The 56,454-nt window shown below is 60.3% G+C and carries 53 protein-coding genes and 2 tRNA genes (1 of these 55 only partly in view); 20 read left to right on the forward strand and 35 right to left on the reverse strand.

Features of this window, described 5'->3' with window-relative positions:
- Positions 1–187: 187 nt before the first annotated feature.
- The gene (locus tag CCGE531_RS16245; protein WP_120665109.1) at positions 188–1,504 is read right to left on the reverse strand and encodes a sugar ABC transporter substrate-binding protein; all 1,317 of its coding nucleotides are present in this window, start codon (positions 1,502–1,504) and stop codon (positions 188–190) included.
- A 181-nt stretch (positions 1,505–1,685) separates the two neighbouring features.
- Here CCGE531_RS16245 and CCGE531_RS16250 point away from each other — a divergent pair, with 181 nt between their 5' ends.
- From CCGE531_RS16250 to CCGE531_RS16265, 4 genes are all read left to right on the forward strand, one after another.
- Entirely contained in the window at positions 1,686–2,480 is a 795-nt protein-coding gene (locus CCGE531_RS16250) for an IclR family transcriptional regulator (protein ID WP_120665110.1), read from the forward strand.
- A gap of 65 nt (positions 2,481–2,545) precedes the next feature.
- Positions 2,546–3,382 carry an amidohydrolase gene (locus CCGE531_RS16255; RefSeq protein ID WP_120665111.1) on the forward strand — a complete coding sequence of 279 codons (837 nt, stop codon included), beginning with the start codon at positions 2,546–2,548 and terminating at the stop codon, positions 3,380–3,382.
- A gap of 29 nt (positions 3,383–3,411) precedes the next feature.
- The gene (locus CCGE531_RS16260) at positions 3,412–3,957 is read left to right on the forward strand and encodes a MaoC family dehydratase (protein WP_120665112.1); all 546 of its coding nucleotides are present in this window, start codon (positions 3,412–3,414) and stop codon (positions 3,955–3,957) included.
- 1 nt (position 3,958) lies between these two features.
- Complete coding sequence (locus CCGE531_RS16265) at positions 3,959–5,116, forward strand: CaiB/BaiF CoA-transferase family protein (protein WP_120665113.1); 1,158 nt, start codon at positions 3,959–3,961, stop codon at positions 5,114–5,116.
- A gap of 339 nt (positions 5,117–5,455) precedes the next feature.
- Here the strand turns inward: CCGE531_RS16265 and tal are convergent, their stop codons facing one another.
- A complete protein-coding gene (tal, locus tag CCGE531_RS16270; protein WP_120665114.1) occupies positions 5,456–6,421 on the reverse strand; it encodes a transaldolase in 966 nt (321 codons plus the stop codon).
- Positions 6,422–6,922: 501 nt separating this feature from the next.
- Here tal and CCGE531_RS16275 point away from each other — a divergent pair.
- Positions 6,923–7,912 carry a sugar-binding transcriptional regulator gene (locus tag CCGE531_RS16275; RefSeq protein WP_120665115.1) on the forward strand — a complete coding sequence of 330 codons (990 nt, stop codon included), beginning with the start codon at positions 6,923–6,925 and terminating at the stop codon, positions 7,910–7,912.
- Positions 7,913–8,145: 233 nt separating this feature from the next.
- Here the strand turns inward: CCGE531_RS16275 and CCGE531_RS16280 are convergent, their stop codons facing one another.
- Complete coding sequence (locus tag CCGE531_RS16280) at positions 8,146–9,018, reverse strand: bifunctional helix-turn-helix domain-containing protein/methylated-DNA--[protein]-cysteine S-methyltransferase (protein ID WP_120665116.1); 873 nt, start codon at positions 9,016–9,018, stop codon at positions 8,146–8,148.
- A gap of 112 nt (positions 9,019–9,130) precedes the next feature.
- Entirely contained in the window at positions 9,131–9,634 is a 504-nt protein-coding gene (locus tag CCGE531_RS16285; RefSeq protein WP_120665117.1) for a DUF2244 domain-containing protein, read from the reverse strand.
- Between the two features lie 22 nt (positions 9,635–9,656).
- On the opposite strand from CCGE531_RS16285, the gene nth reads away from it, so the two are divergent.
- The gene (nth, locus tag CCGE531_RS16290; RefSeq protein WP_205586449.1) at positions 9,657–10,436 is read left to right on the forward strand and encodes an endonuclease III; all 780 of its coding nucleotides are present in this window, start codon (positions 9,657–9,659) and stop codon (positions 10,434–10,436) included.
- Between the two features lie 98 nt (positions 10,437–10,534).
- On the opposite strand, the gene CCGE531_RS16295 is transcribed toward nth, so the two are convergent.
- Complete coding sequence (locus CCGE531_RS16295; RefSeq protein WP_120665118.1) at positions 10,535–11,257, reverse strand: sulfate transporter family protein; 723 nt, start codon at positions 11,255–11,257, stop codon at positions 10,535–10,537.
- Between the two features lie 255 nt (positions 11,258–11,512).
- On the opposite strand from CCGE531_RS16295, the gene CCGE531_RS16300 reads away from it, so the two are divergent.
- Complete coding sequence (locus tag CCGE531_RS16300) at positions 11,513–12,364, forward strand: MurR/RpiR family transcriptional regulator (RefSeq protein WP_120665119.1); 852 nt, start codon at positions 11,513–11,515, stop codon at positions 12,362–12,364.
- 5 nt (positions 12,365–12,369) lie between these two features.
- On the opposite strand, the gene CCGE531_RS16305 is transcribed toward CCGE531_RS16300, so the two are convergent.
- From CCGE531_RS16305 to CCGE531_RS16345, 9 genes are all read right to left on the reverse strand, one after another.
- Positions 12,370–13,953: an FGGY-family carbohydrate kinase gene (locus tag CCGE531_RS16305; protein ID WP_120665120.1), complete on the reverse strand. Its 1,584-nt coding sequence runs from the start codon at positions 13,951–13,953 to the stop codon at positions 12,370–12,372.
- A 20-nt stretch (positions 13,954–13,973) separates the two neighbouring features.
- Positions 13,974–14,648, reverse strand: coding sequence for an HAD family hydrolase (locus CCGE531_RS16310; RefSeq protein WP_120665121.1), 675 nt, complete (start codon positions 14,646–14,648; stop codon positions 13,974–13,976).
- A 99-nt stretch (positions 14,649–14,747) separates the two neighbouring features.
- Complete coding sequence (locus CCGE531_RS16315) at positions 14,748–16,229, reverse strand: mannitol dehydrogenase family protein (RefSeq protein WP_120665122.1); 1,482 nt, start codon at positions 16,227–16,229, stop codon at positions 14,748–14,750.
- Positions 16,230–16,378: 149 nt separating this feature from the next.
- Entirely contained in the window at positions 16,379–17,377 is a 999-nt protein-coding gene (locus CCGE531_RS16320; RefSeq protein WP_120665123.1) for an ABC transporter ATP-binding protein, read from the reverse strand.
- A gap of 11 nt (positions 17,378–17,388) precedes the next feature.
- Entirely contained in the window at positions 17,389–18,231 is an 843-nt protein-coding gene (locus CCGE531_RS16325; RefSeq protein ID WP_120665124.1) for a carbohydrate ABC transporter permease, read from the reverse strand.
- Between the two features lies 1 nt (position 18,232).
- Positions 18,233–19,105, reverse strand: a complete 873-nt coding sequence (locus CCGE531_RS16330) for a sugar ABC transporter permease (protein ID WP_120665125.1) — start codon at positions 19,103–19,105, stop codon at positions 18,233–18,235.
- Between the two features lie 147 nt (positions 19,106–19,252).
- The gene (locus CCGE531_RS16335) at positions 19,253–20,569 is read right to left on the reverse strand and encodes a sugar ABC transporter substrate-binding protein (RefSeq protein ID WP_120665126.1); all 1,317 of its coding nucleotides are present in this window, start codon (positions 20,567–20,569) and stop codon (positions 19,253–19,255) included.
- A gap of 145 nt (positions 20,570–20,714) precedes the next feature.
- On the reverse strand, positions 20,715–21,668 hold the full coding sequence (locus CCGE531_RS16340) for a sugar-binding transcriptional regulator (RefSeq protein ID WP_120665127.1): 954 nt from the start codon (positions 21,666–21,668) through the stop codon (positions 20,715–20,717).
- 42 nt (positions 21,669–21,710) lie between these two features.
- The gene (locus CCGE531_RS16345; RefSeq protein WP_120665128.1) at positions 21,711–22,166 is read right to left on the reverse strand and encodes an RbsD/FucU family protein; all 456 of its coding nucleotides are present in this window, start codon (positions 22,164–22,166) and stop codon (positions 21,711–21,713) included.
- Positions 22,167–22,389: 223 nt separating this feature from the next.
- Between CCGE531_RS16345 and CCGE531_RS16350 the strand changes: the two genes are divergently transcribed.
- From CCGE531_RS16350 to CCGE531_RS16380, 6 genes are all read left to right on the forward strand, one after another.
- The gene (locus CCGE531_RS16350; RefSeq protein WP_120665129.1) at positions 22,390–23,049 is read left to right on the forward strand and encodes a response regulator transcription factor; all 660 of its coding nucleotides are present in this window, start codon (positions 22,390–22,392) and stop codon (positions 23,047–23,049) included.
- A complete protein-coding gene (locus tag CCGE531_RS16355) occupies positions 23,046–24,398 on the forward strand; it encodes an ATP-binding protein (RefSeq protein WP_120665130.1) in 1,353 nt (450 codons plus the stop codon). The genes CCGE531_RS16350 and CCGE531_RS16355 overlap by 4 nt, the downstream gene beginning before the upstream one ends.
- 86 nt (positions 24,399–24,484) lie before the next feature.
- Positions 24,485–25,411: an ROK family protein gene (locus tag CCGE531_RS16360; protein WP_120665131.1), complete on the forward strand. Its 927-nt coding sequence runs from the start codon at positions 24,485–24,487 to the stop codon at positions 25,409–25,411.
- Entirely contained in the window at positions 25,401–26,111 is a 711-nt protein-coding gene (locus CCGE531_RS16365; protein WP_120665132.1) for a copper homeostasis protein CutC, read from the forward strand. Before CCGE531_RS16360 ends, CCGE531_RS16365 begins: the two co-directional genes overlap by 11 nt.
- 238 nt (positions 26,112–26,349) lie before the next feature.
- Entirely contained in the window at positions 26,350–27,222 is an 873-nt protein-coding gene (locus CCGE531_RS16370; RefSeq protein ID WP_120665133.1) for a DUF6030 family protein, read from the forward strand.
- 196 nt (positions 27,223–27,418) lie between these two features.
- Entirely contained in the window at positions 27,419–28,870 is a 1,452-nt protein-coding gene (locus tag CCGE531_RS16380; protein WP_120665135.1) for a DHA2 family efflux MFS transporter permease subunit, read from the forward strand.
- A gap of 12 nt (positions 28,871–28,882) precedes the next feature.
- Here CCGE531_RS16380 and CCGE531_RS16385 read toward each other — a convergent pair whose 3' ends face one another.
- Genes CCGE531_RS16385 through CCGE531_RS16395 form a run of 3 tightly spaced genes read right to left on the reverse strand, consistent with a single transcriptional unit; the run spans position 28,883 to position 33,666 of the window.
- Complete coding sequence (locus tag CCGE531_RS16385) at positions 28,883–30,433, reverse strand: SpoVR family protein (protein ID WP_120665136.1); 1,551 nt, start codon at positions 30,431–30,433, stop codon at positions 28,883–28,885.
- Positions 30,433–31,701 carry a YeaH/YhbH family protein gene (locus tag CCGE531_RS16390; protein ID WP_120665137.1) on the reverse strand — a complete coding sequence of 423 codons (1,269 nt, stop codon included), beginning with the start codon at positions 31,699–31,701 and terminating at the stop codon, positions 30,433–30,435. Before CCGE531_RS16390 ends, CCGE531_RS16385 begins: the two co-directional genes overlap by 1 nt.
- A gap of 18 nt (positions 31,702–31,719) precedes the next feature.
- Positions 31,720–33,666 (reverse strand): PrkA family serine protein kinase, encoded by a 1,947-nt coding sequence (locus CCGE531_RS16395; RefSeq protein WP_120665138.1) that lies wholly within the window; start codon positions 33,664–33,666, stop codon positions 31,720–31,722.
- 588 nt (positions 33,667–34,254) lie between these two features.
- On the opposite strand from CCGE531_RS16395, the gene CCGE531_RS16405 reads away from it, so the two are divergent.
- Entirely contained in the window at positions 34,255–34,587 is a 333-nt protein-coding gene (locus CCGE531_RS16405) for a heavy metal-binding domain-containing protein (RefSeq protein ID WP_120665140.1), read from the forward strand.
- A 25-nt stretch (positions 34,588–34,612) separates the two neighbouring features.
- Here the strand turns inward: CCGE531_RS16405 and CCGE531_RS16410 are convergent.
- The 10 genes from CCGE531_RS16410 to CCGE531_RS16460 form a co-directional block, all read right to left on the reverse strand.
- Positions 34,613–34,688 (reverse strand) — tRNA-Phe (locus tag CCGE531_RS16410).
- Between the two features lie 196 nt (positions 34,689–34,884).
- The gene (gene yacG / locus CCGE531_RS16420; RefSeq protein WP_120665142.1) at positions 34,885–35,100 is read right to left on the reverse strand and encodes a DNA gyrase inhibitor YacG; all 216 of its coding nucleotides are present in this window, start codon (positions 35,098–35,100) and stop codon (positions 34,885–34,887) included.
- A gap of 5 nt (positions 35,101–35,105) precedes the next feature.
- Positions 35,106–35,726, reverse strand: coding sequence for a Maf-like protein (locus CCGE531_RS16425; protein WP_120665143.1), 621 nt, complete (start codon positions 35,724–35,726; stop codon positions 35,106–35,108).
- Between the two features lie 90 nt (positions 35,727–35,816).
- A complete protein-coding gene (gene infA / locus CCGE531_RS16430; protein ID WP_004117876.1) occupies positions 35,817–36,035 on the reverse strand; it encodes a translation initiation factor IF-1 in 219 nt (72 codons plus the stop codon).
- 142 nt (positions 36,036–36,177) lie between these two features.
- Positions 36,178–36,645: a low molecular weight phosphatase family protein gene (locus tag CCGE531_RS16435; RefSeq protein WP_120665144.1), complete on the reverse strand. Its 468-nt coding sequence runs from the start codon at positions 36,643–36,645 to the stop codon at positions 36,178–36,180.
- 5 nt (positions 36,646–36,650) lie between these two features.
- Positions 36,651–37,124 carry a UPF0262 family protein gene (locus CCGE531_RS16440; RefSeq protein ID WP_120665145.1) on the reverse strand — a complete coding sequence of 158 codons (474 nt, stop codon included), beginning with the start codon at positions 37,122–37,124 and terminating at the stop codon, positions 36,651–36,653.
- 3 nt (positions 37,125–37,127) lie between these two features.
- Entirely contained in the window at positions 37,128–38,426 is a 1,299-nt protein-coding gene (hisD, locus tag CCGE531_RS16445) for a histidinol dehydrogenase (protein WP_120665146.1), read from the reverse strand.
- A gap of 58 nt (positions 38,427–38,484) precedes the next feature.
- The gene (locus CCGE531_RS16450) at positions 38,485–38,928 is read right to left on the reverse strand and encodes a DUF2948 family protein (RefSeq protein ID WP_120665147.1); all 444 of its coding nucleotides are present in this window, start codon (positions 38,926–38,928) and stop codon (positions 38,485–38,487) included.
- 197 nt (positions 38,929–39,125) lie between these two features.
- Complete coding sequence (murA, locus tag CCGE531_RS16455) at positions 39,126–40,418, reverse strand: UDP-N-acetylglucosamine 1-carboxyvinyltransferase (RefSeq protein ID WP_120665148.1); 1,293 nt, start codon at positions 40,416–40,418, stop codon at positions 39,126–39,128.
- Between the two features lie 176 nt (positions 40,419–40,594).
- On the reverse strand, positions 40,595–40,879 hold the full coding sequence (locus CCGE531_RS16460; RefSeq protein ID WP_245458874.1) for a hypothetical protein: 285 nt from the start codon (positions 40,877–40,879) through the stop codon (positions 40,595–40,597).
- Positions 40,880–41,034: 155 nt separating this feature from the next.
- Here CCGE531_RS16460 and CCGE531_RS16465 point away from each other — a divergent pair.
- Positions 41,035–41,109, forward strand: a tRNA-Thr gene (locus CCGE531_RS16465).
- A gap of 114 nt (positions 41,110–41,223) precedes the next feature.
- Here the strand turns inward: CCGE531_RS16465 and CCGE531_RS16470 are convergent.
- Both CCGE531_RS16470 and CCGE531_RS16475 read right to left on the reverse strand, forming a co-directional pair.
- Positions 41,224–42,546: a reverse transcriptase domain-containing protein gene (locus CCGE531_RS16470; protein ID WP_120665149.1), complete on the reverse strand. Its 1,323-nt coding sequence runs from the start codon at positions 42,544–42,546 to the stop codon at positions 41,224–41,226.
- Positions 42,547–43,137 (reverse strand): SLATT domain-containing protein, encoded by a 591-nt coding sequence (locus CCGE531_RS16475; protein ID WP_348633013.1) that lies wholly within the window; start codon positions 43,135–43,137, stop codon positions 42,547–42,549. It abuts the gene before it with no gap.
- A gap of 428 nt (positions 43,138–43,565) precedes the next feature.
- Here CCGE531_RS16475 and CCGE531_RS16480 point away from each other — a divergent pair, with 428 nt between their 5' ends.
- Positions 43,566–44,630 carry a D-alanine--D-alanine ligase family protein gene (locus CCGE531_RS16480; protein WP_120665150.1) on the forward strand — a complete coding sequence of 355 codons (1,065 nt, stop codon included), beginning with the start codon at positions 43,566–43,568 and terminating at the stop codon, positions 44,628–44,630.
- A gap of 27 nt (positions 44,631–44,657) precedes the next feature.
- Here CCGE531_RS16480 and CCGE531_RS16485 read toward each other — a convergent pair whose 3' ends face one another.
- Positions 44,658–45,005 carry a CAP-Gly domain protein gene (locus tag CCGE531_RS16485; RefSeq protein ID WP_120666896.1) on the reverse strand — a complete coding sequence of 116 codons (348 nt, stop codon included), beginning with the start codon at positions 45,003–45,005 and terminating at the stop codon, positions 44,658–44,660.
- Positions 45,006–45,245: 240 nt separating this feature from the next.
- Between CCGE531_RS16485 and CCGE531_RS16490 the strand changes: the two genes are divergently transcribed.
- Both CCGE531_RS16490 and pdxA read left to right on the forward strand, forming a co-directional pair.
- Positions 45,246–46,445, forward strand: a complete 1,200-nt coding sequence (locus CCGE531_RS16490) for a four-carbon acid sugar kinase family protein (protein ID WP_120665151.1) — start codon at positions 45,246–45,248, stop codon at positions 46,443–46,445.
- Complete coding sequence (gene pdxA, locus CCGE531_RS16495) at positions 46,442–47,455, forward strand: 4-hydroxythreonine-4-phosphate dehydrogenase PdxA (RefSeq protein ID WP_120665152.1); 1,014 nt, start codon at positions 46,442–46,444, stop codon at positions 47,453–47,455. Before CCGE531_RS16490 ends, pdxA begins: the two co-directional genes overlap by 4 nt.
- A gap of 152 nt (positions 47,456–47,607) precedes the next feature.
- Here the strand turns inward: pdxA and CCGE531_RS16500 are convergent, their stop codons facing one another.
- Positions 47,608–48,537, reverse strand: coding sequence for an IS110 family transposase (locus CCGE531_RS16500; RefSeq protein ID WP_120662389.1), 930 nt, complete (start codon positions 48,535–48,537; stop codon positions 47,608–47,610).
- A 539-nt stretch (positions 48,538–49,076) separates the two neighbouring features.
- Between CCGE531_RS16500 and CCGE531_RS16505 the strand changes: the two genes are divergently transcribed.
- Positions 49,077–49,550: a VOC family protein gene (locus tag CCGE531_RS16505; protein WP_120665153.1), complete on the forward strand. Its 474-nt coding sequence runs from the start codon at positions 49,077–49,079 to the stop codon at positions 49,548–49,550.
- A 333-nt stretch (positions 49,551–49,883) separates the two neighbouring features.
- Entirely contained in the window at positions 49,884–50,627 is a 744-nt protein-coding gene (locus tag CCGE531_RS16510; protein WP_120666898.1) for a metallophosphoesterase, read from the forward strand.
- Positions 50,628–50,783: 156 nt separating this feature from the next.
- On the opposite strand, the gene CCGE531_RS16515 is transcribed toward CCGE531_RS16510, so the two are convergent.
- The 4 genes from CCGE531_RS16515 to CCGE531_RS16530 all read right to left on the reverse strand — a co-directional run.
- Positions 50,784–53,942 carry an efflux RND transporter permease subunit gene (locus tag CCGE531_RS16515; protein WP_120665154.1) on the reverse strand — a complete coding sequence of 1,053 codons (3,159 nt, stop codon included), beginning with the start codon at positions 53,940–53,942 and terminating at the stop codon, positions 50,784–50,786.
- 23 nt (positions 53,943–53,965) lie between these two features.
- Positions 53,966–55,114 carry an efflux RND transporter periplasmic adaptor subunit gene (locus tag CCGE531_RS16520; protein ID WP_120665156.1) on the reverse strand — a complete coding sequence of 383 codons (1,149 nt, stop codon included), beginning with the start codon at positions 55,112–55,114 and terminating at the stop codon, positions 53,966–53,968.
- Positions 55,115–55,175: 61 nt separating this feature from the next.
- Entirely contained in the window at positions 55,176–55,784 is a 609-nt protein-coding gene (locus tag CCGE531_RS16525) for a TetR family transcriptional regulator (RefSeq protein WP_120665158.1), read from the reverse strand.
- Between the two features lie 230 nt (positions 55,785–56,014).
- Positions 56,015–56,454 carry the 3' portion of a hypothetical protein gene (locus CCGE531_RS16530; protein ID WP_120665160.1) on the reverse strand. Its footprint extends 40 nt past the window's final position, so only the last 440 of its 480 coding nucleotides appear in the window; its start codon lies beyond the right edge, outside the window; the stop codon is at positions 56,015–56,017.

The following is a 56,454-nucleotide window of genomic DNA, read 5'->3' on the forward strand; positions in this document are numbered from 1 at the left end:
TTGCACCTGTCGGCATTCCTCGGCAGCGTGGCCCGGACTGCGTGGAATGAATTGCCTGGGACCGAGAAGCCGGTACGAAGCCGGCGGCACAAACCGGCCCCTCACGGTGCCGATCGAAAGCCATTCCCGAAGTCGGATTGCGGGAAATCCCGCGCACCCTGAGCGCGCGGGATTTCGATTGCATCGCTCAGAGCGCGCCGGCATCCTTCAGGACATCGGTTGCCTTCTGTGCAGCAGCATCGAGCGCTTCCTTGGAGCTCTTGTCGCCGAGGATGGCGGCCTGAAGCTCGGGATAGACGACGTTGGAAATTTCGATCCATTGCGGCGTGCGCGGAACCGGGAAGGCATATTTCATGGCTTCCTGGAAGGTGCTCAGCACTTCCTTCTTGTAAGGATCGGAAGCGGCCTGCTGGATATCCCAGTCCCAGACAGCCTTGCGGGTCGGCAGCGTGCCGTTGGCGGCTTCGAGCTTCTGCGAATCGTCGTTGGTCAGGAACCAGACGAGCGAAGCGGCGGCATCCTTGTGAGCGCAGGATTCTGTCACCGAGAAGCCGTGATGGCCGGACCAGCCGGTGTGCTTGCCCGACGAGCCGACGGGCTGCACGACGACGCCGACATTGCCCGCGACTTTCGACGACTTCGGGTCGTTGAAATAGGTCGCCCAGCCCGGCCAGTCGAGATCGAGCGCGACCGAACCGGACGCAAAACCGGCGCCGAGATCGTCCCACAGATAGTTGGTCGTACCGACCGGAACGGCTTTCGCCTTGTACATGTTGACGAACCAGTCGAGCGCACGCACGCCGGCTTCGGAGTTGAAGGCAGGCTTGCCGTCCTTGCCGAGATATTCGCCGCCTTCCGCGACCAGCATCTCGTAGAAGCGGCCGTTGATGGCCTCTTCCTTGCCGGGAAACTGCGTGCCGAAGAAGTTCGGCGGATTGGCAAAGAAGATCGCCTGGTCGGACACTTCCTTCCAGGTCTTCGGTGGCGCCAGATCATAGCCGTACTTCGCCTTGAAGGCCGTCTTCTTGGCGTCGTCCTTATAGAGGCTCTTCTGATAGTAGAGCGCCGAGACGTCGAACTGGGCGCGCGGCAGCATGATCAGGCGGCCGTCGATGGTCGAGGCCTGAACGGTCGAATCGACGAACTGGCCGATTTCTTCCTTGGGCAGAAGCTTCGAGAGATCGGTGTAAAGGTCGGGATACTGCGGCGCGAAGGACGAATGGTTCGAGCCGACGCACCAGGAGATGCTGCCCGATGCCATATCGGACTTGATTTCCTTGTCGAGCTCGAAGTGGTTCTTCTTGGAGAGAATGTTGACCTTGGCGCCCGTCTCCTTCTCCCACTCGGCGATGCGCGCATAAAGCGGCTCATATTGCTGACCGCCGATGAGCTTGGCATCGATCGTCACGCCCGAAAATTTGCCCGGCAGATCGGCGGCGAAGACCGAGGTACCCGCAAGCAATGCCATCATGCCGGCAGCGAGACCGGCCTTCCAATTCCTCATCGAAGTTCCTCCCAATAGACCGGACCCCTTGTCCGATTGTTCTCCCGACCCAAATATGGATCAATGATTTATAAGTAAACATCTTATTCATTGGCCGTCAAGCCGCGATCGCGCGCTTGTAAAATGCCTTCATTCATATATGAATGATGAATCATGTTTCGTCGCATGGGGGGATTTGTTGATGAGTGTAGAAGACGATAGTGATCGCTATCGCGCGCCGGCCTTGGACAAGGGGCTCGATATTCTGGAATTGCTGGCAAGGATCGATGGTGGCCTGACGCAGGCGGAAATCGCCAAGGCGCTCAACAAGAGCCCCAACGAATTCTATCGCATGCTCGATCGCCTTGTGCGGCGTGGCTATGTGCAGCGGCAGGATGGCGATCGCTTCTATCTGACATTGAAGCTCTTCGGCCTGGCGCATTATCATGCGCCGGTGCGCCGCCTCGTTTCCTTCGCAACGCCGCTGATGCGTGAATTCTCCAATCGTGCCGAGCAGGCCTGCCATCTGGCGATCTACGACCGCGGCTCGGTGGTCGTCATCGCCCAGCAGGATTCGCCAACCTATTGGGGCATCTCCATCCGCGTCGGCGCGCAGATCAATCTCTACAATACCGGCTCCGGGCATATTCTCCTGGCGTTCCGGGATGAAAAGCAGCGCCGGATGATGATCAACGAGCAGAGGCGCCAGCAGGATCAGGAGGCCGAAGAACCGCCTGCGGATCTGGAGGAGAAGCTGCGGGCAATCCGCGAAAAGGGCTTCGAAACCATGGACAGCCTGCAGACGAGTGGCGTGCGCAATATATCGGCGCCGGTTCTGGCCATGGACGGCAATGGGCTTGCCGCTCTCACCTGCCCCTATATCGAGCCGGTCAACTCCAAGGCGCCGAGTTACGATCAAGTCATCGAATATGTGCGGGAAGCGGCAAAGGAGATCTCCGAAACCGTGGCCGGCACGGTCGACAACGCCGAGCTATAATTTTTATTTGAATAAACTATTCTTATGTGAGTATATACTGAGCAAGCGGTATGGGAGGGAATACCATGCTTTTCGACAGTCATTTGCACATCGTGGATCGGAAAAAGCTCGCTTATCCCTGGCTGGCCGGGGCGGGTGCGCTCAATCGCGACAGCCTCTACGAGGACTATGCGCGCGAGGCCAAGCGCCTCGGGATCACCGATACGCTTCACATGGAAGTCGATGTCTCCGAAGAGGATATCGAGCGGGAAACCGATTACGTCAAAGGTCTGAGCCGTGAGCCCGGCAGCCTGCTGCGCGGCGCCATCGCCGCCTGCCGCCCCGAAAGCGCTGACTTTCCCGCCTATCTCGAACGCGCGCTCGCCGATCCTTTCGTCAAAGGTTTCCGCCGTGTGCTGCATGTGGTGCCTGATAATGTCTCCGAGGGCGCCCTCTTCCGCGAGAACCTGAAGCGGCTCAGCGGCACGCGGCTCACCTTCGATCTTTGCGTGCTGCCGCATCAGATTTCGAAGGCGATCGCGCTGATCGACCTCAACCCGAACGTCCGGTTCATACTCGACCATTGCGGCGTGCCCGCGGTGAAGGATGGATTGAGCGAAAGCTGGTCGGCCGGGATTACCGAAGTCGCGAAGCGGCCGAATGTCACCGTGAAGATATCAGGCGTTGTCGCCTATGCCGATCCCGATAATTGGTCGCCGGAAACCCTGCGTCCTTTCGTCGAACATTGCATCGCAAGCTTCGGTTGGGATCGTGTCATCTGGGGCAGCGACTGGCCGGTCTGCACGCTCGGCGGCAACCTCTCCACCTGGGTCGCCGCCACCCACGCGCTGATGCAGGGCGTAAGCACAGACGAACGCAACGGCCTCTACCAGCTCAATGCAAAGCGCCTCTGGTCTCTCTGAGGCCGGAGGTTCCATCGAAAGACAATGCCATGACCGCCACTGTCGGCGTATCCAGCACCCATCCGAAAACCATGCCGGCCGATCACGCTGAAATTCCCGTCTGGAATGCGGAAAACTGGTTCTACGAGGATTTCGAGGTCGGCCACAAGATCCGCTCGCTGCGCCGCACGATCTCCGAAGGCGAGTCCCAGCAGTTCAACGCGCTGGTGCTCGACATGCATCCTTACGTCAGCGACCAGATCTTCGCCGAAACAGAGGGCCTGTTCGGCAAGCGGCTTGTCGCCGGCGCCTTCGTCTTTTCCGCCGGTCTCGGGCTCGTCGCCACCAACTGCGTCAACGCCTTTTCCTATGGCTACGACAGACTGCGCTTCATCAAGCCCACCTTCATCGGCGAGACGATTTACACCATCCGCACCAACCTGGATAAGCAGCCGAAATATGCCGAGCTTGGCCTGATCCGCTCTTCCTACGAAGTCTTCAAGGGCGAAGGCGAACTGGTGCTCTATTGCGAGCATATCCAAACGGTGCGCTACAAGAACGGCCGGCCGGCGGACGCGCCGCCGCTGAAAGCCTGACATGGACAACGACCACGAAGAAGGCCTGCTATCCGGCATTATCGTGCTGGATATGAGCCAGTTTCTTGCCGGCCCGATGGCCGCTTTGCGGCTCGGCGATCTCGGCGCCCGCATCATCAAGATCGAGCGGCCCGATGGCGGCGATCTCTGCCGCCGGCTCTATCTCAGCGACACCGAGATCGGCGGCGATTCCACGCTGTTTCATGCCATCAACCGCGGCAAGGAGAGCTTTGCCGTCAACATGAAGGACAAAGACGACCTTCAGGAACTGCGTGCGCTGATCGCCAAGGCCGACGTCGTGATCCAGAACTTCCGCCCCGGCGTCATAGAAAGGCTTGGTCTCGACTATGCCTCCGTTGCCGCGATCAATCCCCGCATCGTCTATGGCAGCATCACCGGATACGGCCCCGACAATGAATGGCGCCACTTGCCCGGACAGGATCTGCTGGCCCAGGCGCGCTCCGGCGCCATGTGGCTGAACGGCGAGGCCGATGACGGGCCTGTGCCTTTCGGGCTCGCCGTCGCCGACATACTGGCCGGCAACCTCCTCGTTCAGGCAATCCTTGCCGGCCTCGTGCGGCGCGGCGTGACCGGACGTGGCGTGCATGTGGAAACGAGCCTGCTGGAAGCGATGGTCGATTTCCAGTTCGAAGTGCTGACCACCCATCTGAACGACGGCGGTCGCCTGCCCAAGAAATCCGCCGTGCGCAATGCCCACGCCTATCTCGCTGCCCCCTACGGCGTCTATCGCTGCGCCGATGGCTGGCTGGCGCTGGCGATGATGCCGCTGGCGAAGCTCGCACCACTGCTCGATCTGCCCGCGCTTGCCGACTACACGCCTGATGATGCCTTTCTGTTTCGCGACGAGATCAAGAGCGGGATCGCGAGCCGCCTGCAGGAAAAGACGGCTCAGCAATGGCTCGCCATCCTGGAGCTGGCCGATATCTGGGCGGCGGAAGTGCTGGATTGGCCGAAGCTGCTGCAAAGCGCCGCCTTTCGCCAGCTCGACATGCTGCAGACGGTGACACGTGACGACGGCACCTCCGTGCGCACGACGGCAAGCCCGATCCGGGTCAATGGCGTCCGAGCCAAGAATGGGTTAGCGGCGCCGACGATCGGTGGTCAGTCGGATAAGGTCAGGGCGGAGTTTATTCTGTAAGATTTTCCCCAAGCCTGCCATCTACCGAGCCCGAGATACCCCCCTCTGTCACTGTCGTGACATCTCCCCCACAAGGGGGGAGATTGGTAACTCGCGGCACCCATTCGCCTCAAACGAACATCCAATCTGTTGAAATTGCAGTTTGTCTGTTTGAAGGGAGCGAGCGTCAAACTCCCAACGATCTCCCCCTTGTGGGGGAGATGTCACGACAGTGACAGAGGGGGGTATCGCGGGTGCGGCAGGTTCGCCCTATCGTTTAAAATATAAAAGAGGCACCGCATCGCTGCGGCACCCCCCTCAACTCGAATGCTCCTCTCCGGGGAGAGAAGCAACCTCGCCTTAAGCGGCAGCGAGCTGCAGTTCCTTGCTGACCATGGTGCGCAGTGCGATCAGGTCCTTTGCGAAGGCGCGGATGCCTTCGGAGAGCTTTTCGGTCGCCATTGCGTCTTCGTTCATCATCCAGCGGAACGTCTTTTCGTCGACGGCGATCTTGCCGGCGGGGCCCTTGTTCTCCGGCGAGAGCTTGCGCTCCAGCTTGCCTTCGTCCTTGGAAAGCTCGTCGAGCAGGTTCGGGCTGATCGTCAGGCGGTCGCAACCGGCCAGCGCTTCGATTTCGCCGACGTTGCGGAAGGAGGCGCCCATGACGATCGTCTTGATGTCGTTGGCCTTGTAGTAGTGGTAGATGTCGCGAACCGAGACGACGCCCGGATCTTCCTCGGCCGTGTAGTCCTTGCCGGTCGACTTCTTGTACCAGTCGAGGATGCGGCCGACGAAGGGCGAGATCAGGAATGCCTTGGCGTCGGCGCAGGCGATGGCCTGGGCCTTGCTGAAGAGCAGCGTCAGATTGCAGTCGATGCCTTCCTTCTGCAGCACTTCGGCGGCACGGATGCCTTCCCACGTGGAAGCAAGCTTGATCAGGATGCGGTCGCGCTCGATGCCGCGCTCCTTGTAGGAAGCGATGATCGCGCGGGCCTTAGCCAGCGACGCTTCGGTATTGAAGGACAGATCGGCGTCGACTTCGGTCGAAACACGGCCCGGGACGAGGCCGGAGAGCGCGGCACCGACGGAAATCGCCAGACGGTCGGCAACGGCGGCGGCGACGGCTTCCGGCGCTCCGCCCTGCTTCTTGCCCCAGGAAACGGCTTCCTTGATCGCATCGGCGAACATCGGCGTGCCGAGCGCCTTCAGCACGATGGTCGGGTTGGTGGTGCAATCCACCGGCTTCAGGCGAGCGACTGCCTCGATATCGCCGGTATCGGCCACGACCGTCGTCATGGCGCGGAGTTGATCAAGCTTGGAAGTCATAACAGGTATCCTTGTTGAATGAGGCCCATTTGGATGGGAGATATCCGGCAGCAGATCCGGTCTTTTCGTCGGACGGACTTGAAGGCGTCAGGGATGCAGCCTTCCTTCTCCTATGTTTCTGTAACGGGATAAAAAGCGCGAAAGTTCCATTTCCGGTGAACGGCCGAACGATGAGGAGACAACCTTCCGAAAACAGGCTTTTCGCCGGCACCGGGCGCCCTATATGGCTCCCTGTCCGGTCTGGCACTTGCTCGGAGCAGCACTCGCACATTGTCCTCCTCGATTGGACAAGACCGAATTCCTCATCGCCGACTATCAGCAATCTCGCACGGAAAAGTCAAGGACATTTGTGCAATTCGATTGACATAAGTTTCATGTCATAGAATATCGGCAGCAGAAGAGCCGATCTCGCCTGCTCCTGTCATCCGCCATAACAATAATTCGCATCCTGAGCGGATCATGACGTTAAACGGCGCATGCGACAATCCCGCCGGAGGACCTGTGGCCAAACTGAGACGCGGAACCCATACCGCCTATTCGGAGACCTCGTCCCTGAGGCTTCGCGCCGCATGGCTCTATTACAATCAGGGCCTGACGCAGAAGGACGTTGCCGAACAGCTCGGCATCAGCCGCACCACCGTCATCCGTTTGCTGGACGAGGCGATGCGCCGCGCCGAAGTGCAGATCTGGATCACGGAAGGCATCGATGACTGCGTCGAGCTGGCGATCAAGCTCGAGCGCATCTACGGGCTCGACGAAGCGATCGTGGTTCCCGAGCCTGCCGGCGGCAATGTGAGCGCCCAGGCAAAGAGCGTCGGCCTGGCGCTCGGCCAGTTCCTGACGGAGGCCATTCCCGACAATTATACGATCGGCGTCGGCTGGGGCCGAACGATGACGGCCTCGCTCGCAAGCTTCCGCCCTCCTCGCCGCGACAACTGCAAGGTGGTCTCCCTGCTCGGCGGCATCGTCGCCGTGCACCAGACCAATCCGATCGACTATACGTGGCGCCTGGCGAGCCAGCTCGGCGCGGAATGCTACATGTTCCTGGCGCCGCTTCTTGTCGACTCCGTCGAGACCAAGCGCAACCTCATCGAAAAATGCGGCCTCGAAGCAATCTACAGGCTGGCGGAGAACCTCGACCTCGCCATTGTCAGCTGCGGCGACATCGGCCCGCAATCGACTTCGCTGTCGGAAGGCTTCATTTCGAAGCGCGAGCTGGAAGAGCTGATCGAGGCCGGCTGTGTCTGCGACACGATGTTCAATTTCCTCGACGCCGAGGGCAATTCCGTCGATCACCCTATCAACAAGCGCGTCATGTCCGTCGATCTCGATACGCTGAAAAAGGCAAAGCACATCGTGATCTCCTCCGGCGGCGCCCATCGCGCCCAGGCGATCAGCGCCACCATCAAGCGCATCGGCTGCAACACGCTGATCACGGATGAAAGTGCTGCCAAGGCACTGCTGCAGATGGCTATGGCGAAGGCGGCTTGAAATATGGACCTGCCGGTCTGACCGAGGGGCCGCCTCGTGGTTCGAGGCCCTGCCGCCTACGCTGCGGCTTCGACGTCAGGGCACCTCACCATGAGGCGGAGAGAGTTGTCGGCCAGGCGCAAATGATCAGACCTCATGGTGAGGCGCGGAGGTCCGCAGGACTGAAGCCTCGAACCACGAGGGCGGGTGATTAGCGGAGTAGCTTTTCAAGCGTGCGCAAACCGCGCAAACCCTCAAGCATCCCCCGCTTCCCATCCCAATATCGCGCGCTTGCGCGTCAGCCCCCAGTGATAACCCGTGAGCTGGCCGTTCTTGCCGAGCGCGCGATGGCACGGCACGACGAAGGAGATCGGGTTGCGGCCGACGGCCGCGCCGACGGCTCGCATCGCCGTCGGCTGGCCGATATCCCTGGCGATGTCGGAATAGGTCACGGCGCGGCCCATCGGGATCTTCAACAGGCTCTCCCAGACGCGAAGCTGGAAATCCGAGCCGATCAGCACGACCCGCAGCGGCTCGTCGCTCGACCAGTTCGAGCGCTCGAAGATGCGGGCCGCATAGGGTGCGGTCGCATGCGGATCCTCGATGAACTCAGCATTCGGCCAGCGGCAGGTCATGTCTGCCAGGCACGCCTTTTCATTGCCGGAATCGCTGAAGGCGAGGCCGGCAAGGCCGCGATCCGTGACCATGATCAGGGCGAGGCCGAAGGGGGAGATGTGAAACGCATAACGCATCACCAGGCCGCTGCCCCTGGCCTTCCATTCGCCCGGAGACATAGCCTCATGCGTGACGAAAAGATCGTGCAGACGGCTGGGGCCGGACAAGCCGACCTCGAAGGAGGTCTCCAGGAGCGGCAGATCCTCCTTGCGCAGAAGCCGCTTGGCGTGATCCAGCGTGACGGCCTGAAGGAATGCCTTGGGCGACAGCCCGGCCCAGCGCGTGAACGTCTTCTGCAATTGGGTCGGCGACTGGCCGAGCCGTTCGGCCAGCATCTCCAGCGACGGCTGGTCGCGATATTCCTCGGTGATGAGCTCGATGACCTCCCGCACGGTCTCGTAGTCCTGACCTTCCGGGGTGATGTCTTTCTTCAGCTGTGCAATCGCATTCATGATCTTTCTCCTTGGAAAGGAGAAAACCATGGCAAGAGGGCTAAAACCACCCGTTTCTTGCGCAAATGGCCTCTCTGCGAAAATGTGATACGGCGGATATCGAACTATCAATTCATATTCTCTGCGTGACCGTCGCCAGCGCTCGCTTGAAGGCCTTGGCGAAGCTCTCGCGATCCTCCGGATTGAGGAAGGAGCCGACATCGGTGTCGTGGCTCCTGTCGCGGACGTGCATCGACACGACCCCGATCTCGCGATGGCGGCGAACGAGGAAGCGCGTCCAGAACGGGTTGAAATCGTGCTCCACCATCCGCCCGGTCGGCGAGAACTTGCGGATGGAAACATTGGTGCGCGACACGGTGACTTCTTCCCGCACGCGGCCCGAACGGTAATTCAGCCAGAAGGCGCCGTAGAGCAGAACGAGATCGCCGCCGAAGAAGATGCCGATCGGCCAGGCTCCACGGCTGATGAACAGGACGCTGTAGACCAGACAGAAGATGCCCGCCAAGGCCAGCATGACCCTAAACCCCTTTCGCCCCAGCGAGCGATGAGGGAACAATTCGGCAGCGAAGACCGGCCTGTTGCCGTCTGCCGCCGTATCGGCGTTGCGTTCCGTCATAGGAGTTGAGTATAGGTCGTTCATGGCAAATCCCAAGATCAGATCCAGCGCCCAAACCGCGAAAAAGTCAAATGCGACCGCAGGCCGCAAGCCGACCGGAAAGAGCCTCTATTCCAAGGCCGACCTGGAAGAGATCTTCCGCCGCTTCTCCATCCAGCGGCCGGAGCCGAAGGGCGAGCTGGAGCACGTCAATCCCTTCACGCTTGTTGTCGCCGTGGCGCTATCGGCGCAGGCGACCGACGCCGGCGTCAACAAGGCGACGCGCGCCCTCTTCGCCGTCGCCGATACCCCGCGAAAGATGCTCGATCTCGGCGAGGAGCGCATCCGCGAATACATCAAGACGATCGGCCTTTACCGCAACAAGGCGAAGAACGTCGTCGCCCTGTCTGAAAAGCTGATCACGGATTTCGGCGGCGAAGTGCCGCGAACGCGCGAAGAGCTGATGACCTTGCCGGGCGTCGGCCGCAAAACCGCGAACGTCGTGCTGTCCATGGCTTTCGGCCAAGCGACGATGGCCGTCGACACGCACATCTTCCGCATCGCCAACCGGTTGCTGCTGGCGCCGGGCAAGACGCCTGATGAAGTCGAACAGCGGCTGATGAAGATCATCCCCGATCAATATCTCTATCATGCGCATCATTGGCTGATCCTGCACGGGCGCTATTGCTGCAAGGCGCGCAAACCGGAATGCGAACGCTGCGTCATTGCCGACCTCTGTCGCTCGCCGGAAAAGACCTGGGATATCCCCGCCCCTCTGGTCGAACTGCCGGCTCAGATCATCGGCGCGGAAGCGGCAGGCTAGAGCAAATCCAGGAAAAGTGCGTAGCGGTTTTCCGTCCGGAATCGCGAGACAACAAAGAGATAGAGCGGCTCAGCTATTCCGTGAAAAGCTGAGCCGCTCTAGGCCTGTCTTAGCCGCACGCTCGTCTCCTTATGCGAGATCAGCTTGTGCAGATGCACCATCATGCCCGCGGCAAACAGCGGCGTCAGCAGGTTGAGAAACGGGATCGCCAGAAAGGCCGCGATCACCAGGCCGGCGAGGAAGACTGTGAAGGCGTGCTTGACGCGGAACTTGCGCGCCTCGTCCGGCGAGCGAAAGCGCATGGCGGCGAATTCGAAAAACTCCCGACCGAGCAGATAGCCGTTCACCAGGAAGAAGGCGACGAGATTGACGCCCGGAATGAACAGCAGAAACAGCGCCACGATATTGCCGACGATGACGACGCCGAGAAACCGTACGGAGCTTTTCATCGCCGCGGCGATCGGCATCGCCGTTCCGGGCGCATCGCCCGGATAGTCGCGCCGTTCCACCACCTCGGCGACATCATCGAGAAAGAGGCCCGCGATCAATGCCGTCACCGGCGAGATCAACAGCGCCATCGCCAGGGCCAGGACAATGCCGGCAAAGATGGCAAGGAAGAGCGCAAGCCAGCTCGTCCAGTCCGCTGTCGATGGCATGAAGCCTTGCAGCCAGGGCAGGACGAAAGAGTTGAACACGCCGCGCAGCGCAAACCAGAGTGCTACCAGCGCCAGCAAAGTCAGGCCCAGAACCTTCCAGAAAACCTTGCGCGTCTCCGGCGCAAAGAGATTGGTAAGGGAAAGACGTGCGGCAAGGATAATCATTCGGTCGACCTCTTTTGGTGGCAGATGAACACCTAGGACGTGGTTGCACCGATATCAATATCTCGCGTCGGTATATGAATGTGTTCAATTAAAAATTTGAATTATTGTAATATATTTTACACTAATATATTCTGTTCGCCACATTAAGAACAACAATCGAAACAAGACCGACCGCTCGATTAGATTTGAATGAGCGATTGAACCAGGAAATGGCGCAGCCGAACATCGGAAAGACCATCGACGAGGCATAAAAATTTGGAAGACCTTAGCCAGAAACTTAGACAATATATCAAGATCGGCACGCCAGCCGAGCGAAGAATTGCTAAGTATTTCTCAGAGCATCTGAATGAACTACCGTTCGAAACGGCTTCCTCGGTCGCCGACAGGCTGGAGCTGAGCCCGATGACGGTAGGACGGTTCCTGCGGTCTCTCGGTTATCATGGTCTGGATGGGATCAAGGTGCATCTCAAGGAAAATGCGCCCACGTTTACGTCACCGTTGCCTAACATTCTCGAGCAGCTTCAGAAAGACGCCAGCGAAGGTCGTCCGCTTGCGACCCAGATCGCCGAACAGGTCGAAATGCTGCAGCATATCTACAACCTCGCCAGCCAGCCGCAGTGGCGGGAGGCGGCCACGACCATCCTGTCTGCTGGCAATGTCTTCGTCGCCGCCCATCCCAGCCTCGCGGGAATTGGGCGCCACTTCTGCGACCGCCTGACCTTTGCCCGCGATCAGGTCCTGTTTCTCGACGGAGCCAATGGCAGCTATATCGAACTGTTCGGCGAGCGGTCCGAAGACGGACTGTTTGTCATCATCGATTCGCCGCGCTTCGTTTCGTCTCGCCTGCTGGCCCGCTCCGCGCGCCGGTCCGGATGCAAGGTGCTGCTGGTAACAGGTCAATTTACCGAATGGGCGCATGAATTCGCAAACATCACGCTGTCACTGCCGCCGCAGCGGGCCAATAGCCGCGAAAACCTCGCGGCCATAATGTCGCTGCTAGAATATCTGGCCGTAACCGTCATTCAGGCCGCCGGCGAGACAGCCGAAACCAGAATTCGCCGCATAGAAGAACTTCAGGGCATGTTCGCCCACGCGCCGCTCCGGTAAGCGCCCTACTCCATGGCGTCCAATTCGGCGCGATGCCGGTACATGGCAAGGAAGCGGCGATAATCGCGATCGTAGAACGCCTTCTTTTCTGGGTTCGGCAGCCGCTCGTGACCGCCCGGATACATCGCGACGCCGGCCGCGCCCAGGCTTTCATGCAGGCCGCAGGAGACGGAAGCGGCGATCGCCGTGCCCAGCAGCACCGTCTCGTTCATCTTCGGGATCACGACCTTGCAGCCGGTCACGTCGGAATAGAGCTCCATAAGCAGCGAATTCTTCACGTGGCCGCCGGCCACATGCAGCGTGTCGGGCACATAGCCGTAATCCCGCATTCGCTCCAGGATGTGACGGATGCCGAGCGCAATGCCGACGCTCGTTCGCCAGTAGAGCCGGCAGAGACCGTCAAAGGAAGCATCCAGCGTCATGCCGCTGATGACGCCCAATGCATGCGGATCGGCAAGCGGTGAGCGGTTGCCGTGAAAATCGGGCAGAATATGGATGCGTCCGCCGAGAGAATCGCCTTCGGCAAGCCGTAATTCCGCGATCCGCCGGACGATGCGGTCATGCAATGCCGCCGTCGGGGACCCGCCGGCCGCATGCATGCTGACGATATGATCGAGCAGCGCACCCGTTGCCGACTGTCCGGCTTCGGCAAGCCACATGCCCGGAAAGACGGCCTCGTAATAAGGGCCCCACATGCCCGTGCTGCGCTTGCGCTCGCGCGCAAAGGAAACGACACAGCTCGAGGTCCCGGCAATCAGCGCCAGTTGATGTTCCAGCATGCCGGTATCACCGGCATGGGCGGCAAGCGCACCCAGCGCGCCGGCATAGGCATCGATCATGCCCGCGCCGACATGGCAGGCGCGACCAAGCCCCAGCGCGTCGGCGGCCTCGGCCGTCAATGTGCCGATACTCCTGCCAACGGCAACGCTCTCTTCGGGCAGGCTACCGCGCTCGCGCAGGTCGCCAAGGCCGATCACATTGAGAAAATCGGCCTGCCAGCCTGGCTCGCGATGCGCGAGATAGTTCCATTTCGCCACCAGGGTGGAGCGCGACCGGGCAAGCGAACCGGTTGCCTTCCACGTCATAAAATCGGCAAGGTCGAAGAAATAACCGGCCTCAGCCCAGCTTTCCGGCAGGTTCTCCTTCAGCCACATCAGCTTGGGCATTTCCATTTCCGGCGACATGAACTCGCCGGAATAATCCAGAACCTCGTGCTTCGTCGCCGTGCAATAATCCGCCTCGGCAAGCGCGCGGTGATCGAGCCAGACGATGGTGTCGAACCGCTTCTCGCCATCCGTGGAAACGGTGAGCTGCGCGCCATCGCGATCGCGCACGACCAATGAGCAGGTCGCATCGAAACCGATCGCGCCGATGACGGACGCATCGACGCCGGACGCCTTCACCGCCGCGCGAACGGCTGCACAGACGGATGCCCATATATCTTCGGAATCATGCTCGGCGTGGTTTTCACGCGGACGATTCATCTGGATCGGATGTTCGCCTTTTCCCAGCAGTGAGCCGCTCGCCGTGAAGACACCGGCGCGCGCGCTGCCTGTGCCGATATCGACCGCAACCACGTGATCACGCATGCAAAAGAGGTCCCGACCACTTATCTCTTGTTGCGGACAAGTTGTATCAATTCCGGCATCGCGTCAAACACGACTTCCGGCGAAAGCTGCTCCAGCTCCGCCCGATAACTCGGTGAATGCGCATGCGAACCGCCAGTGAAGGCAAAGACCGTCATGCCGGCCGCGCGCGCTGCCGTGATGCCCGCCGGGCTGTCTTCCACGACGATGCAATCCTTCGGCGGCACACCCATCTTTTCAGCGGCATAAAGGAAGAGATCCGGCGCGGGCTTGCCGCGCTTGACCATGGTGGCGCTGAAGATGTTCGGCTCGAGCTTATCCAGAAGGCCGGTCACGCCGAGCGAGAGGCGGATGCGTTCCAGCTGGCTAGACGAGGCGACGCAGCGCGGAAGCTTGAGCACATCCAGCGTCGCCGCAATGCCGTCGATCGGCTTCAATTCGTGCTTGAAGCGTTCGTAGAGATCGTTGCGGATACGATCAAGGAATGGCTGGTCGATGAAGACATCGAACTCCGTCTGCATCGTGTCGACCAGTGTCGCCAGGCTCTTGCCGAGGAAGCGGCTATAGACATCCTCCTCGCTCATCTCGACGCCGACATCATGCATCGCCTGGATGAGCACGCCGACCGATAGCGGCTCGCTGTCGACAAGCACGCCGTCGCAATCGAAGATTACGAGCCCTGTTCCCTCACCCGCCATCACAGATCCAACCCGAATTCCGTTGTTGTCCCGCCTGCCTGAATTACGGGCACGGCAATGGAAAACGGCCGGAACAGGAGAAGTCCGGCCGCTCGAAAATTATTCCGCGAGTTTGTTGTCCAAGTATAGCTGCAGGGTGACGCGGGTACCCTTTTCCCACAGCGTTTTCAGTGCATGCGCGAAGCGCTTGCGGAAGAGATCCGACTTGGCGACATCGCGGAAGATGTCATCGAAGACGAGGAAGGCATTCGGATCGTCCTTGGCCTTGAGAGCGGCCTCATGCAGCCGATCGGCGCTGGCATCGTTGAAGACGATCTCCTTGCCACTGTCCGTCTTGCCGGCAAAATAACGGCACCAGAGAGCGGAAACGAGTGCGAGCCCGACAATGTCCTCGCCGCGGCTGAGCCGATCGGCCGTGGACGGCAGGATGAACTTCGGCTGGCGGTTGGAGCCGTCCTGCGCGAGGCGCGGAATGGTGTCTGCGATCTTCGGATTGGCGAAGCGCCGCTCGATCAGCTTGAAGTAATCGGCAAGCACCGTATTCGGCACCGGCGGGATCACGGGGATGATCTCATCGTTTTCAAGCTTGGCGAGGAAGGCGCGGATCAACGGCTCTTCCATGGCCTCATGCACGAAATGAATATCCATCAGCGCCGCCGGATAGGCAATCGCCGCATGGCCGCCATTGAGGATGCGGATCTTCATGTGCTCATAGGGCGTCACGTCGGGCACGAAGGTCACGCCGACCTTCTCGAGCGCTGGCCGGCCAGCCGGAAAATTGTCTTCCAGCACCCATTGCTTGAACTCTTCGCAATAGACGGGCCAGTTGTCCTCGATATCGAAGGCTTCCTTGAGAAAGTCGATCTCTCGCGTGCCCGTTGCCGGCGTGATGCGGTCGACCATGCCGTTCGGGAAGGCGACGTTTGCCGCGATCCATTCGGCAAAAGCCGGGTCGGAAAGCTTCGCCGTACCGATGACGGCGGCTTTGGTGACGCCGCCATTGTGGGGAATGTTGTCGCAGGACATGACGGTGAAGGGCTGCAGACCGGCGGCCCGGCGCGCCTTGAGGCCGGCCACGATCAGGCCGAACACCGTCTTCGGCGCATCCGGGTTCTGTCCGTCGGCAGCGATCGCCGGATGGGCAGGGTTGAACTTGCCCGAAGCATCGATGAAGTAGCCGCCCTCGGTGATCGTCATCGAGACGATGCGGATCGTCGGGTCGGCGAGCTTGGTGATGATGGCCTTGGCGTCGCCCACCGGCAGGATGTCGATCATCGGTGCGGTCACGCGCGCGGCGGTGCGATTATTGTCCTGCTCGACGACGGTCGTCAGAAAATCCTGTGCCGCAAGCTTCTCCCGCATGGCCGCATCGGACGGCAGCACGCCCGCGCCGATGATCGCCCAGTCATGAGCCTCTCCGGCATTGAAAAGATCGTCGAGATAAACCGCCTGATGGGCGCGATGGAAATTACCGACACCGAAATGCACGATGCCCGCCGAAAGCGATTTCGGATCGTAAGCAGGAATGGCCGCCTTTGCAGCCGCCTGCTGAAGAGTTGCGAGCGATAATTTGCACGTCATGTCTCTCGTCCTTCTGAAGGGTCTCTGGCGCCGGGCGGCTTGGGAAGAGCGCGCCGGCTGGTATGCTTGCCCGTCCGCGAAGATCGATGCGGGCCGGCGGAGATGCGCTGGCCGTGCCCACCCAAGCGCGCACGGCCTCGGTTTTCGGCTCAGATCGACAGCCCCTCGGCGTTGAACCGGTGAATATGCGCCTTATCCGGCGTCAGGTAGACGGTATCGCCGGCCCGGGCCGGGAAATCGCCGGAGCCGCGCGCCGTCACCGATCCGATCCCGTCGACGTCGATATGCAGGAAAGTGTCGGAGCCGAGATGCTCAGCCACCAGCACCTTGCCCTGCCAGTCGCCCGCAGTGGTCGACAGCAGGGTATGTTCCGGCCGCACGCCGATCGTGTCGCCGCCAAGGCTCTGCGCATAGGCGCCCTTGACGAAGTTCATTTTCGGCGAGCCGATGAAACCGGCGACGAAGAGATTGCGCGGGCTGCGATAGAGCTCCAGCGGCGAACCCACCTGCTCGATATTGCCGCGATTGAGCACGACGATCTTGTCCGCCATGGTCATGGCTTCGACCTGATCGTGCGTCACGTAGACCATCGTCGTTTTCAGCTGCTGGTGCAGCTCGCTGATCTCGAGACGCATGTTGACGCGCAGTGCCGCATCGAGGTTCGACAAGGGCTCATCGAAGAGGAAGGCCGCCGGTTGGCGCACGATGGCGCGGCCGATGGCGACGCGCTGGCGCTGGCCGCCGGAAAGCTGGCGCGGCTTGCGCTCCAGATAATCCGTGAGGTTCAGGACGTGCGCGGCATCCGCGACCTTCTTATCGATTTCCGCCTGCGGCATGTTCGCCATCTTCAGCGGAAAGGCGATGTTCTTGCGCACGCTCATATGCGGATAAAGCGCGTAGGACTGGAACACCATGGCAAGGCCGCGGTCGGATGGCTTCAAATTGGTGCCGTCCTTGCCGTCGATGAGGATCTGGCCGCCCGAGACATCTTCGAGGCCGGCGATCAGGCGCAGCAGCGTCGACTTGCCACAGCCGGACGGGCCGACGAACACGACGAACTCGCCATTGTCGATCTCGAGGTCGATGGAAGGGATGACCTTGGCTTCGCCGAAGACCTTGGAAACTTGCTTGAGAACAATGCTACCCATGCTTGTATTCCTTACTTAACCGCGCCGAAGGTGAGGCCGCGAACGAGTTGTTTCTGGCTGAACCAGCCGAGGATCAGGATCGGAGCGATCGCCATGGTCGATGCCGCCGAAAGCTTGGCATAGAACAGGCCCTCCGGACTGGAATAGGAGGCGATGAACGTGCTCAGCGGCGCCGCGTCGACGGCGGAGAGATTGAGTGTCCAGAAGGCCTCGTTCCACGCGAGGATGATGTTGAGCAACATCGTCGAGGCAAGGCCGGGGATCGCCATCGGCGTCAGGACATAGATGATCTCTTTTGCCAGCGTCGCGCCGTCCATGCGAGCCGCTTCGAGGATTTCGCCGGGGATTTCCTTGAAGTAGGTATAGAGCATCCAGACGATGATCGGCAGGTTGATGAGCATCAGGACGATCACCATGCCCAGCCGGCTGGCGAACTGGTTGTTCAGGAGACCGAAGCTCTGGAACAGCAGATAGATCGGGATGAAGGCGCCGACCGGCGGCATCATCTTCGTCGACAGCATCCACATCAAGACGTCCTTGGTCCGCTTGGTCGGCGAGAAAGCCATGGCCCAGGCGGCCGGTACTGCGACGAGCAGGCCGAGAATGGTCGAACCGAAGGCGATGATGACCGAATTGCCGAAGTGGAGGAAGTAATCCGAGCGCGACTGCACCTCGAAATAATTCTCCAGCGTCCAGTGGAAGAAGAGGAACTGCGGCGGCGAGGCGATAGCGTCGCCCTCCGTCTTGAAGCTCGTCAGGATCGTCCACAGGATGGGGAAGAAGATGAGGATTGCGACGATCCAGGCGGCGATCGAAACGGCGATCTTGCGTTGCGTGGTGATCTTGCGTGCCATCTCAAGCCTCCAGATTCTTGCCGACCGCGCGCATCACGAAGATCGCGACGATATTGGCGAGGATGACCGCGATGATGCCGCCCGCGGATGCGCCGCCGACGTCCTGCGACAGGACGATCTGCGAATAGACCAGATAAGTGAGGTTCGTCGTCGCCGTGCCCGGCCCGCCATTGGTGGTGACGAGGATCTCGGCGAAGGCGGACAGCAGGAAGATCGTCTCGATCAGGATCACCACGGTGATGGCGCGGGCCAGATGCGGTAGGGTGATGTAGATGAATTTCGAAACCGGCCCGGCGCCATCCATCTCGGCGGCTTCCTTCTGCTCCTCGTCCAGCGATTGCAAGGCAGTCAGCAGGATGAGCGTCGCGAAAGGCAGCCATTGCCAGGCAACGATGATGATGATCGACAGCAGCGGAACAGTTTCCAGCCAGGTCAGCGGATCAAGCCCGAAAAATTTGAAGAGATGCGCCAGAAGCCCGTTCACCGGGTTCATGAACATGTGCTTCCAGATGAGGGCGGCGACCGTCGGCATCACGAAGAAGGGCGCAAGCACCAGCATGCGCACGATGCCCTGGCCGAAGATCGGCTGATCGAGAAGGAGCGCCAGCGCAATACCGCCGATGACGGTGATGAGCAGCGCGCCGCCGACAAGCAGGAGCGTCACGATCAGCGAGCTCAGGAAAGCCGGGTCGCTGATGAAGTATTCGTAGTTGAGCCAGCCGATGAAATCATGCGCGCCGGGCGACAGCAGATTGTAGTTCAGCGTCGAGAAATAGATCGTCATCACGAGCGGGACGATCATCCACGCGAAGAGGAGCAGAACCGAAGGCGCCATCATGACGCGCGCGGTGGAACGGGTGTGCAACGTTGCCATGGCAAGTACCGACCTATCTTTTAAAAGGAGGGGATGGCCGCGGACCGGCTGAAACAAAAAGGGCCGCCAAGGGCAGTTCGGCGCTCGGCGGCCTAGAGGAAAGCAGTGCTCGAGAGGGTGCACCGCTTTCCTTAGCTTCGAAGGCCCTTACTTCGGATAGCCGGCCTTCTTCATTTCGCGTTCGGTCAGCTGCTGGGCAGCCTTGAGCGCCTGATCGACGGAGATCTGGCCGGCAAGGGCGGCGGAGAACTGCTGGCCGACAGCCGTGCCGATACCCTGGAATTCGGGGATGGCGACGAACTGGACGCCGACATAGGGAACCGGCTTGACGGTCGGATGCGTCGGATCAGCCGAGTTGATCGAGTCGAGCGTCATCTTCGCGAAAGGCGCTGCCTTCTGGTAGTCCGCACTCGCGTAGAGCGACGTACGGGTGCCGGGAGGTGCGTTCAGCCAGCCTTCCTTCTGTGCGACAAGGTTGGTGTATTCCTTGCTGGTAGCCCAGGAAATGAACTTCTCCGCGGCTTCTGTCTTCTTCGACGAAGCCGGGATGGCGAGGTTCCATGCCCAGAGCCAGTTGCCGCGCTTGCCGAGGCCCTTGTCCGGCGCCAGAGCGAAGCCGACCTTGTCGGCGACCTTCGATTCCTTCGGATCGGAGACGAAGGAAGCAGCAACCGTCGCGTCGATCCACATGCCGCACTTGCCGGATTGGAACAGGGCCAGGTTTTCGTTGAAGCCGTTGGAAGAAGCGCCCGGAGGGCCGGCATCCTTCATCAGCTTGACATAGAAGCTCAGCGTGTCCTTCCATTCCGGCTGGTCGAACTGTGCCTTCCACTTTTCGTCGAACCAGCGGGCGCCGAAGGAATTCGACATCGCCGTCAGGAATGCCATGTTCTCGCCCCAGCCTGCCTTGCCGCGAAGGCAGATGCCGTAGACTTCATGGTCCTTGTCGGTGATCTTGCGGGCCGCATCGGCGACGAAGTCCCAGGTCGGTGCGTCCGGCATCTTCAGGCCGGCCTTCTCGAACAGGTCCTTGCGATACATCACCATCGAGCTTTCGCCATAGAACGGTGCTGCATAGAGCTTGCCATCGGTGGTCAGACCGCTGCGAATGGCAGGGAGAAGGTCATCCGCCGCATAGTCCTTGTCGGCGGAAAGCTTGTCGAGCGATGCAAGCCAGCCAAGCTTGCTCCAGATCGGCACTTCGTAGGTGCCGATGGTCAGCACGTCGTACTGGCCGCCCTTGGTAGCGATGTCGGTCGTAACCTTCTGGCGCAATACGTTTTCTTCAAGCGTGACCCATTGCAGGTCGATACCGGGGTTCTTGGCTTTGAAATCGTCCGTAAGCTTCTGCATACGAACCATGTCGCCATTATTGACCGTCGCGATCGTGAGGGTTTCCGCGGTCGCCAGGCCGGCAAACATCAGCGCCGAGCAGGCGCTCAGCAGTAAAGTTTTCAATTTCATATCTTCCTCCCAGAAGACTAAAAATGAGCATTCGCTTTGCTCGTGGGCAATTACTCGCTTATTGCGAAAAAATGTCAATGCGAATTCGTTGCTGCATTGCCGAGCAAGCAACCCATCCTCTTGTTTTTATGTAGAAATTTTTTGCTCAGTCCCTGAGCAAAAATTCAGCAACTGCCTCGTCGGTGATCAAACCGTTGATTTGCCGGCCGACAACGGCGGCCTTGATCGCCTCGAACTTGCGTCTTCCTTTGGCGATTCCAATGACCGAACAGGTGTCTCGTGAGGGTATCGGCGCGCTGGCGACGCGATCGTTGACATCATCAGGCATGAGCCTGCCATCGCCATCGAAAAGCCAGCCGCAGATCTCGCCGGCAGCGCCGCGGTTCATCAACGCGAGCATCTCGTCCTTCTCGAGGAAGCCGTCGAGGCAGAGCGGCGCTTCGATACCCATCTCGCCGATGCCGACAAAGGTTACGTCGGCCTGGGCGCTGATATCCAGCGTCGAGCGCACCAGCGCTTGCGCATGCAGCAGCTCGCGTTCCTCGGCCGACGATACCAGCACCGGCAGCGGCATCGGAAAATGCCGCGCCTTGATGACATCGGCCATGCTGAAGATGACGTTGTAATAGGCGGCCGAACCGTCCGGGCCGATATTGCCCGTCAGCGACACCACCCGGTGCTGCAGACATTCGATGGCCGGCAGTTGGTCGACCGCGGCCTTCAGCGTGCGTCCGGTGCCGATCGCTAATACGATCGGATCGCTGCGCCGCAGCCAGCGTTCGATTTCGGCAGCCCCGGCTTCGGCAATGCCGATGGTGGAAGAGGTACTGTCCGGATCGCTCGGCACGACATCGATATGCCGGAGATTGAATTTCGCTTTCAGCGCCGCGGCATATTCCAGACAGGCGGCGATCGGGTGATCCAGCCGCACCTTGATCAGCCGTTCGGCAACGGCGAGCGATACCAGCCTCTGCGCCGACTGGCGGGAGATTCCCATTGCGACCGCAATCTCGTCCTGCGTCCGGCCGGCGACGTAATAGAGCCAGCCGGCCCGCGCCGCATCGTCAAGCCGCCCCTGGGAATCCAGCTTTCTCGCCATCGCATTCCTTTATCGAAACAGCGCTGTTATCCGAATATCGGATCACTCAGTTTCCGGCGGGATGACGCCCTTGGTCAAGGTGAAACAACCGTAGAAACGGCGTTCGCCGGTCTGGATGACGCAGTAGGCATCCTTGGCGCGCTCGTAGAAAGCGTAGCGCTCGACCGGCGACAGTGGCCAATGCTTGCCCTCGGCCTTGTCGATCGCAGCCTGAACCTCACGCTGAACCTGCGGCACTTCGTCAGGCGCGCCGACCACTTCCATGCGCGTTGCGGCATCGTCGATGAACGTATCGAGCGGCATCAATGACAATATGGCGGCAACCGCGTCGGCGGCCGGCACGTTGTCGATGCGCAGAAGCTCGCCCAGAACCGTCTGGCTCGCGATGGCTTCCGCCGGGAAATTCGTATCGACCACGACGAGCATGTCGCCATGTCCCATCGATTTCAGCGCGTAGAGCACATCCGCATTCAACAGCGGCGAAATTCCCTTCAGCATGACCGAGCATCCTCCAATAGCCTACGCGGCCATCCGGCGGCCGCTTCGTTCTCCGCGCAAACAAGTAACCATCGCGTTCCTGTCTGTCCATAGGCGCCGGGAACGTTTTCGGCGGACGGGTGCCCCAAGAACTGTGCATCCAGGCGTGGCTTATTTCGGCCGTTATTGACCCGATAGCCTCGTCGGCATTAACTGAAGCGCGTTCAATAGTTGAGAGGTGCAGGTGCGCATTCTTCTGGTAGAGGACGACGACGCGATCGGCGGCGCGGTTCGCGACCATATCGCGGCAGGCCCGCACGCCGTCGACTGGGTCAAGAATCTCACCGATGCCGATGAGGTTACCAGCGCCGTGCAGTACGGCCTTGTCCTTTTGGACCTGCAGCTTCCCGACGGCAGCGGCATCGATTTTCTGAAGCGGCTGCGCCGTAGGCCCGATGAAACACCCGTCATCATCCTCACGGCGCGCGACCAGATTTCCGATCGCATCGAGGGATTGAACAGCGGCGCGGACGACTATCTCGTCAAGCCGTTCAATCTCGGCGAGCTCACCGCCCGCATCCTGGCGGTAGCGCGCCGCTATACCGGCAGCCCGCAGCCGACCATCCGCTTTGCCGATCTCGAAATCGACCAGCCGCAGCGGCGTGTCCGGCTGGAGGGCAAGGATGTGGTGCTGACGGGGCGCGAATGGGCCGTGCTCGATCTGCTGGTTGCAAGGCCCGGCGCCATCGTCTCGAAAGACAAGATAGAAGAAGCACTCTATGCCTTCGGCTCCGAGATAGAGAGCAATACGGTGGAAGTCTATGTCAGCCGCCTGCGCAAGAAGATCGGCAGGGACCGGATCCGGACAGCACGCGGCGTCGGCTATTGCCTGGGTGAGCGATGACGCCGCGGAAAAGCCCAAGCCGCGCCAGCATCACCCGTCGCCTGGTCGCAGCACTTACCGGGACTGTCGTCGTCTTCTGGCTGATTGCGGTCGGCATCGGTGTCTATGTCGTCAACAAGGAGCTCTCCGAGACCTTCGACGGCGCATTGCAGGAAACCGCCGAGCGTCTCCTGCCCCTGGTGCTTGACGATCTCGCCAATCGCGCTCATTCGGGCGACCCACAAAGCCTGGAGGAGCTCAACAAGGGGCTGAACCGCGAATATCTGACGTACCAGGTGATGGATGCGAACGGCAAGGTCATCCTGCACTCCCACGATGCCCCGGCCACGGCCTATGACGTGCCGCTGAAGATCGGCTTCCACAATACGCCGCGATACCGGATCTATACGGAATCATCGGCTGACGGGACGATCTTCCTGCATGTCGCGGATGCCTTCAAGAATCGCCGCGAAGCATCCCGCGAAAGCGGTGTCGCGTTGCTTTGGCCGCTGCTTGCCCTCATTCCCGCCAGCATCGTCGCCATCGGCTTCGTCGTCGGCCGTTCGCTCAGGCCGATCGACCGCCTGCGATCGCAGATTGCCACCAAGGACAGCGGCAATATGGCGCCATTGGACAGCGAGACGCTGCCGCGTGAGCTGCAGCCGATTGCGCGCTCCGTCAATCTCCTGCTCGACCGCCTACGCTTCGCCCTCGAAGCCGAGCGGGAATTCACCGCCAACAGCGCCCATGAGCTGCGCACCCCGATCGCGGGCGCGCTCGCCCAGACCCAGCGCCTGATCGCAGAACTGCCGCAAGGGCCTCTGACGGACCGAGCCGGCCGCATCGAGACGTCACTTTCCAATCTGGGGCGGCTGGCGGAAAAACTGCTGCAGCTCTCCCGCGCTCAAGCCGGCATCGGCGCCGGCGATAAACCGGCCGACCTGGTGGCGGTCATCGAAACCGTCATCGGCGACTACGATCGGGACACCGGCACGGCCGGCCGCGTCCAGCTGGAAAATGACGCAAAGGCGAAACTGATCCGTAATGTCGATATCGACGCCTTTGCCATCGTCATGCGCAATCTCATCGAAAATGCGTTGATCCATGGCCCGGACGATGACGAAGTGACGGTCCGCGTCGATGATCGCGCCGTCCGCGTCGTCAACGGTGGCACCGTGCTTTCCGCAAATGAACTTGCTGGCCTGAAGAAGCGTTTTCGGCGCGGCAAGACGAAAGCGGCAGGCTCCGGCCTCGGCCTCTCGATCGTCGAGCGTATCGTCGAGCAGATCGGCGGACATCTCGATCTGCTATCGCCGGCCACCGGCAGGACCAACGGTTTCGAGGCCAGGATCACTCTGCCGGCCGATTGACGACGGCGCGGCCCGGCAAGGATTGATCTTGCAAAGATCGGCAAAGAGTGCAAGCAAGGCCGCATGTTTCCAGCGGGTCGATATTCATGATCGTTTCCTTCGACATCGGCGGCAGCGCCATCAAAGGCGGCATCGCCCGTTCCATGACGGATATCGTGCCGCTGGCACGGCGCCCCACGCCCAAGCATGATTTTGCCGAATTCGTCGCAGTCCTGCGCGATGTCATCGCGGAAGCAGGCGAAAAGCCGGATTGCCTCTCCTTCTCCATTGCCGGCGTGGTCGATCCCGATACGCAGGCGCTGACCTGCGCCAATATTCCCTGCATTCACGCCCGGCACCTCGCCGCCGATCTGGAAGCGGAACTCGGCTATCCCGTGCTGATCGCCAATGATGCCGATTGCTTCGCCATGGCCGAGGCCATGTCCGGCGCCGGCCGCGGCCATCGCATCGTCTTCGGCGCCATTCTCGGCACCGGTGTCGGCGGCGGACTGGTGGCCGACGGCCGGCTGGTCAACGCCGCCGGCGGCTTTGCCGGGGAATGGGGCCACGGTCCGATCATCGCATCCTCCGCCGGCAATCCGCCGGTGGCCATCCCCGCCTATCCCTGCGGCTGCGGCCAGAAGGGCTGCGTCGATACGGTCGGCGGCGCCCGCGGTATCGAGCGCCTGCACAAGACGCTTCACGGCCTGGAACTCTCGAGCGAAGAAATCATCGACCAATGGCTGAAGGGCGACGAGCGCGCGGAACGCACGATCGATGTCATGGTCGATCTGGTCGCCTCGCCGCTCGCTTTGACGGTCAACATAACAGGCGCGACCATCGTTCCGGTCGGCGGCGGTCTTTCCAATGTCGAACCGCTGCTGGCGCGGCTGGATGAAGCGGTGCGCGCCCGCATCCTGCGCAAGTTCGGCCGGCCGCTCGTCGTCCCCAGTGAGTGCAAGCTGGAACCGGGCCTCATCGGCGCCGCCTTGCTTGGCCTGCAATATGCCGGAGAGCGCGATCATGCTGCTTGAGGTCTGCGTCGAGGATATTTCCGGCCTGAAAGCCGCCATCGAGGGCGGCGGCGACCGCATCGAGCTTTGCAGCGCGCTCGCTGTCGGCGGCTTGACGCCAAGCGCCGGGCTGATGGCAGAGGCCGCGAAGATGCCCGTTCCCGTCTACGCCATTATTCGCCCGCGCGCCGGCAGCTTCGTCTGTTCGGCTGATGAGCTCGACGTCATGAAGCGCGACATCGACGCGGCCCGCAATGCGGGGCTGCGGGGCGTCGTGCTCGGAGCCTCCCTACCGGACGGGCAATTGGATTTTGACGCGCTTGCCAGCCTCGCCGCCCATGCGGAAGGTCTCGGCACGACGCTGCATCGCGCCTTCGATCTTGTCCCTGATGTCGCTAAGGCCGTGGAAATGGCCGTCAAGCTCGGTTTCGAGCGCATCCTGACGTCGGGCGGCGCAAAGACCGCCGCGGAGGGCGTCGCCGTGCTCGAACAGGCGATTGCCGCGGCCGCCGGCCGGATCTCCATCATGCCCGGCTCCGGCGTCACGCTCGCAACCATCGGCCGGCTGTGGCCGCGCCTGCAGATCAGCGAGATCCATGCCTCCTGCTCCGCAGCGGTCACCGAAACGGATGAACGCGTCATCGCGCTTGGCTTCTCGACGCCGTCGGTACGCCGCACGGATGCCGCAACCGTCAACGCACTCAAGGCGTATTTCGCCTGAAGGACTGCTCCCGAAGGCGTGCAGCGTTTGCCGACAGCGAGATACGAAAACCAAAGCCCGAAGCACGAGACGCAACGGGCGGATGACCCACGCCTTTTAAGCAAGGTCATGAATTGACAAAGAAACATTAGAATGATCAATCGTTCATAAACGCATATGCTGTAGCCATGAACAAGCTGCACAACATACAGTCACTGCAGCAAGATAGGGTTCCTCGGGAGCAGCTGTGATCTGAACCATGTCGGTGGTGCCACCTCGCAAGAAAAGCAGGGCTGTCTTCTGGATTGCGACGATCGTCATCGGCTCGATCATCCTTGCGACCGCGCTCCTTGCCAACGACATGCGTAACCTCAGGGCGCTGGACAGCCGCTATCATCTCAACCTATTTCCCCAACCGGAACAGCAGGCCGCACCTTTGCCGCCGATATCAGCCCAAGCGCAGCAGCCGGCGCGCGTCGCCACGGCAAACACTCCAGCCGAACATGTGCCGGTGGCAGCAACCGGAGCGCCGAGGCACGATCGCATAAAGCCGACTGGCGATAAATCTTCGGCAAGGAGATCCCATCTGCTGGACGCTCCCGTCGACGCCTTGCTGAGTGCCTTCGTGCGCAACTGGCGGATATCGGGTCAGACGCTTTGCGCCGATCTCGAAAAGTTCGGCCTGCCCGTAGGCGAATGGCGGCAAAGCGAATTGGGCGGCGGCACATCGGAATGCAGCTATGCCGTCCAGAAGGGCGTCTACGGCAAGGCGAACGCGGCTTCTTTCTTCATCATCGCGCGTGGCAAGCCGACCGGCGAACTCGAGACCATCCGTATCAAGGTGATCATGCCCGACAATGACGATGGCAAGGCCATCGCCAGCACCTTCATCGACACTGTCGTCCTGCTGCTGAACGAGACCCATTGGCTGGATTTCCAGGTGTCGCTGAATGCGATCGGCACGCTTCAGGATGTGACGCTGCAGGCCTTCGGCGCCAAGCTCGCCTTTTTCAAGGAATTCCAGAGCAACAACAATTTCAACCTTCAGCTGGAATTGCGCAGAACGGCGCCGGAGCAGATCCGAACCGCCATTGTTTTCGACAAGGCGCGCTGGACCCTTCCCTCTCCCTAACTACACGTTCCGACGACCCGGTTTTTGTTGCACCGCGCCATGGATGGTGCTCATATGGGTGACGATTCCGATGGCTGGCGGATCACCGGCCGGCAGCACCATGTTTCCCGAGAGCACGAGGCGGTTTCCGAAGGGATCCATGCAAATCGTCAAACGCGCCGGTCCCCAGCCGGACGTTGGAAAGCCATTACATTCCATGGATTCGACAGATCCCAATCCGCAGAGCCAGACTTTCGCGGTCGAACGAAACCCCAGCCTGCGCTACATCATTCCCGCCGTGGTTGCCGTCGCCTTCCTGATGGAACAGCTCGACTCGACCATCCTCATCACCGCCGTCCCCGACATCGCCAAGAGCCTCGGTACGACGCCGGTGCGCATGAACCTGGCCGTCACGACCTATATCCTGACGCTCGCCATGTTTATCCCGGTGAGCGGCTGGTTTGCCGATCGCTTCGGCGCGCGCCGCATCTTCGTGCTCTCGCTCTTCATTTTCACGCTCGGCTCGATCCTGTGCGGCTTGGCGACCAGTCTGCCGATGCTGATCGCCACCCGCGCGCTTCAGGGCTTCGGCGGCGCGATGATGACGCCGGTCGGGCGTCTCATCCTCATCCGCAGCTTCCCGCGCAGCCAGCTGGTGACTGCCATGACCTATATGACCCTGCCCGCTGTCATCGGGCCGGTGATCGGCCCCGTGCTCGGCGGCTTCCTGACGACCTATCTTTCCTGGCGCTGGATCTTCTGGGTGAACCTGCCCTTCGGCCTGATCGGCATGGTCATGGCGCTGCGCTACGTCGAGGACACGGACCGCGACGAGACGATCAAGTTCGATTTTCCCGGCTTCGTCATGGTCGGCCTCGGCTGCGTGCTGTTGCAATACGGTATTGAGAATATCGGTCGTCCAGCCATTCCGGTCTGGGGCATCTTCCTCGTTCTCGCTGCCGCCGGCCTCTTGCTGGTCGGCTTCATCCGCTATGCGAGAACGGCGCAATCGCCAGCCGTGGATCTCACCTTGTTCAAGCTGCGCACATTCCGCATCGGCACGCTCGCTGGCGGCATCTGTCGCGTCGGGCTGAACGGCGCGCCCTTCCTGCTGCCGCTGATGCTGCAGGTCGGCTTCGGTCTGAGCCCGATCGTCTCCGGCACGCTGACCTTCGTCAGCGCTCTCAGCGCCCTCGCCGTGCGGCCGGTTTCGGCAAGGCTGCTGAAGCTCTATGGCTTCGATCGCATCCTGACCTGGAGCGCCATGTTTGGTGCCGCCGCCGTTGCCGGCTTCGCGCTGATCACGCCCGACACGCCGCACTGGTTCATCATCATCTACGTCTTCATCTTCGGGCTGGCTCGGGCGGCGCAGTTCATGACCTCCAACACCCTGTCCTATTCCGACACGCCGGCCGCCCAGCTCAGTCGCGCGACCAGCCTCGGCGGCGTCCTGCAGCAACTGAGCGTTAGCTTCGGCATTTCCATCGCCGCCATGCTGCTCGGTCTTGTGACTTTGGACGGATCGCCGCTGACGCCGGAGAAATTCCACACGGCATTCCTGTTGATGGCAGTCATTCCCCTTCTCGGCATACCCGGCTTCCTCAAGCTGCAGCCGGAAGACGGCGCACAGGTGAGCGGCCATCAGCGTCGGCCAAAAAAACAGTCATAGCGATTTGGACTTTTACGCTGCAAGCGCCGAGGCGCGGGGATGAACGAGATGATCGCGAAGCACCGCGCCCGAGCGGTCGACTTCCTGCATCAGCACGTCGTAACTCCACAGATCGGCGAGGTGCTGCAGCACGCGCTTGGCGTCCATATCGTCAAGCAATGCGCCGTTCAAAACCGTATGCCTGACCAGAAGCCGTCTGTCGCCTGCAAGATCGACATCGACGATCTCGATATGCGGATCGATCCAGCCGACATCATATTGTCGCGACAGTTCCCGCCGGATGCGACGATAGCCGCGCTCGTCGTGAATGGCGGCAACCCTTAGCCCCTCTTCCTCTTCCGGATCGTCGGTCAGCTGGAACATGCGCATCTTGCGCATCAGGTGCGGGCTCAGGAACTGCGCCACGAAGCTCTCGTCGCGATAGTTCGCCCAGAGATCCCGCAGCACCGCCATGGCATCGCCGGTGCCGGCAATCTCGGGGAACCACTGACGATCCTCTTCCTTCGGCTTCGTCACGATGCGCTCGATATCCTGCATCATGGCAAAGCCGATCGCGTAAGGGTTGAGGCCGGAATAGCGCTGATCGTTGAAGGTCGGCTGGAAAACCACATTGGTATGCGATTTCAGGAACTCCAGGAAATCGCCGTCGCTGATGCCGCCAAGCTCGTGTAGCCGCGTCATGATGCGGTAGTGCACATAGGTCGCCGTGCCCTCGTTCATCACCTTGGTCTGGCTTTGCGGATAGAAATATTGGGCGACATGCCGCACGATGCGGATGATCTCGCGCTGCCAGGGCTTCAGGCGCGGCGCCATCTTTTCGAGAAAATAGAGGATATTCTCCTGCGGCAGGCCCGCCAGCGAACGCCGCCGCTCCAGATCGAGATCATGGGTCTTCTTGCCCGACCCGGCCGGAACCGTGCGCCAGAGATCGTTGAAAATCTTCTCGTCATATTCGCGCCGCTCGCGCTCGCGCTTTTCCTCGTCGCGCAGGTCCGGCGTCTTCTTGCCGGCATAGCGATGGACACCATGCGACATCAGCGCATGCGCGGCATCCAGCGTGCGCTCGACCGCGGCGTGGCCGTAGCGCTCCTCGCAGCGCGCGATATAGCTCTTGGCGAAATTGAGGTAGTCGAGAATGCCTTCGGCATCGGTCCAGAGCTTGAAGAGATAGTTGTTCTTGAAGAAGTGGTTGTGGCCGAAAGCGGCATGCGCGATGACAAGCGCCTGCATCGTCGCCGTGTTCTCCTCCATCAGATAGGAAATGCAGGGGGAACTGTTGATGACGATCTCATAGGCGAGCCCGCGCAGGCCCTTGCGATAGAAGGCCTCGTGATGGGCGAAGTGCTTGCCGAAGGACCAGTGCTTGTAGAACAGCGGCATGCCGATCGAGGAATAGACGTCGAGCATCTGCTCGGCGGTGATGATCTCGATCTGATTGGGATAGACGTCGAGACCAAGCTCGTTGATGGCGATCCTCTCGCAGGCATTGTGGATCCGCTGGATGGTGGCGAAATCCCAGTCCGCACCCTCGAAAAGCCGCTCCATCGATGTCTCTGCCATCATCAGCCCCTTGTTTCCGCCGTCCGGCGCTGGAAGAGATCGTGGAAGACCGGGTAGATCTGGCTGCGATCGCTGACACGCCGCATGGAAAGCACCGGCCATCCCGCCTGCATCCGCTCGTAGAGCGACCAGATCGCCGAGCCGGAGGAGATCGCGACGCTGCGCGATTCGCCCACTTCCAGATAAGCAAAATATTGGCACACGGGCAGGATCTCGCTCGTCATCAGCGCCGCCGTCGTCGCATTGTCGGAATAGGCATTGTCGCCGTCCGACGCCTGCGCCGCGTAGATGTTCCAGTCCGAGGCCGGGAAACGATCACGCACGATCCGCCGCATGGCTTCGAGAGCGCTCGAAACCTGCGTGCCGCCCGTCGCCGGGCTGCGGAAGAAGGTCTCCTCGTCCACCTCTTCAGCGACATCTGTATGGCGGATGAACACGATTTCGACACGGCGGTACTGCCTTGTCAGGAAAATATAGAGCAGCATGTAGAAGCGCTTGGCGAGATCCTTCATGTGCTCGGTCATCGAGCCGGATACGTCCATCAGGCAGAACATGACGGCCTGCGCCACCGGCTTCGGCTCGTTCTCGAAACGGCGATAGCGGATGTCGATCGGATCGATATAGGGGATGCGGCGGACCTTCGATTCCAGCTTCTTGATTTCGGCTTCGAGCTGCGCGCGGCGCTTCTCGTCCTCGCATTCCTCAGCCTCTTCGATGAGTTTTTCGACTGTTTCCGGCTTCGGCCGATGCAGCGCAACACGGCGCATCATCGCAAGCCGCATCGTGCGGTTGATGGCAAGATTGGCGGGCGATCCCGTCACCGAATAGCCTGCTCGCACCGGGTTGATCTGGTCCGCCGACATCAGGCGCCGCTTGGCGAGATCCGGAAGTTCGAGGTCGTCGAGGAAGAGATCGAGAAATTCATCCCGCGTCAGGATGAAGCGGAAGGCATCCTCGCCGGTGCCGTCACCGCCGGCGCGCGGCCTGCCACCGCCGCTTTCCGGACGGGGAAGGATATCGCCTTCGACGAAGTCCTTGTTGCCGGGAAGAATATGCTCCTTGAGGCCCTCCGGGCCACGATGGAACCGAGGCTCCTCGGTTCCATCCAGGGGAATGCTGATTTCGCCACCTTTCAGAATGTCCTGAATGTCGCGATTTTGAGAGGCTTCATAGACCGCTCTTTGCACCAGCGCTTTTGCTCTACGCAAAAACCGTTGACGATTTTCCAGACTTTTACCGCCTGGGTTCAGGCGTCTGTCAACAATGTGCATTCCTTCTTCCTTGGTGGCTCATCCCGCCTGTTTCACACGCATGTACCATTCCACAAGCCGCCGAACCTGGCGCTCCGTATAGCCCCGCGCAACCATGCGCTCGACGAATTCGCCATGTTTCTTCTCCGACTCGCCGTCCTTCTTGGACCCGAACGAGATAACAGGCAAAAGATCCTCGACCTGGGAGAACATCCGCTTTTCGATGACTTCCCGGATCTTCTCGTAGCTGGTCCAGGACGGGTTCTTGCCGCCATGGCCCGCTCGTGCCCGCAGGCAGAACTTGACGACCTCGTTGCGGAAATCCTTCGGGTTGGCGATACCCGCCGGCTTTTCGATCTTGGTGAGTTCCTGGTTCAGAAGCTCGCGGTCGAGAAGCTGGCCCGTATCTGGATCCTTGAAGTCGACATCCTCGATCCAGGCGTCGGCATAGTCGACATAGCGATCGAAGAGGTTCTGGCCGTAATCCGCATAGGATTCCAGATAGGCCTTCTGGATCTCGTTGCCGATGAACTCCGCATAGCGTGGTCCGAGTTCGCTCTTGATAAACTCGATATAAAGCTTCTCGGTTTCAAGCGGCAGCTGTTCCCGGCGGATTGCCTGTTCCAGCATGTACATCAGATGCACCGGATCGGCGCCGACCTCGGTCGTGTCATAGTTGAAGGTCGCCGCCAGCACCTTGAAGGCAAAACGGGTGGAAGCCCCGTCCATACCTTCGTCGACACCGGCGGAATCGCGATATTCCTGCACGCTGCGCGCTCTCGGATCGGTCTCCTTCAGGCTTTCGCCGTCATAGACCCGAAGCTTGGAGAAGGCCGTCGAGTTCTCGTGCTTGGAAAGCCGCGTCAAAACCGTGAAGCGGGCGAGCGTCTCCAATGTTGACGGCGCGCAGGGAGCGTCGCTGAGTTCGGATTCCTCGATCAGCTTCTCGTAAATCTTCTGCTCTTCGGTGACCCGCAGGCAATAAGGCACTTTCACGACGCAGATGCGATCGATGAAGGCCTCGTTGTTCTTGTTGGCCTTGAAGGTCTGCCACTCCGACTCGTTAGAGTGAGCGAGGATGATGCCGGAGAAGGGTATCGCGCCGATGTTTTCGGTGCCGATATAGTTGCCTTCCTGCGTTGCCGTCAGCAGCGGATGCAGCATCTTGATCGGCGCCTTGAACATCTCGACGAATTCGAGAATGCCCTGGTTGGCGCGGTTCAGTGCACCGGAATAGCTGTAGGCGTCGGGGTCGTTCTGCGCCAGGCTTTCGAGCTTGCGGATATCCACCTTGCCGACCAGCGAGGAGATATCCTGGTTGTTCTCGTCACCCGGCTCAGTCTTGGCGACGGCGATCTGCCGCAGCCGCGAAGGCTGTATCCGAACCACCTTGAAGCGGGAAATATCGCCCTCGAATTCCTCGAGGCGCTTGAGGCACCAGGGGCTCATGAGCCCAGTCAAGCGCCGGCGCGGAATGCCATAGCGTTCCTCGATCATCCCCCCCATGGTGACGGGATCGAACAGGCTGAGCGGGCTTTCGAAGACCGGGCTCAGATCATTGCCGGCCTTCAGCACATAGACGGGATGCACCTCCATCAGCGACTTCAGCCGCTCGGCGAGCGAGGATTTGCCGCCGCCGACAGGCCCGAGCAGATAGAGAATCTGCTTGCGTTCTTCCAAGCCTTGAGCCGCATGGCGGAAGAAGGCGACGATGCGTTCGATCGTCTCTTCCATGCCGAAAAAGCCAGAGAAAGCCGGATAAGTCCGGATGGTCCGGTTCATGAAGATACGCCCAAGCCTGGTGTCCTTGGCCGTATCGATCAGCAGCGGATCACCCATGGCTGCCAGCAGCCGCTCTGCCGCATTTGCGTACATGAGCGGATCATCCCGGCACGCTTCCAGGTATTCCGAAAATGACATCTCGACTTCGCGCCGTGCTTCGAAAGAACGGGCGAATGTGTTGAACAGAACATCGTTGTTTAACATGGCGCCTCGGTAGCTTGCTATTGCAATAAACGCCGGCTTTTACGAGATCACTTCATCCCGCTGTATCTAAGGTGCGGTATGACTCGCTTCGAATCAATAGGTGATCTGTCAATAATTCGTACGCTTGATTCCGAATGTCATCAATATCTTGATGGGATCATGCACCGAATTAATGAAACACAACCATAAGATTGTTGCGATCAAAACACTGCACGCAAAAATCTTCACTTCAATGACCAAGCAGCTCGTCGGGCATTCATCCGAAAACCCGATCTGAACGAGGAATTGGTCGAAGCCAGCGTCGCGCTTCATTGTCCATATGATTTAGGAGAAAAGATGATGTCTGGAGCGAAAAGTAATTTACCCCCTCGGGAGACCGACGTATGGTTGCAAGGTGCTAATCAATATTGATAATCGGGGTCATCATACACTCAGCTATTAGCGGTCTCACGGAATGGTCTTATGCAATGAAGGCGGTGAGCAGAAGCCAGACAACCAAGTTCAGCTAGGGGGCCACCAACTAACGGACGGCCACAGCCAGGCGCGCAGAACGCTAGGGAAAGCAGCCTAAACTCAACTACCTCAGACATTGTTCTTACGACATCCATCGATGTTCCCAATCGCAAAATTGAACGAGTCGTATCGATTGTAGCAACCGAAGTTGCCCTGGGGTTGAATGTCTTCAGAGACATTGCCAACAATTGCAGAGATTTCATTGGCGGGCGCTCGAACTCCTCACAAAAGGCATTGGAAGACGCCCGCTTGGAATGTCTCGCAGAGTTGAGACGCAAAGCAGCCGCGGCAGGAGCCGATGCAGTAATAGCGATCGATCTTGATTATGATCAGCTCTCGACGCACAGCGGCGGAGGCATTCTGTTCGTTGCGGCAACCGGCACGGCAGTTAAGCTGGCACCGATGTAGAAATCATTCATATCAAGGGAATGAATGGTGCCCAGAGCCGGAATCGAACCAGCGACACGCGGATTTTCAATCCGCTGCTCTACCAACTGAGCTATCTGGGCATCCGTGCTTCGCGTCGAAGAAAGAGCCTTGAGGGGCGCCGGGCGGTTGGTTCGCCCCGGAAGCGAGCGGGGTTATAGCATCTTGTTCGGCCATGTCCAGCAGCAAATGACTCTTTTTTGACAGGAAATCGAATTTTGGCAATTCGCGAACAAAATGAAGGGGTTCGTAAGCGCGAACGACGTTGGAAAGCCGCACTCAGTCTTGATCGGAACCGTCGGTCTTCGTCTCGTCTTCGGCCACGGGGATGGCATAGGAGCCGTTGAGCCAGCGCGAAAGATCGACGGAACGGCAGCGATCCGAGCAGAAGGGATAGTGTTCGCGCACCGACTGGCGGCCGCATTCCGGACAGGGGCGCGTCTTGCGCAGCGGCTCGACCTTCGAGCCCACCTTGATATCCTCACCCTTTGTCATGATCGCTATCCTTCCTGCCATCCGGCGTGGACGTCGAACCCCTCGCCTGCGAGCAGCAGCATGGTTTCATAAAGCGGCAATCCGACGACATTGGTGTAGGAACCGATCAATTTCTGCACGAAGGAACCGGCAAGTCCCTGAATGCCATAGGCTCCGGCCTTGCCCCGCCATTGTCCGGAGGCGAGATACATTTCGATGTCGCGGCTTGAGAGCCGCTTGAAGCGCACCTTGGTTTCGATAACCTTCTGGCGCAGCTTGCGGTCCGGCGTGATCAGGCAGATGCCGGTATAGACGATGTGGCCGCGTCCGGAGAGCAGATGCAGCGCCGCGGACGCTTCATCGACGAATTCCGCCTTGGGCAGCATGCGCCGTCCGACGGCGACAACCGTATCGGCCGAGAGAATATAGCTACCCTGCCAGGCGGCGTCGCTCTTGATCGCGGCATGCGCCGCCTCGCCCTTCTCGGTCGAAAGCCGCCGCGCCAGCGAGCGCGGATGCTCCGACTTCTTCGGCGTCTCGTCGATGTCCATGGGCATGAGACGCGCGGGCTCGATGCCTGACTGGTGCAGGAGCTCGACGCGACGCGGCGATCCGGACGCCAGTATCAACTTATGTTTCAACGCCATCAGATCTCGACCTGTCATGCGGGGATGAGAGCCGGCTCCGGAGCATGATGCCAAAAAGTGTCGGGGCATCCGGCTCCAGCGAGCGGCGGACTATTTGAAACGGTAGGTGATGCGGCCCTTGGTCAGGTCGTAAGGGGTCATTTCCACCAGCACCTTGTCGCCGGCCAGAACGCGGATGCGGTTCTTGCGCATGCGGCCCGCGGTATGGGCGATGATCTCGTGTTCGTTTTCCAACTTCACGCGAAAGGTCGCGTTCGGCAGGAGTTCGGTAACGACACCGGGAAATTCGAGGACTTCTTCTTTCGGCATTAAAGCTTCTTTTCCTGTCGGTTGGGGCCGGCGCCCATGGTAAAAAGGCTGGGTCGCCGGAAATTTGCGCGGAAACTACACAATCGCCGCGGTTTTGTGAACCACGTTGATAAGGGTTTCTGCATTTGTTTCATCCGCGGCTCTAAAGCGAACCGCGATGTTCCACAAGCCTGCTCTCGATGAGGCCTAGAAGATAGTCCCGCACCGCGCGATAGGCATCCAGAACCTGATCGCGCGTTCCGTCGGTTGCAGAGGGGTCCATCGTCGGCCAATAGATGACGTCGATCGCATTGGCCCGCGTCAATTCCAGCGCGGCATGATGCGCCTCGGGAGACAAGGTGATGATGATATCGAAGAAATCATCCTCCAGCTCCTCCAAGGTCTGCGGCTGCCGCCGGCCGAGCGAAAGCCCCATCTCGGAAAGCACAACATCGACAAAGGGATTGCGCTCGCCGGCCCGTACCCCCGCCGAGGCGATATAGGTGCCCTGCGGCAGCATCTGCCGGGCGATCGCTTCGGCCATGGGGGAACGAATGGCATTCAAGCCGCACATGAAGAGGATGGCGCCGGGGGATTTGCCGATATGCTCGATCGCCTGCCGCTCCTCCATATCAGTCACCCGCGCCAGTAGAGCACGCAGACGAGCGTGAACAGCCGGCGCGCCGTGTCGAAATCCACGGTGATCTTGCCGTTCAGCCGGTCCATCAGCGTCTGCGAGCCTTCGTTGTGGATGCCGCGCCGGCCCATGTCGATCGCCTCGATGCGGCTGGGGGTGGCGGAGCGGATCGCCTCGTAATAGCTCTCGCAGATCATGAAGTAATCCTTCACGATCCGGCGAAACGGCGTCAGCGACAGGATATGGGTGGCGACAACGCCGCCATCTTCCATGCGGATGTCGAAGACCAGCTTCTGGTCGACCAGCGACAGGTTCAAGAGATACGGCCCGCCCTGATGACCGATCGGCTCGAAGCTGTTTTCCTCGATCAGGTCGAAAATGGCGACGGCGCGCTCATGCTCGACATCGGGCGTCGAGCGGCCGATCGTGTCGTCGAGGACCACATCGCTCAGCCGGAAGACGCCCTTGGCCATGCCTTACCCCTCGAGATTGAGGCGGATCGCGACCGATCGCGCATGTGCATCCAGCCCCTCGGAATCGGCAAGCGCGATCGCCGCCGGCCCGAGTGCGCGAAGCTGCTCCGGCCCAAGCCGGAGGATCGAGGTGCGCTTGACGAAATCGAGCACCGAAAGCCCGGAAGAGAAGCGCGCGGACCGCGCCGTCGGCAGCACATGGTTCGAACCGCCGACATAATCGCCGATCACCTCGGGCGTATGACGGCCGACGAAGATCGCGCCGGCATTGCGCACACCGGCAAGCAGCGGCTCGGGGTCGTCGACCGCGAGTTCCAGATGTTCCGCCGCGATGCGGTTGGCAAGCGGAATGGCCTGCTTCAGATCGGAGACCAGGATGACCGCGCCGAAATCCCGCCAGCTCGCCGCCGCCGTCTGCGAGCGGCTGAGCCGCTTGAGCTGCCGCTCGACGGCTGCTTCCACGGCCCTGCCGAATTCGGCATCGTCGGTAATGAGGATCGATTGCGCGCTTTCGTCATGCTCGGCCTGCGCCAGCAGATCGGCGGCGATCCAATCCGGATCGTTGTTCTTGTCGGCGATGACGAGCACCTCCGAGGGGCCGGCGATCATATCGATGCCGACGGTGCCGAACACCTGGCGCTTGGCGGCCGCCACATAGGCATTGCCGGGGCCGGTGATCTTATAGACCGGCTCGATCGTCTCCGTGCCATAGGCAAGGGCTGCGATCGCCTGCGCGCCGCCGATGCGGTAGATTTCCTCGACACCGGCCATGCGGGCGGCGGCAAGCACCGCCGGATTGACGACGCCATCCTTGGTCGGCACGGCGATGACGACGCGATCGACGCCGGCGACCTTGGCCGGCACGGCATTCATCAGCACCGAGCTCGGATAGCTCGCCGTGCCGCCGGGCACATAGAGGCCGACAGCTTCGATCGCCGTCCAGCGCGATCCCAAGCCGACGCCGAGATCGTCCTCATAGATATCGTCCTTCGGCAGCTGCCGGCGATGATGCGATTCGATGCGGGTGGCGGCAACCTTCAGTGCGCCCAGGACCTCGGCCGGAACGGCGGCAACGGCCGCGTCGATCTCGGCTTCGCCGACGCGCATCGGCGTCGTGGCGAAATCGATGCCCTCGAATTTCTTGGAATAGTCCGCAAGGGCCGCGTCGCCGCGCGCCCGCACATCATCGATGATGCCGCGCACCACGACATTCACATCCTCGGACACTTCCCGCTTAGTCGTCAGGAAAGCGGCGAACTGCTGCTCGAACCCTTCCGACGCCTGATCCAGCCAGATAGCCAACGCTGATATTCCCTTCCATCGAGACCGCTTTCGGCGGCCTTATCCAACCGTTACAAGCCTATACGCCCGCATCCGGATGCCGGGGCTTATGCGCCGTTTCCCACGCGCCGCCGATATCCGCGAGCTGCGCCTCGATGCATTCGACGTCGAGCGCAATCGTGGCCTTGCCGGCAAGGGTCAGCTCGATCGTGCCGTCAGGCCCCTCGCCCCTCTGGTCGAAACGGATGGCGAGCAGCGACAGCACCTCGTCGCGGTTGCGCTGGTCGACGCCGCTGGAGCGCACCGCCTGCACGCGCTTGAACACCAGCGCGGAACGATGGCGTTCGTAAGGCTTGCTGCGCTGATCCGATTGCTCCCAGCCGAAGCGGTTGGCCGCGAGCGAAAACTGCTCTTGCTTCGGCGCATAGGACATGTCGCCGACCTTGAAGACGCTGTCCTGCATGTAGGCAGAGATGACGCCCAGATCTTCGTTGTCGAGTGCCATTAGCTTGAGATCGCTCATTCGTCCTTTATCCCCGATCGCGCCAGTCAAACGCCCCGGCAAAACTTCATTGCCGGCGTTTCTCCACTGTGGACATAGGATGCGGGCGCAAAAGACGCAACCGAAGAAAGCGGGTCTGCCCGCTCTCTTCGCGCCATCAGATGGAATTGAGGCATATCGCGCAAGACTGTGTCGCGGTTTTGCGACAGAGATAGGACTCAGTCGCTGATGCGCTCGACCACCGCGCCGCAGCGCGTCAGCTTGTCTTCCAGCCGCTCGAAGCCGCGATCGAGGTGATAGATGCGCGACACCAGCGTCTCGCCTTCGGCGGCAAGGCCGGCGATGACGAGCGAGACGGAAGCGCGAAGGTCGGTCGCCATCACGGGCGCGCCCTTCAGCTTCTCGACGCCCTCGATGCGGGCGGTCTGGCCGGAAAGCGAAATCTTGGCGCCGAGGCGGGCAAGCTCCTGCACATGCATGAAGCGGTTTTCGAAGATGGTCTCGGTGATATGCGAAACGCCGCCAGAGCGGGTCATCAGCGCCATGAACTGCGCCTGCAGGTCGGTCGGGAAGCCCGGGAACGGGTCGGTGACGACGTCGACCGGCTTGATGCCGCCGCCATTGCGCATGACGCGGATGCCGTTATTGGTCGGCGAAATCACGGCCCCGGCGCGGCGCAGGCTTTCAAGCGCGATGTCGAGCAGCGCCATATCGGTATTTTCGAGCGTGACGTCGCCGCCGGCCATGGCAACGGCCATGGCATAGGTGCCGGTCTCGATACGGTCGGGCAGCACGCGATGGCGGGCGCCGGAGAGCGAGGTGACGCCCTCGATGGTGATGGTGCTGGTGCCGGCGCCGGAAATCTTGGCGCCCATGGCGATCAGGCAATTGGCGAGATCGACGACTTCAGGCTCGCGGGCCGCATTGCCGATGACGGTCGTGCCGCGCGCAAGCGTGGCTGCCATCATCATCACATGCGTCGCGCCGACGGAAACCTTCGGGAAGACGTAGCGCGCGCCGATGAGGCCGCCCTTCGGCGCCGTGGCATTGATATAGCCGGCGTCGATTTCCATGGTGGCGCCGAGCGCCTCAAGTCCTTCGATGAAGAGATCGACCGGACGCGTGCCGATGGCGCAGCCGCCCGGCAGCGAGACGCGCGCCTGTCCCTCGCGGGCGAGCAGAGGCCCTATGACCCAGAAGCTCGCGCGCATCTTGGCGACCAGCTCGTAAGGTGCCGTTGTATCGGCGATGGTGCGGCAGGTGAAATGGATCGTGCGGGAATAGCCGTCTTCCTGGCGCTCGCGCCGGCCGTTGACGGCGACATCGACGCCGTGATTGCCGAGGATGCGCATCAGAAGCTCGACATCGGCCAGATGCGGCACGTTTTCGAGCGTCAGGGTATCGCTGGTCAGAAGCGAGGCGATCATCAGCGGCAGGGCGGCATTCTTGGCGCCGGAGATCGGAATGATACCGTTGAGCTCGTTGCCGCCGACAATCCTGATACGATCCATATATGCAATACGGGCAAGGCCCGCCTTTCCTGATAGTTCCGTTGCGCCGAGTGTCAGCCGGCAAGTTCCAGGCGCCAAGCTTCGGGCACTTGGTAAAGTTTCGGGCACTTGGTAAAACGCGCTCTATAGACGAAATAGATTAAGGCTTCAATTCGTTTGATGATGGACGACATCAATCATTGCGATTCGTCCCTTTTTGCGGCGGCATCGCCGCTATCCCCAGCCTTTGCCGCCGGCAGCCCATCCGTCTCGTCGGCCTGCCCGGCGCGCCGCGCCCTGACCTGCTGCTTGCGACGCGACAGATTCTCCCGCAGCTTCTGCGCCGCACGCTCCCGCCGCCGATCCGCTTCCGTGATCTGCTTGCCGCCCACGGGCTCAGCCGCCTCGTCGCTGACCTCACTGGGCGCCGAACCGCCCCGCAAAGCCTGCCCATCATCGATTTTCGTCTTGTCCGCACCCATGTCTTCCTCATAGCGGAAAACCTTAAGCGTCAAAAGACCGACACATTTTTTCCAACGATCTTTCGCCGAACTTGCAATTTGCGGCTTGCACTCCGCCCCGACCTATGGCAATAGCCGCCTCGCCCAATACGGCGCACCACACCGCGCCACGGATTGCTGCTATAGCTCAGGGGTAGAGCACTCCCTTGGTAAGGGAGAGGCCGAGAGTTCAAATCTCTCTAGCAGCACCAGTTTTTCTTTTGGGGAAATCCCAATTTTCAAGCTCAAAATTTTTTGATCGGCTTTCTGCAGCGGATGGTCGAGGAAAATTGCAGTAAACAACTCCAACTGCGCAGCCTGAATGCTTAACTGAGCGGTGTAATATCCTTTTCAAGCTCCGCCACTTCCTTTCTAATTAATCGCAAGAACTGCCTGTTGATTCGATCCGGTGCCCAAGTAGCAATCTCAGCCAAGTCTCTCACAAGCATAACAGAGATAAGTTCCATTTTTTGATCCATCGTATAATCGTCAAAATGAGGAATATACCGTGAATCAGTGAAATTAAACTTGATCTCGTGATAGGCCTTCACGAACCGCTTCGGGTGCCCATATTGTTCCATACCCAGCCGCCGCCACGCCCGAGAGACGAAAACATCAAGCCTCTGAAGCTGCTTGATGTCTTCAGTCATAGAGAAAAAGAACATCCAGCCCATTCGCTTGCCATTGAAGATGCAGCCCGTGATCTTCAAATTCAGTCTCATCAATATCTTCGCCTGGTTCGCATTGTATTTTGCGCTCGTTATCACATTCATGATATTTTCGATCATCCTACGATAAGAGCTTTTCCGAACAGATATTAGCGATGGCGTGAGATGATAGCCTAAGTAGTCCACCCCCTTCGAGAGCGGAACTATCTTGGTCTTACTATTGTCGGTCAGTTGGTGGCAGTGAAGACCTATTCGCTCCAGCCGCCGACTAATTAGGCGGAAATTACGCTTAGCCTCCAACGCTCTGCAAACAATAATAATGTCATCGACATATCTGAAATAAGTAAACCTAGATTGAGCCGCCGCGTCAAAACGGATCATATAAATCGAAGAGAGAATATTTGAGACACTGAGGCCCTGTGGGATTCCGATAGGGTTACGATCGCCTTGATCAACATCGCCAGTGGGTGTCTGAACCGCCTTGAGGATAAGATTGAGAAATGGCTTGTAGCGTATTCGCGTTCTCAGCCGATACATCAGCTCATCATGCACAACACTCGGATAAAAATCTTTGATGTCTATTTGGATAAATGAATAGTCATCGTTTAACGGCCGAATGAAATCAGAAATTTCCTCGACGATATAATGTGCCGGAGGAACACGTGCGTCTCCAAAGATTGACATCAGGGCATTAGTGAGAGCCCGTAGCGTGAGCCGGTCTCGGACGGTCGCTATGGAGATTTCGCGAGGAGGCTTGCGGGGGCCTTTTAAGATTAGCTTCTGTTTAAACGCCGTAAAATGGTAAGTGTCGTTTCTGACTTTCTCCGCTATCCGACCTATCTCACTATCCAATGACTCAGCGAAGACAGAAGGATGAACACCGTCTTTTCCTACCGTGGAAGTCTCCGAGATGCGATCTTCAAAAATCGCCATCAATCGTTCAAATGCGAACTCTTGCTCAAAGACGTCCTTCGCTTTCATTTATTTAGCCCATGAGCAAAGTAAAGGAGCGAAGAGAAACAACAATGGGACAAGAAAGAGAGCCGTTAGCATCCCATAATACAGAATGCGCCTATATAAATACGAAAACCACATGTAATATGTATAATTTAGTTCGCGATCGCCATTTTTAAGCTTATTTCCTTCGAACCAGATTTGACTGACAAGAAAATCATAGTAATCATTTTTAGAATGGTTCGGGTAATCCCATAGTATTTCATCGTATTGCCTGGATTTATCCAACAGCGGTAGATCTTCTGCATGAAGCCTTTGAAGTTTCAGGTAACATTCCCGATAAAATGACGCACTTGCCTCGAATCGGAAACCTCCCGCAACTAGAGAGGCGACCAGTACGACAACAGAAGATGAAAGATTAATCTGCTCAAGCAGCGGATACGATTTCGTATAATAGGTGGAGAATACTGATAAAATCACAGTAAATAGCGAGTAATAAGTTACGGATACGTAACTAAATCTTTGATTTCTCAACGCCTTGCTCTCAGCAATCATCCGGACCCTAGAGGTTATCCAGATACGGTCGTTGATGTTATCAATCGTGGATGCTTCCATCATAATAAACCGAAAATTCCGAGGGTGGTCCGGACGCAAACACTCATAGCGACTAAGCACTCGTACAACGAATGCAGCATAAGCTCAGGCGAACCTCTCTTAATAACCATAACCCACATACGTGAGCTAGTGAATTTCTTCACTCCGCCCGGACCAAATCTCAATTAACCTATAGAGAGCTTTTTTTCAACTAGATCGGGTGAGTATTTACTCGCTCGATATAGATCTAGCAACGCTACGAGCTTTTTGCGTTGTGACCATTGACCTTTTACAAAACAATGCATGTGACCTAGCAAAATTAAATATGTAATATTCGGCTCGCGCAAAAAACGCCGTTCCCGAAGGCACGGCAATCCTCCCCAATTTAGCTGCAATCCCCCCTTTAAACCCTTCTTCCATCACATCCTTCTTGCCCGGGAGAGCAACCCTCAATGTCGAAACTACGCGTCGCCGTTCTGTTTGGCGGTCAGTCCACCGAGCATGAGGTTTCCGTCATGTCGGCCCGCAATGTCGTCAAGGCGATCGATGGCGGGCGATATGAGATCGTGCCGATCCTGATCGATCGCGCCGGGCGCTGGCTGCTTGTGGAGGAAAAGGGCGGTGTGCTGCCGGAGCCGATTGCCTATGAGGGCACGGAAGTCTGCCTGGTTCCGGGCGGCAAGGGGCGGCTGATGGCGCTGGAAGGTGCTGGCGCGCGCGAGCTGCCCGCGGTCGATGTGCTGTTTCCGGTGCTGCATGGGCTGAACGGCGAGGATGGCTCCATTCAGGGCCTCGCCCAGATCGTCGGCCTGCCCCTCGTCGGCTGCGGCATTCTCGGCTCGGCAAACGCGATCGACAAGGATATGGCAAAGCGCCTGCTGCGCGAGGCCGGCCTGCCGGTGGCCCGCTCCGTCACGCTCACGCGCGGCGAAAAGCCTGATTTCGATAAGATCGTGAGCGCGCTCGGCTCGCCCGTCTTCGTCAAGCCCACCCGCCAGGGCTCGTCGGTCGGGGTCAGCAAGGTGCAGGATGCAGCAGCGTTCGAGAGAGCACTTGCCGAGGCCTTCCGGCATGACCGCAAGGTGCTGGTCGAGGAATTCGTGCGCGCCCGCGAGATCGAATGCGCCGTGCTGGAAGAGCCTGACGGCACGCTCTTCGTCTCCGTGCCGGGCGAGATCGCCACCGCGGCAACCCACGGCTTCTACTCCTACGAGGCGAAATATCTCGATCAGGATGGCGCTGTCGTCACCGTGCCGGCGGATATTCCGGCCGAGACGGCTAAAGCGCTGAAGCGCATGGCGGCGGATGGTTTTCGCGCGCTCGGCTGCGAGGGGCTGGCGCGCGTCGATTTCTTCTTGGCGCCGGATCAGAGTGTCGTCATCAACGAGGTCAACACCATGCCGGGCTTCACCAATATCAGCATGTATCCGAAGGCCATGGGCGCCTCGGGCATTTCCTATCCGGAGCTCGTCAGCCGCCTGATCGAGCACGGGCTTGCGCGGGCGCGGCGGGGCTAAATCAGGGGCAACACCGCCCGTCTGCCTTCAGACCTTTTCCGTCTTCTTCACCTTGACCTTCGGCTCCGCCGGCGCATCCGGCGTTGGCGCGAGCAGCTTTCTCAGCGTGGCGATCTTGTCCTTCACCAGCGGGCGGAAGCGGCTGGCGCGATAGGGCATGTCGGCGGCGCCATAGCCTTCCGGGCCGTCATCATTGCCGCGATGGATCTCCTCCAGCTTCACGCCGATGAAGGTGCCGTCGACATAATGCGTGTATTCGCCGACCCAGCGGATGGTGTAGATCGTCCCCTTGCGGATCAGCTGATCGATGCTGACATGCTTGAACTTGTCATCGATGCAGACGACCTTCTGGCCCACATGGAAATCGTAACTCACCCTGCCCTCCTTGAAACGGCGGAAGCAACCCGCCGCATCGTTGAGATACAAGCATAGCCGCATATGCGCCAGGGAGTAAACGCAGGCTGACGTCGCAGCCCGATCAATGAAACCGTGACAAAGCAACCCGTTGACATCCTTCATGGAAGGCTGAAGACTGCGCGCACCAGAGCAGCCGCAAGGCCTCATCTCCATGCCCATATCCGATACCCGCAAGGCCCGCTGAAGGCTCCTCCGCCAATGCCCACCCTCCGCCTCATTGCCGATGACTTGACCGGCGCGCTCGATACAGCCGTCGAATTTGTCGGCGTCTATGGGCCGATCGAGGTGGAGCGCGGCGATGCGCTTGCCGCAAGCCTGCCGGATTGCCTTGCGATCGACAGCGGCACCCGCGAGAAAACGGCGGCCGAGGCAGCCGCCATCATCGGTCATGTCGCGCCGCTGCTGGAGGGCGCCGATCTCGCCTTCAAGAAGGTGGATAGCCTGTTTCGCGGCCCCTGGGCGGCGGAATTGGCAGCCTGCTTTCGGCTCGGCCATTGGCGCCACTGCATTCTCGCCCCGGCCTTTCCGCATCATGGGCGGCACACAAGGGGCGGACGGCAGGTGCTCTATGCCGGGAAGGACGCCTGGCGCGATGTCAGCGGCGATCTGGTCGCTCACTTGCGGGCGGAGGGATTGCCGGCCTTCAACACGACGCCCGACCTGACCTCCGCCGATGGCTTTGAAAATCAGCCCATCCCGGATGGCATCCATGTTTTCGATGCCCATTCCGACGAGGATCTGGACGCCGTCATCGCATGGGTATCGTCGCAGCTGGAAGGACCGGTCCTCTGGAGCGGTACTGGCGGCCTCGCCCGCGCTTTGGCGCGCAATATCGATCTGGCAACGCATCATCGGCCTCACGCCGGAAAGGCTGCGGGTGAACAGCACCCGACGCCCGCCGTCCCCATCTCGCGCAGGCTGCAAAGACCGGTGCTCGGCCTCTTCGGCTCGGACCAGCCGATCACGCTGGCGCAACTCCAGGCCTGCGGCCCCAACTGGCTGAAGCTTGCGGAAGGCGCTGGTGCCGATGCCGTCGACCAACAAATGCAGCAAAGCGGCGTCGCCATGGTCAGCCTCGACCTGCCAACAGGGCTTGAACGCGACGATGCCACAAGGCGCATCGAGGCGACCTTCGGCGGCATGGCCAAGGCTCTGCCCGCTCCGGGCACATTGATCGTTGCCGGCGGCGAGACCCTGCGAAACCTATGCTCGGCGCTCGATGTCACAGCCCTCAGCATCACCGGCCAGGCAGCGCCCGGCCTGCCCCGCTCCATGATCGTCGGTGGCCCCTGGCAAGGAACGACTGTCATCTCCAAATCAGGCGCATTCGGCGGGCCTACCCTATGGCGCGATCTCTTGAGTGAAAACGCGCTGATCGCCGGAGGAGAAGAACCATGACGCGGCACCTGGCAATCACCATGGGCGATCCCGCCGGCATCGGGCCGGAAATCATCGTCAAGGCCGCGATGCGGCTGAAGGATCGGCTCGATGAAGGTAAGCTGAAGCTAACGATCATCGGCAGCGGCCCGGCCCTGCGCCTCGCCGAACGCCAGCTTGGCCTCGATATCAAGATCCCGGAAGCGCGGATGGATGGTGACTGGCCGAACCTCTGCTTCATCCAGGCCGATGTCGAGGGAGAGCCGATCCTGCCGGGCCGGCTTTCTGCAGACGGTGGCCGCATGGCGTTCAGGGCGATCGAGAAGGCCGTTCAGCTCGCCATGTCAGGCAAGGTCGGCGGCATCGTCACCGCGCCGCTCAACAAGGAAGCGCTGAACAAGGCCGGCTTTCATTATGCCGGCCATACCGAACTGCTGGCGGAACTGACAGGCGCGCGCGGCTCGGTGATGATGCTCGCCCATGGCAATATGCGCGTCAGCCACGTCACCACCCATGTCGCGCTCGAGGATGTGCCGAAGCGCCTGACGCCCGAGCGGCTGCGCCTCGTCATCGACCTCACCCACAAGGCACTCAAAAATCTCGGCATAGCCAACCCGAAGATCGCGGTCGCCGCCCTCAATCCGCATGCCGGCGAAGGCGGCCTCTTCGGCCGCCAGGATATCGACATCTCCGCGCCGACCATTGCCAAGGCCGTGTCCGACGGGCTCGATATCGTCGGCCCCGTTCCCGGCGACACCGTCTTCGTCAAGCTGCGCGCCGGCCAATACGACGCCGTCATCGCCATGTATCACGATCAGGGCCATATCCCCGTCAAGCTGCTCGGTTTCGAAATCGACCCGGCGACGGGAAAATGGATGGATCTTTCCGGCGTCAACATCACTCTCGGCCTGCCGATCGTGCGCACCTCCGTCGACCACGGCACAGCCTTCGACATCGCCGGCAAAGGCATCGCCAATGAGCGCAGCCTGATCGAGGCGATCGAATTCGCCGAAAGACTTGCCGGCGATTGAGATAGGTTGTTCTGCATTTATCGGCGCCCGCGTATGCCGGACCCTTGATCCCCCCCTCCGTCGCTTCCGCGACATCTCCCCCACAAGGGGGAGATTGTTGAGAGTTTGGCGCACCCCCCTTCTCCCCTCGGGGAGAGCGACTGTCTTGTTTGTCAAGCGTTTTGCCACGGTCGTGCGTCCCTGATGATGGCGTTGAGGATGGTGAGCAGCTTTCGCATGGTAGCGACGATGGCGACGATCTTTGGCTTTCCGGCTGCCACGAGGCGGTCACGGAAGGCCTTGAGGCTTGGGTTATGGCGGCTGGCGACGAGGGCGGCCATGAACAGCACGGCGCGCACCTTGCCTCTGCCGCCGCCGATGAAGCTCTTGCCTTTCCATTGACCCGATTGCCGCGTCCAGGGCGCAAGCCCTGCCAGTGAGGCGATCTGGCGCCGGTCGAGGCTGCCGAGTTCGGGCAGCTCGGCCAGCAGCGTGCGCGCCGTTGTCGGCCCGACACCTGGCACCGAGACGAGCAGCGTCTCGCGCACCCGCCAGACCGGCGATTTGCGGATATGGTCGTCGAGATCGGCATCGAGGCTTTCGAGTTCGCGCCGCAAGGCCGCAAGCAATCGCTTGATGCTTTTCTGCGCCTGTTTGGCCAGCGCCATGCGCAACCGGTTCTCCTCGGCCACGATCATCTGCACGATCTGGCGCCTGCGGGCCACCAGCTCGGACAGAGCCTGTGTCTCGGCATCGCGCAACGGCCGGATCTCCGGCTTCGTCGCCAGGACGAAGGCGGCGATGACGGCGGCATCGATCGGATCGGTCTTGGCCCTGCGGCCGATCGCATGGGCATAGGCGCGCACTTGCGCCGGATTGACGACGAGAACCGTCAATCCGGCCGATGACAGACCGGCCACCGCCAGCGTCTCGAAGCCGCCCGTCGCCTCAAGCGCAATCACATCGACGCCGACCGCCTGCAGCCGCTCGACCAACGCATCGACACCGGCATGGTCATTGCCAACGGCAAAAACCTCCCCTTGCGGCAGGACTGCAACATCCAGCCGCTCTTTCGAAACATCAATGCCAACAATCGTTTCCATCTGATCCCATCCTTGCCTAAGCGGGCTTTGCTTGCGCAAGCGGCCCTGGCGACTGTTCGGGTTCAATGGAACGGCGGATGAAGACCCAAGCTCTCCCACGGGCTTGGTGTCCCAAAGGTGCATCGGTCTTCCATCCGCCACCGCAACAGGCATTACTACGCCAGCAGCGGGTAAAGGGAAGTTACAAAGGTGCCGACAGGCGGATGAGGGGGCTGCCAAGAGTACGAAAATCCCCACATTCAAACCGGTTAGCCCCCTCATCCGACCCTTCGGGCCACCTTCTCCCCGAGGGGAGAAGGAGTTTGTGGCGCCGACATGCCCATATGCAATTGCCCTGCCCGCAAGCGGCGATGTCCTGAGAGCGACAGAGAGGCCCCACACACCCTCCACAAATTTCACAGCCGGTGTCGGCCACAACGGCTCCGCCTCCCCGCATCGACCTAAAAGCACTTTTTTCAAATCCGCCTGTCGGCATCCCGCTCTTTCGAACGTCCTTTGGCAGCTTAGCGAGAGAAAGCTATCCGAGAGAGGAGCACCAAATGTCCAAGATTGCCCCATGCCTGTGGTTTGCGCGCGAAGCGGAGGAAGCAGCGAATTTCTATGTTTCGCTCTTCCCGGATTCCCGGATCGATCATGTTCAGAAGAACATCGTCGACACGCCGGCCGGTAAGTCCGATCAGGTTCTGGTCGTCAACTTCACGCTCGCCGGCCAGCGCTTCATGGCGCTGAACGGCGGCAACCGCATCGAGTTCACCCATGCGATCTCGCTGGAGGTGGATTGCGCCGACCAAGCCGAAGTCGACCGGCTCTGGAACGGGCTGACGGATGGCGGAGCGGCCGTTCAATGCGGCTGGCTAACGGATCGCTACGGCGTCTCCTGGCAGGTCGTGCCGACCGTGCTCGGCAAGTATATCGCCGATCCGGATCCGGCCAAGGCGGCCCGCGTCATGCAGGCGATGATGGAGATGGTGAAGCTCGATATTGCCGGCCTCGAAGCCGCCTATCGCGGCTGAACATCGGAGCCATTCGGGAGGCTGCAAGGCGCGATCTCCCGAAGGCAGCCCTGAAATTCCCTGCAATTTCAGCGGTTCAGACCAATGCCGGTGCCCGTAAGACTTGCGGCAGGTCGATGCTTGGAATACCGTCCGATATAGGCTCGCCGAAGGCGGGTTTCTAAAGCAATTCCAGGAAAAGTGCGCAGCGGTTTTCCGTCCGGAATTGCGAGAAAACAAAGAGATAGAGCGGTTCAGGGATGCCGTGAAAAGCTGAACCGCTCTAGACACTATTTCAAGCAATTGGACTGCCGCGGCCGTTCAGGCACGACCCGGCGGGAAGCGGCCGATTTCATGCAGCAGCAACGGGACCGTATCGACCTCACCGGACGCGATTATACCGCGATCTATGCGCTGAGCGACATCCATGGCTGCCACGACGAGATGGCGGAGGCTGAAAGGCGCATCGTCGCCGATGCCCGCACCCTGCCCGGCCGAAAGCTTCTGATGTTTCTCGGCGATTATGTCGATCGCGGCCCGCGTTCCAGCGACGTGCTCGCGCATCTCAGCGCGCCGCCGCCGGAAGGCTTCGATCGCTATGCGCTTTGCGGCAATCATGATGATGTCTTCCTGGGCTTTCTCGATGATCCCGATGCCAACGTCCATTGGCTCGAATTCGGCGCGCTGCCGACGCTCGCCTCCTATGGCATCGATGCCAGGCACATTCTCTTCGACCTTGGCTACAGCATCCGGCAATTGCGTGACATGACGCTGAAGGCTATGCCGCCAGCGCATGTCGAGCTGCTGCGGTCGCTCGCCGCAGCCGTCACAATCGGCTCGACGCTCTTCGTTCATGCCGGCATCAAGCCCGGCATTCCCTTCAGGGATCAGACGGACGAGGATTTGATGTGGATCCGTGAACCATTCCTGTCGGAAGGGCCGCGACTGCCGCTTCTGGTGGTCCACGGCCACACGCCTGGCTCCCATCCGACTTTCGGCATAGGCCGCATCGGCATCGATACGGCCGTTTCCATGGGCGGAAGCCTGACGATCCTCAAGATCGCCGATGGCAGGCAGACGATCTTGCCGCCGATCTGACGAGCCGAAACGAAAACCCCGGCCTGAGACCGGGGTTTGTTTCTTTCAGAGCAATTCCAGGAAAAGTGTATATCGGTTTTCCGTCCGGAATTGCGTAAAAACAAAAGGATAGAGCGTTTTCGCGATTCGAAGAAAAGCGGAAATGCTCTAAGCGCCTTACTCCGCCGCCACGGCTGGAGGCAGCCGGATCGTATTCTGCTCCTCCTCGTCGGCCTGCTCCTTGGCTGGCGGTTCCGCCGATTTGTGCTTCGGCTCGCGGCCGAAGAACAGGGCGTAGCCGGCGGGCAGCACGAAGATCGTCAGCACGGTCGCGACCAGGATGCCGCCCATCATGGCGTAGGCGAGCGGGCCCCAGAAGACGCCGCGCGAGATCGGGATCAGCGCGAGCACGGCCGTCAGCGCGGTCAGCGTGATCGGCCGGAAACGACGCACGGCCGAGCCGATGATCGCTTCCTTCCGGTCCATGCCCGCCGCGATATCCTGGTCGATCTGGTCGACAAGGATGATCGAGTTGCGGATGATGATGCCGAGCAGCGCGATGACGCCGAGGATCGCCACGAAGCCGAAGGGCGCGCCGCTGATCAATAGGGCGCCTGCCGCCCCGATGATGCCGAGCGGGCCTGTGGCGAGCACCAGCATCGCCTTGCCGAAGTGCTGCAGCTGCGCCATCAGGAGCACGACGATGATGACGAGCATGATCGGCGCCTTGGCGGCGATCGAGGCCTGGCTTTCGGCGCTGTCTTCAGCGCCGCCCTGGATCTCGATCTTGTAGCCGGCCGGCAGGTTGTTTCTGAGATCCGCCATGTCGCTATAGAGCTTGGCGGTCACATCGTTCGACTGCACATTGTCAGGCAACGTCGCCCTGACGCTGATGGTCGGCAGGCGGTCACGGCGCCATTCTATGCTCTGCTCCATGACGGGCACGATCTTGGCGACCTGCGACAGCGGTACGAACCCACCGCTATCGGTGGGGATATAGACAGAGTTGACCGAGGTCAGCAGATGACGGCTTGCGTCCGGTTCGCGGGCAACAATCCCGACGGTTTCTTCGCCCTCGCGATAATTGTCGAGGGTGACGCCGGACATCGAGGCCTGCAGCATCTGGCGGATGCGCTGCGAGGTAACACCGAGAGCGCGGGCACGGTCCTGATCGATCACCAGCTTCATGGCGGGCACCGGCTCGAGCCAGTCGTCATGGATGGCGCCGAGCAGCGGATTCTGGATAAAGCGTTGCTTCACCTCGTCGGCGATGTGGCGAACCTCCCGCCGATCCGGGCCCATGACACGCAGCTGCACGGGCCAGCCGGTGGGAGGACCGAGGAACAGGCGGTCGACCTTGCCACGGACCGACGGGAAATCGGCCGCCAGGATGCCGCGCAGCTTGGTGATCAGCCGCTCGCGAGCCGGCTCATCCTTGGCCATGACAAGCATCTGGGCATAATTCGGGTTGGTCAGCTGCTGGTCGAGCGGCAGGAAGAAGCGCGGCGCGCCCTGGCCGACATAGGTGGCGATGAAGCGCTTGTCCGGATCGTCGGCCATGCGCGCTTCCAGCGCCTGCGCCTGCCGCTCGACTTCCTTGATGCTGGTGCCCTCGGGAAGCCACAGGTCGACAAGGATTTCCGGACGCGACGACTGCGGGAAGAAGTTCTGCGGAATGAACTGGAACGACCACAGGCTGCCGACGAAAGTGGCAAGCGTCAGAAGCAGCACGATGACGCGGTGGCGCACGGCCCAGGTAACCGACGACCGAAGGCGGCGATAGAAGCGCGTGTCGAACACATCATGATGCTCGCCGGCATGGTGGCGCTGCTTGAGGATCATGTAGCCGAGCCACGGCGTGAAATAAACGGCCACGAACCAGGAGACGACGAGCGCGATGCCGACGACATAGAATAGCGTGCGGACATATTCGCCTGCCGTCGATGCCGCGAATCCCACGGGAATGAAGCCGGCGGTCGTAATCAGCGTGCCCGTCAGCATCGGGAAGGCGGTCGAGGAATAGGCGAAGCTGGCGGCATCGAGCTTCACCAGCCCCTCCTCCAGCTTGCGCTCCATGAGCTCGACGACGATCATGGCGTCATCGACCAGCAGGCCGAGCGCGATGATGAGCGCGCCGAGCGAGATGCGCTGCAGGTCGATGCCGAACTCGTACATGATGGCGAAGGTCGCGGCCAGCACCAGCGGAATGGCAATCGCGATCACGAGGCCGGAACGCCAGCCGATCGACAGGAACGAGACGATCAGCACGATGACGAGGGCTTCGCCGAGCGCATGCATGAATTCGCTGATGGCATCGGTGACGACGTCAGGCTGGTTGGCGATCTGATCGACCTGAACGCCGACCGGCAGCGAGGCTTCGAAACGCTTGTAGGTTTCCTCTACCGACGTACCGACATCGGTCACCTTATAGCCGCTCGCCATGACGACGCCGAGCTGCACGCTCGGATGGCCGTTATAGAGGAACTTGGCCGTGTAGGGATCCTGTAGCCCGGCGGTGACGGTGGCGATATCGCCGAGGCGCGTCACCTGGCCGCCGGCGTTGAGCCGAAGGTTCTTGATATCCTCGATCTTGTTGACATCACCCTCGACGGAGACGCGCACCGACCGCGTGCTGGTATCGACGGTGCCGGCCGGATCGACATTGTTCTGCCCGACAATGGCATTCTTCAGGTCGTTGAGTGTCAGCCCGCGCTCGGCCAAAACCTTGGAGGAGACGTCGATATAAATCTGTTCCGCTTGGTCGCCGATAATGGTGGCCTTCTCGACTCCGGGTGTGGAGAGCAGCATGTCGCGGGCCTGGATGGCGAATTTCTTCAGCTCCGGATAGGTGTAGCCGTCGCCGCTGATCGAATGCAGCGTGATGAAGGTATCGCCGAATTCATCGTTGAAATAGGGGCCGAGCAAGCCGGACGGCAGCTCGTTGCTGATATCGCCGACTTTCTTGCGGATCTGGTAGAAGGCGTCCTTCACCTGTTGGGTGTTGGTGTCGCCCTTGATCTGGATTGTCGTGATGGCAAAACCGGCGCGGGTATAGGATTTGACCCAATCGAGATGCGGCGTTTCCTGCAGCTTGCGCTCGATCTTGTTGACCACCTGGTCTTCCATGTCCTGCATCGAGGCGCCGGGCCAGACGGTCTGCACGACCATGACGCGGAAGGTGAAATCCGGATCTTCCTTCTGGCCCATATGGGTCAGGCCGAGCGCGCCGGCGATGATGATGAGCCCGAACAGGAACCGCGCGATGCTCGGATGGGCGATCGCCCAACGAGACAGGTTGAAACGCGTCCTCTCGCCGGAGGTGCTATTGATGGACATGATGTCGTCCCCTCGATCCGGGTTCAGCGTACGATATCCGCCGAGGCGGCGTTGGTTTCTGCGGAAGCCTGCTGAGCCGTGGCGCTCGGAAGCTTGACCTTCATGTTCTCGGTCATGAATTGCGTGCCGGCCGCGACCACGACATCGCCGGTTTTCAGGCCATCGGCGACGCGAACGCCGTCATCGGCGAAATCGGCGATCTTGATGGCGCGGGAATGGACGGTGCCGGCATTGCGGTCGACGAGCCAGACGATCTGCTGCCCATCCTTCTGCGCAATAGCGCTCAGCGGAATGGAAACATAGGGTTCCGTATTGTCGGCGAGTGCTTCGATGGTCGCGGTCATGCCAAGCAGCACGCGCGGATCGTTCGGCAGGCTCACCCGCACCGCAAACGTGCGCGACTGATCGGCGCTGCCCGATACTTCCCGCACCTTTCCATCCAGAACGAGAGCCGAGTCGGACCAGAAACGCGCCTTGACGTCCTTGCCGACCTTGAACTGGGCAATATCCATTTCCGGCACGGCGACCTGCGCTTCCTTCTCGCCATCGACGGCAACGGTAATGACGGGCGTGCCGGAGCTGACCACCTGGCCGACATCGGCATTGATTGATGTGACGATGCCGTTCATGTCCGAGGTCAGGCCTGCATAAGCGACCTGGTTCTTGGCCTCGGTCAGTGCCGAAGCCGCGGAATCCCGCGTCGAAACGGCCTGTTCATAGGAGAGTTCGGCCTGTTCGAGCTGGGACTTGGAAGTGACGTTCTTGTCGAAGAGCGTCTGCGCACGCGTGCGGGCAAGCGCGGTCGTCTGCACCTGCTTTTCCGCCGAATCCAGATCCGCCTGCGAACGGCGCACCGCAAGGACATAATCGGTCGCATCCATGCGGGCGAGCACATCACCGGGCTTCACCCTCTGGCCGATATCCACCTTGCGTTCGACGATCTTGCCGCTGACGCGGAAACCGAGGTTCATTTCGGTCCGGGCGCGCACGGCGCCGGAATAATCAAGCTTGCGCGTCGTGTCCGCCTGGGCGATCTCGACCACTTTCACCGGCCGGATCACCTCCGCCGCCTCTTCCTTTTTCTCGTTGCAGCCGGAGAGCGTCAGCGCGAATGCGGCAAAAAGCGCCGCGCCGGCAACGGTCCGTAGAGTGTTGGTCGTCAGCGAAACCATGTCGCTCTCCTAAAATCGAACAAAAGAGTGGGAGCACGCCGGCCTTCCGGTGCGCGCATTGCTATTTCTTCAAAGCCCTGATGACGAATTCGATGATATCCTCGGGTTTGGCCCGGTTCGTCTTGGCGAGGCACTGAGCCACCATCTGCGGATGGCAAAGATTGATGGTCGCTGCGCCGAAACATTTGGACGCGACATAGGGGTCCTGTTCGAAGAACTCGCCGGCGGCAATGCCCTCCGCAATGATCTCGGCGATCAGATCCTGGATGCGATCGATATGTTTTTCGATGACGTGCCAATCACGCTCGATGGCGACAATGACCATCTCGTGAACCTTCTGCTCGTCCAGCATGGCCTCCAGCGTCATCTTGTATTGGGCCATGGTATAGGCCCGCAGCCGATCGGCCGCGCTGATGGGCTGATTGCGGATGGAGAGGGCCATCTGATAGCTCTGGCCGAGCATGCGGCCGCAGAGAGCCTGATGGATTTCTGTCTTGGAGCCGAAGAAACGGTAGATATTCGCCGTCGACATGCCGAGATCCCGGGCAATATCGGCCACGTTCGTCTTGCTGTAGCCATAGTGGCGAAACAGCTTTTCGGCGGTATCGAGAATGCGCGTGATGTTTTCCTGGCGGGCAGGATCGGCGCTAACGTCGGAAAGATCGAGCATGAGCAGGCCTGATGGTTTACGAGTGACGATTTTCAATTTTCGTCACTCGTAAACCATCAGAGCGCCGATGTCAAGAAAACCACCTGCAACCACAGGCGGTTTTCGGATGCTATTCAATAAACCGAGAATGCGCCGAACAACTTGAAACAAGAGTTAAATCATCGACAACGCTCCTCGCGGAACGCAGCGAAAGTGTCCGGCATTTTGTCGCAGCAGCGAAAGTCGCCCGCTCAGGCGCTCATAAGCGTCGGATGAAAGCGGCGAAGGCTGAAAAAGCCGACGAACACAATGACCACCAGCAGCGCCACCTGCGCGGCTAATACCGGTGGCTCGTTGCCATTGGGCGCCAGCGCATTGAGTACCGGTATCTTCTGGAACGATTGGACGATCAGCACCAGGCAGTTGAAGAAGAGCAGCACCAGCGCGCCGATCACGAAGACGGGACGCCAGATGCCGGAAAGATGAAAGCTGTAGCGCGCCAGCGCCGTCGGAATGAAGATGAGAAGACAGACAGTGCCGACGATGATCGCCGGCGTGACGCCGTGAAACGGGAACAGAAAGCCCGTCAGGCTGGTGAGAACGGTGGTCAGCATATAGACAAGCGTCGATCGATTATGACGGTTGCCCGCGAGAAACCCCTGGGCCACGACGACGCCGCTGATGATGGCAA

Origin of the sequence: Rhizobium sp. CCGE531 (genome assembly GCF_003627795.1) — a bacterium.
GTDB lineage: Bacteria > Pseudomonadota > Alphaproteobacteria > Rhizobiales > Rhizobiaceae > Rhizobium.

Bases quoted from the DNA above. Each gene is read 5' to 3' on its own strand.
- CCGE531_RS16245 (WP_120665109.1), bottom strand. From the start codon at position 1,504: ATGAGGAATTGGAAGGCCGGTCTCGCTGCCGGCATGATGGCATTGCTT.
- CCGE531_RS16250 (WP_120665110.1), top strand. From the start codon at position 1,686: ATGAGTGTAGAAGACGATAGTGATCGCTATCGCGCGCCGGCCTTGGAC.
- CCGE531_RS16255 (WP_120665111.1), top strand. From the start codon at position 2,546: ATGCTTTTCGACAGTCATTTGCACATCGTGGATCGGAAAAAGCTCGCT.
- CCGE531_RS16260 (WP_120665112.1), top strand. From the start codon at position 3,412: ATGACCGCCACTGTCGGCGTATCCAGCACCCATCCGAAAACCATGCCG.
- CCGE531_RS16265 (WP_120665113.1), top strand. From the start codon at position 3,959: ATGGACAACGACCACGAAGAAGGCCTGCTATCCGGCATTATCGTGCTG.
- tal (WP_120665114.1), bottom strand. From the start codon at position 6,421: ATGACTTCCAAGCTTGATCAACTCCGCGCCATGACGACGGTCGTGGCC.
- CCGE531_RS16280 (WP_120665116.1), bottom strand. From the start codon at position 9,018: ATGAATGCGATTGCACAGCTGAAGAAAGACATCACCCCGGAAGGTCAG.
- CCGE531_RS16285 (WP_120665117.1), bottom strand. From the start codon at position 9,634: ATGACGGAACGCAACGCCGATACGGCGGCAGACGGCAACAGGCCGGTC.
- nth (WP_205586449.1), top strand. From the start codon at position 9,657: ATGGCAAATCCCAAGATCAGATCCAGCGCCCAAACCGCGAAAAAGTCA.
- CCGE531_RS16295 (WP_120665118.1), bottom strand. From the start codon at position 11,257: ATGATTATCCTTGCCGCACGTCTTTCCCTTACCAATCTCTTTGCGCCG.
- CCGE531_RS16305 (WP_120665120.1), bottom strand. From the start codon at position 13,953: ATGCGTGATCACGTGGTTGCGGTCGATATCGGCACAGGCAGCGCGCGC.
- CCGE531_RS16310 (WP_120665121.1), bottom strand. From the start codon at position 14,648: ATGGCGGGTGAGGGAACAGGGCTCGTAATCTTCGATTGCGACGGCGTG.
- CCGE531_RS16315 (WP_120665122.1), bottom strand. From the start codon at position 16,229: ATGACGTGCAAATTATCGCTCGCAACTCTTCAGCAGGCGGCTGCAAAG.
- CCGE531_RS16320 (WP_120665123.1), bottom strand. From the start codon at position 17,377: ATGGGTAGCATTGTTCTCAAGCAAGTTTCCAAGGTCTTCGGCGAAGCC.
- CCGE531_RS16325 (WP_120665124.1), bottom strand. From the start codon at position 18,231: ATGGCACGCAAGATCACCACGCAACGCAAGATCGCCGTTTCGATCGCC.
- CCGE531_RS16330 (WP_120665125.1), bottom strand. From the start codon at position 19,105: ATGGCAACGTTGCACACCCGTTCCACCGCGCGCGTCATGATGGCGCCT.
- CCGE531_RS16335 (WP_120665126.1), bottom strand. From the start codon at position 20,569: ATGAAATTGAAAACTTTACTGCTGAGCGCCTGCTCGGCGCTGATGTTT.
- CCGE531_RS16340 (WP_120665127.1), bottom strand. From the start codon at position 21,668: ATGGCGAGAAAGCTGGATTCCCAGGGGCGGCTTGACGATGCGGCGCGG.
- CCGE531_RS16345 (WP_120665128.1), bottom strand. From the start codon at position 22,166: ATGCTGAAGGGAATTTCGCCGCTGTTGAATGCGGATGTGCTCTACGCG.
- CCGE531_RS16355 (WP_120665130.1), top strand. From the start codon at position 23,046: ATGACGCCGCGGAAAAGCCCAAGCCGCGCCAGCATCACCCGTCGCCTG.
- CCGE531_RS16360 (WP_120665131.1), top strand. From the start codon at position 24,485: ATGATCGTTTCCTTCGACATCGGCGGCAGCGCCATCAAAGGCGGCATC.
- CCGE531_RS16365 (WP_120665132.1), top strand. From the start codon at position 25,401: ATGCTGCTTGAGGTCTGCGTCGAGGATATTTCCGGCCTGAAAGCCGCC.
- CCGE531_RS16370 (WP_120665133.1), top strand. From the start codon at position 26,350: ATGTCGGTGGTGCCACCTCGCAAGAAAAGCAGGGCTGTCTTCTGGATT.
- CCGE531_RS16380 (WP_120665135.1), top strand. From the start codon at position 27,419: ATGGATTCGACAGATCCCAATCCGCAGAGCCAGACTTTCGCGGTCGAA.
- CCGE531_RS16385 (WP_120665136.1), bottom strand. From the start codon at position 30,433: ATGATGGCAGAGACATCGATGGAGCGGCTTTTCGAGGGTGCGGACTGG.
- CCGE531_RS16390 (WP_120665137.1), bottom strand. From the start codon at position 31,701: ATGCACATTGTTGACAGACGCCTGAACCCAGGCGGTAAAAGTCTGGAA.
- CCGE531_RS16395 (WP_120665138.1), bottom strand. From the start codon at position 33,666: ATGTTAAACAACGATGTTCTGTTCAACACATTCGCCCGTTCTTTCGAA.
- yacG (WP_120665142.1), bottom strand. From the start codon at position 35,100: ATGACAAAGGGTGAGGATATCAAGGTGGGCTCGAAGGTCGAGCCGCTG.
- CCGE531_RS16425 (WP_120665143.1), bottom strand. From the start codon at position 35,726: ATGGCGTTGAAACATAAGTTGATACTGGCGTCCGGATCGCCGCGTCGC.
- infA (WP_004117876.1), bottom strand. From the start codon at position 36,035: ATGCCGAAAGAAGAAGTCCTCGAATTTCCCGGTGTCGTTACCGAACTC.
- CCGE531_RS16435 (WP_120665144.1), bottom strand. From the start codon at position 36,645: ATGGAGGAGCGGCAGGCGATCGAGCATATCGGCAAATCCCCCGGCGCC.
- CCGE531_RS16440 (WP_120665145.1), bottom strand. From the start codon at position 37,124: ATGGCCAAGGGCGTCTTCCGGCTGAGCGATGTGGTCCTCGACGACACG.
- CCGE531_RS16450 (WP_120665147.1), bottom strand. From the start codon at position 38,928: ATGAGCGATCTCAAGCTAATGGCACTCGACAACGAAGATCTGGGCGTC.
- murA (WP_120665148.1), bottom strand. From the start codon at position 40,418: ATGGATCGTATCAGGATTGTCGGCGGCAACGAGCTCAACGGTATCATT.
- CCGE531_RS16460 (WP_245458874.1), bottom strand. From the start codon at position 40,879: ATGGGTGCGGACAAGACGAAAATCGATGATGGGCAGGCTTTGCGGGGC.
- CCGE531_RS16470 (WP_120665149.1), bottom strand. From the start codon at position 42,546: ATGAAAGCGAAGGACGTCTTTGAGCAAGAGTTCGCATTTGAACGATTG.
- CCGE531_RS16475 (WP_348633013.1), bottom strand. From the start codon at position 43,137: ATGATGGAAGCATCCACGATTGATAACATCAACGACCGTATCTGGATA.
- CCGE531_RS16480 (WP_120665150.1), top strand. From the start codon at position 43,566: ATGTCGAAACTACGCGTCGCCGTTCTGTTTGGCGGTCAGTCCACCGAG.
- CCGE531_RS16490 (WP_120665151.1), top strand. From the start codon at position 45,246: ATGCCCACCCTCCGCCTCATTGCCGATGACTTGACCGGCGCGCTCGAT.
- pdxA (WP_120665152.1), top strand. From the start codon at position 46,442: ATGACGCGGCACCTGGCAATCACCATGGGCGATCCCGCCGGCATCGGG.
- CCGE531_RS16500 (WP_120662389.1), bottom strand. From the start codon at position 48,537: ATGGAAACGATTGTTGGCATTGATGTTTCGAAAGAGCGGCTGGATGTT.
- CCGE531_RS16505 (WP_120665153.1), top strand. From the start codon at position 49,077: ATGTCCAAGATTGCCCCATGCCTGTGGTTTGCGCGCGAAGCGGAGGAA.
- CCGE531_RS16510 (WP_120666898.1), top strand. From the start codon at position 49,884: ATGCAGCAGCAACGGGACCGTATCGACCTCACCGGACGCGATTATACC.
- CCGE531_RS16515 (WP_120665154.1), bottom strand. From the start codon at position 53,942: ATGTCCATCAATAGCACCTCCGGCGAGAGGACGCGTTTCAACCTGTCT.
- CCGE531_RS16520 (WP_120665156.1), bottom strand. From the start codon at position 55,114: ATGGTTTCGCTGACGACCAACACTCTACGGACCGTTGCCGGCGCGGCG.
- CCGE531_RS16525 (WP_120665158.1), bottom strand. From the start codon at position 55,784: ATGCTCGATCTTTCCGACGTTAGCGCCGATCCTGCCCGCCAGGAAAAC.